Origin of the sequence: Loktanella sp. SALINAS62, assembly GCF_018263905.1 — a bacterium.
Taxonomy (GTDB): domain Bacteria; phylum Pseudomonadota; class Alphaproteobacteria; order Rhodobacterales; family Rhodobacteraceae; genus Loktanella.
On the sequence record NZ_JAAFZU010000040.1, the window covers coordinates 1 to 56,599 of the forward strand.

Annotated in this window: 56 protein-coding genes, 4 pseudogenes and 1 other annotated feature; of the genes and pseudogenes, 35 read left to right on the plus strand and 25 right to left on the minus strand. The window is 58.4% G+C overall.

Annotation, left to right across the window (positions count from 1 at the left end):
• Positions 1-852 precede the first annotated feature (852 nt).
• Positions 853-1,530 (plus strand): glutathione S-transferase N-terminal domain-containing protein, encoded by a 678-nt coding sequence (locus GZH79_RS13190; protein ID WP_211644250.1) that lies wholly within the window; start codon positions 853-855, stop codon positions 1,528-1,530.
• A gap of 171 nt (positions 1,531-1,701) precedes the next feature.
• Here the strand turns inward: GZH79_RS13190 and GZH79_RS13195 are convergent, their stop codons facing one another.
• Together GZH79_RS13195 and GZH79_RS13200 are read right to left on the minus strand one after the other, a co-directional pair.
• Complete coding sequence (locus GZH79_RS13195) at positions 1,702-2,139, minus strand: MgtC/SapB family protein (RefSeq protein WP_211644251.1); 438 nt, start codon at positions 2,137-2,139, stop codon at positions 1,702-1,704.
• Between the two features lie 428 nt (positions 2,140-2,567).
• The gene (locus GZH79_RS13200) at positions 2,568-2,843 is read right to left on the minus strand and encodes a hypothetical protein (protein WP_211644252.1); all 276 of its coding nucleotides are present in this window, start codon (positions 2,841-2,843) and stop codon (positions 2,568-2,570) included.
• Here GZH79_RS13200 and GZH79_RS19065 point away from each other — a divergent pair.
• Together GZH79_RS19065 and GZH79_RS13210 are read left to right on the plus strand one after the other, a co-directional pair.
• Positions 2,836-3,378 (plus strand): hypothetical protein, encoded by a 543-nt coding sequence (locus GZH79_RS19065; protein WP_249219183.1) that lies wholly within the window; start codon positions 2,836-2,838, stop codon positions 3,376-3,378. The two genes, GZH79_RS13200 and GZH79_RS19065, sit on opposite strands and share 8 nt — an antisense overlap.
• Positions 3,317-4,192 carry a hypothetical protein gene (locus tag GZH79_RS13210; protein WP_211644253.1) on the plus strand — a complete coding sequence of 292 codons (876 nt, stop codon included), beginning with the start codon at positions 3,317-3,319 and terminating at the stop codon, positions 4,190-4,192. The genes GZH79_RS19065 and GZH79_RS13210 overlap by 62 nt, the downstream gene beginning before the upstream one ends.
• 413 nt (positions 4,193-4,605) lie before the next feature.
• Here GZH79_RS13210 and GZH79_RS13215 read toward each other — a convergent pair whose 3' ends face one another.
• From GZH79_RS13215 to GZH79_RS13250, 8 genes and pseudogenes are all read right to left on the minus strand, one after another.
• Positions 4,606-5,025 (minus strand): hypothetical protein, encoded by a 420-nt coding sequence (locus GZH79_RS13215; protein WP_211644254.1) that lies wholly within the window; start codon positions 5,023-5,025, stop codon positions 4,606-4,608.
• Entirely contained in the window at positions 5,015-5,257 is a 243-nt protein-coding gene (locus GZH79_RS13220) for a type II toxin-antitoxin system prevent-host-death family antitoxin (protein ID WP_211644255.1), read from the minus strand. The genes GZH79_RS13215 and GZH79_RS13220 overlap by 11 nt, the downstream gene beginning before the upstream one ends.
• Before the next feature lie 435 nt (positions 5,258-5,692).
• Positions 5,693-5,845, minus strand: a pseudogene (locus GZH79_RS13225) (transposase); the annotation flags it as partial.
• Positions 5,846-6,441: 596 nt separating this feature from the next.
• Positions 6,442-6,726 (minus strand): hypothetical protein, encoded by a 285-nt coding sequence (locus GZH79_RS13230; protein WP_211644256.1) that lies wholly within the window; start codon positions 6,724-6,726, stop codon positions 6,442-6,444.
• Positions 6,723-7,580 (minus strand): hypothetical protein, encoded by an 858-nt coding sequence (locus tag GZH79_RS13235; RefSeq protein WP_211644257.1) that lies wholly within the window; start codon positions 7,578-7,580, stop codon positions 6,723-6,725. The genes GZH79_RS13230 and GZH79_RS13235 overlap by 4 nt, the downstream gene beginning before the upstream one ends.
• Before the next feature lie 344 nt (positions 7,581-7,924).
• A complete protein-coding gene (locus tag GZH79_RS13240) occupies positions 7,925-8,650 on the minus strand; it encodes a hypothetical protein (RefSeq protein WP_249219184.1) in 726 nt (241 codons plus the stop codon).
• 106 nt (positions 8,651-8,756) lie between these two features.
• Complete coding sequence (locus tag GZH79_RS13245) at positions 8,757-9,785, minus strand: dienelactone hydrolase-related enzyme (protein ID WP_249219185.1); 1,029 nt, start codon at positions 9,783-9,785, stop codon at positions 8,757-8,759.
• On the minus strand, positions 9,757-11,337 hold the full coding sequence (locus GZH79_RS13250) for a hypothetical protein (protein ID WP_349291204.1): 1,581 nt from the start codon (positions 11,335-11,337) through the stop codon (positions 9,757-9,759). Before GZH79_RS13250 ends, GZH79_RS13245 begins: the two co-directional genes overlap by 29 nt.
• Before the next feature lie 167 nt (positions 11,338-11,504).
• Here GZH79_RS13250 and GZH79_RS13255 point away from each other — a divergent pair, with 167 nt between their 5' ends.
• From GZH79_RS13255 to queF, 18 genes are all read left to right on the plus strand, one after another.
• Positions 11,505-11,705 carry a hypothetical protein gene (locus tag GZH79_RS13255; protein WP_211644258.1) on the plus strand — a complete coding sequence of 67 codons (201 nt, stop codon included), beginning with the start codon at positions 11,505-11,507 and terminating at the stop codon, positions 11,703-11,705.
• Between the two features lie 394 nt (positions 11,706-12,099).
• On the plus strand, positions 12,100-12,468 hold the full coding sequence (locus GZH79_RS13260; RefSeq protein ID WP_211644259.1) for a hypothetical protein: 369 nt from the start codon (positions 12,100-12,102) through the stop codon (positions 12,466-12,468).
• Positions 12,469-12,667: 199 nt separating this feature from the next.
• On the plus strand, positions 12,668-13,126 hold the full coding sequence (locus GZH79_RS13265) for a lytic transglycosylase domain-containing protein (RefSeq protein WP_249219187.1): 459 nt from the start codon (positions 12,668-12,670) through the stop codon (positions 13,124-13,126).
• Positions 13,127-13,137: 11 nt separating this feature from the next.
• Positions 13,138-13,437: a TrbC/VirB2 family protein gene (locus tag GZH79_RS13270; RefSeq protein WP_249219191.1), complete on the plus strand. Its 300-nt coding sequence runs from the start codon at positions 13,138-13,140 to the stop codon at positions 13,435-13,437.
• A complete protein-coding gene (locus GZH79_RS13275) occupies positions 13,437-13,730 on the plus strand; it encodes a VirB3 family type IV secretion system protein (RefSeq protein ID WP_283094812.1) in 294 nt (97 codons plus the stop codon). The genes GZH79_RS13270 and GZH79_RS13275 overlap by 1 nt, the downstream gene beginning before the upstream one ends.
• The gene (locus GZH79_RS13280; protein ID WP_211644262.1) at positions 13,723-16,056 is read left to right on the plus strand and encodes a hypothetical protein; all 2,334 of its coding nucleotides are present in this window, start codon (positions 13,723-13,725) and stop codon (positions 16,054-16,056) included. Before GZH79_RS13275 ends, GZH79_RS13280 begins: the two co-directional genes overlap by 8 nt.
• A gap of 152 nt (positions 16,057-16,208) precedes the next feature.
• Complete coding sequence (locus tag GZH79_RS13285) at positions 16,209-17,315, plus strand: lytic transglycosylase domain-containing protein (protein ID WP_211644263.1); 1,107 nt, start codon at positions 16,209-16,211, stop codon at positions 17,313-17,315.
• Entirely contained in the window at positions 17,312-18,097 is a 786-nt protein-coding gene (locus GZH79_RS13290; protein WP_211644264.1) for a type IV secretion system protein, read from the plus strand. The genes GZH79_RS13285 and GZH79_RS13290 overlap by 4 nt, the downstream gene beginning before the upstream one ends.
• A gap of 17 nt (positions 18,098-18,114) precedes the next feature.
• Positions 18,115-18,672, plus strand: a complete 558-nt coding sequence (locus GZH79_RS13295) for a hypothetical protein (protein ID WP_211644265.1) — start codon at positions 18,115-18,117, stop codon at positions 18,670-18,672.
• 25 nt (positions 18,673-18,697) lie between these two features.
• Entirely contained in the window at positions 18,698-19,753 is a 1,056-nt protein-coding gene (locus GZH79_RS13300; protein WP_211644266.1) for a type IV secretion system protein, read from the plus strand.
• 33 nt (positions 19,754-19,786) lie between these two features.
• Positions 19,787-20,542, plus strand: coding sequence for a type IV secretion system protein (locus GZH79_RS13305; protein WP_211644267.1), 756 nt, complete (start codon positions 19,787-19,789; stop codon positions 20,540-20,542).
• Positions 20,539-21,240 carry a TrbG/VirB9 family P-type conjugative transfer protein gene (locus GZH79_RS13310; RefSeq protein WP_211644268.1) on the plus strand — a complete coding sequence of 234 codons (702 nt, stop codon included), beginning with the start codon at positions 20,539-20,541 and terminating at the stop codon, positions 21,238-21,240. The genes GZH79_RS13305 and GZH79_RS13310 overlap by 4 nt, the downstream gene beginning before the upstream one ends.
• Positions 21,233-22,543, plus strand: coding sequence for a TrbI/VirB10 family protein (locus GZH79_RS13315; protein ID WP_211644269.1), 1,311 nt, complete (start codon positions 21,233-21,235; stop codon positions 22,541-22,543). Before GZH79_RS13310 ends, GZH79_RS13315 begins: the two co-directional genes overlap by 8 nt.
• Positions 22,543-23,529, plus strand: coding sequence for an ATPase, T2SS/T4P/T4SS family (locus GZH79_RS13320; protein ID WP_211644270.1), 987 nt, complete (start codon positions 22,543-22,545; stop codon positions 23,527-23,529). The genes GZH79_RS13315 and GZH79_RS13320 overlap by 1 nt, the downstream gene beginning before the upstream one ends.
• Before the next feature lie 378 nt (positions 23,530-23,907).
• Positions 23,908-24,609, plus strand: a complete 702-nt coding sequence (gene queC, locus GZH79_RS13325; RefSeq protein WP_211644271.1) for a 7-cyano-7-deazaguanine synthase QueC — start codon at positions 23,908-23,910, stop codon at positions 24,607-24,609.
• On the plus strand, positions 24,609-24,962 hold the full coding sequence (queD, locus tag GZH79_RS13330; protein ID WP_211644272.1) for a 6-carboxytetrahydropterin synthase QueD: 354 nt from the start codon (positions 24,609-24,611) through the stop codon (positions 24,960-24,962). Before queC ends, queD begins: the two co-directional genes overlap by 1 nt.
• Positions 24,959-25,669, plus strand: coding sequence for a 7-carboxy-7-deazaguanine synthase QueE (gene queE, locus GZH79_RS13335; protein WP_211644273.1), 711 nt, complete (start codon positions 24,959-24,961; stop codon positions 25,667-25,669). Before queD ends, queE begins: the two co-directional genes overlap by 4 nt.
• Positions 25,635-26,150 (plus strand): preQ(1) synthase, encoded by a 516-nt coding sequence (gene queF, locus GZH79_RS13340; protein ID WP_249219188.1) that lies wholly within the window; start codon positions 25,635-25,637, stop codon positions 26,148-26,150. Before queE ends, queF begins: the two co-directional genes overlap by 35 nt.
• A 392-nt stretch (positions 26,151-26,542) precedes the next feature.
• Here queF and GZH79_RS13345 read toward each other — a convergent pair.
• The 4 genes and pseudogenes from GZH79_RS13345 to GZH79_RS13360 form a co-directional block, all read right to left on the minus strand.
• A pseudogene (locus GZH79_RS13345) lies at positions 26,543-27,225 on the minus strand (IS66 family transposase); the annotation flags it as partial.
• 17 nt (positions 27,226-27,242) lie between these two features.
• Positions 27,243-27,488, minus strand: coding sequence for an IS66 family insertion sequence element accessory protein TnpB (gene tnpB / locus GZH79_RS13350; protein ID WP_211644275.1), 246 nt, complete (start codon positions 27,486-27,488; stop codon positions 27,243-27,245).
• Positions 27,485-27,859, minus strand: a complete 375-nt coding sequence (locus tag GZH79_RS13355) for a transposase (protein WP_211644276.1) — start codon at positions 27,857-27,859, stop codon at positions 27,485-27,487. Before GZH79_RS13355 ends, tnpB begins: the two co-directional genes overlap by 4 nt.
• Positions 27,860-27,993: 134 nt before the next feature.
• A complete protein-coding gene (locus tag GZH79_RS13360) occupies positions 27,994-28,362 on the minus strand; it encodes a DUF6481 family protein (RefSeq protein WP_211644277.1) in 369 nt (122 codons plus the stop codon).
• A gap of 342 nt (positions 28,363-28,704) precedes the next feature.
• On the opposite strand from GZH79_RS13360, the gene GZH79_RS13365 reads away from it, so the two are divergent.
• Complete coding sequence (locus GZH79_RS13365) at positions 28,705-30,141, plus strand: DUF6880 family protein (RefSeq protein WP_211644278.1); 1,437 nt, start codon at positions 28,705-28,707, stop codon at positions 30,139-30,141.
• Between the two features lie 314 nt (positions 30,142-30,455).
• Here the strand turns inward: GZH79_RS13365 and GZH79_RS13370 are convergent, their stop codons facing one another.
• Positions 30,456-32,006, minus strand: coding sequence for a winged helix-turn-helix domain-containing protein (locus tag GZH79_RS13370; RefSeq protein WP_211644279.1), 1,551 nt, complete (start codon positions 32,004-32,006; stop codon positions 30,456-30,458).
• Between the two features lie 136 nt (positions 32,007-32,142).
• On the opposite strand from GZH79_RS13370, the gene GZH79_RS13375 reads away from it, so the two are divergent.
• The 5 genes from GZH79_RS13375 (at position 32,143) to thpR (ending at position 36,610) form a co-directional block, all read left to right on the plus strand.
• Entirely contained in the window at positions 32,143-32,511 is a 369-nt protein-coding gene (locus GZH79_RS13375) for a cupin domain-containing protein (RefSeq protein ID WP_211644280.1), read from the plus strand.
• A gap of 230 nt (positions 32,512-32,741) precedes the next feature.
• Entirely contained in the window at positions 32,742-33,821 is a 1,080-nt protein-coding gene (locus tag GZH79_RS13380) for a pyridoxal-phosphate dependent enzyme (RefSeq protein ID WP_211644281.1), read from the plus strand.
• A gap of 3 nt (positions 33,822-33,824) precedes the next feature.
• Positions 33,825-35,309 (plus strand): aspartate aminotransferase family protein, encoded by a 1,485-nt coding sequence (locus tag GZH79_RS13385; protein ID WP_211644282.1) that lies wholly within the window; start codon positions 33,825-33,827, stop codon positions 35,307-35,309.
• Positions 35,310-35,681: 372 nt separating this feature from the next.
• The gene (locus GZH79_RS13390) at positions 35,682-35,951 is read left to right on the plus strand and encodes an acylphosphatase (RefSeq protein ID WP_211644283.1); all 270 of its coding nucleotides are present in this window, start codon (positions 35,682-35,684) and stop codon (positions 35,949-35,951) included.
• A 110-nt stretch (positions 35,952-36,061) separates the two neighbouring features.
• Positions 36,062-36,610 carry an RNA 2',3'-cyclic phosphodiesterase gene (gene thpR, locus GZH79_RS13395; RefSeq protein ID WP_211644284.1) on the plus strand — a complete coding sequence of 183 codons (549 nt, stop codon included), beginning with the start codon at positions 36,062-36,064 and terminating at the stop codon, positions 36,608-36,610.
• 595 nt (positions 36,611-37,205) lie between these two features.
• Here the strand turns inward: thpR and GZH79_RS13400 are convergent.
• A complete protein-coding gene (locus GZH79_RS13400; RefSeq protein WP_211644285.1) occupies positions 37,206-38,117 on the minus strand; it encodes a PRC-barrel domain-containing protein in 912 nt (303 codons plus the stop codon).
• 967 nt (positions 38,118-39,084) lie between these two features.
• On the opposite strand from GZH79_RS13400, the gene GZH79_RS13405 reads away from it, so the two are divergent.
• Together GZH79_RS13405 and GZH79_RS13410 are read left to right on the plus strand one after the other, a co-directional pair.
• Positions 39,085-39,531 (plus strand): hypothetical protein, encoded by a 447-nt coding sequence (locus tag GZH79_RS13405; protein WP_211644286.1) that lies wholly within the window; start codon positions 39,085-39,087, stop codon positions 39,529-39,531.
• 237 nt (positions 39,532-39,768) lie between these two features.
• Positions 39,769-40,974 (plus strand): permease, encoded by a 1,206-nt coding sequence (locus GZH79_RS13410; RefSeq protein ID WP_211644287.1) that lies wholly within the window; start codon positions 39,769-39,771, stop codon positions 40,972-40,974.
• Between the two features lie 406 nt (positions 40,975-41,380).
• Here GZH79_RS13410 and GZH79_RS13415 read toward each other — a convergent pair.
• Positions 41,381-42,110: pseudogene (locus GZH79_RS13415) on the minus strand (IS3 family transposase); the annotation flags it as partial.
• Positions 41,678-41,794 (minus strand) — a sequence feature (AL1L pseudoknot). (Overlaps the previous pseudogene by 117 nt.)
• A 109-nt stretch (positions 42,111-42,219) precedes the next feature.
• On the minus strand, positions 42,220-43,002 hold the full coding sequence (locus GZH79_RS13420) for a ZIP family metal transporter (RefSeq protein ID WP_211644308.1): 783 nt from the start codon (positions 43,000-43,002) through the stop codon (positions 42,220-42,222).
• Between the two features lie 415 nt (positions 43,003-43,417).
• On the opposite strand from GZH79_RS13420, the gene GZH79_RS13425 reads away from it, so the two are divergent.
• On the plus strand, positions 43,418-45,079 hold the full coding sequence (locus GZH79_RS13425; RefSeq protein WP_211644288.1) for a BCCT family transporter: 1,662 nt from the start codon (positions 43,418-43,420) through the stop codon (positions 45,077-45,079).
• A 318-nt stretch (positions 45,080-45,397) separates the two neighbouring features.
• On the opposite strand, the gene malQ is transcribed toward GZH79_RS13425, so the two are convergent.
• The 4 genes from malQ to GZH79_RS13445 all read right to left on the minus strand — a co-directional run bounded on the left by malQ (position 45,398) and on the right by GZH79_RS13445 (position 48,820).
• A complete protein-coding gene (malQ, locus tag GZH79_RS13430; RefSeq protein ID WP_211644289.1) occupies positions 45,398-47,131 on the minus strand; it encodes a 4-alpha-glucanotransferase in 1,734 nt (577 codons plus the stop codon).
• Positions 47,132-47,302: 171 nt separating this feature from the next.
• Entirely contained in the window at positions 47,303-47,590 is a 288-nt protein-coding gene (locus tag GZH79_RS13435) for a hypothetical protein (RefSeq protein ID WP_211644290.1), read from the minus strand.
• Positions 47,591-47,639: 49 nt separating this feature from the next.
• Positions 47,640-48,557, minus strand: a complete 918-nt coding sequence (locus tag GZH79_RS13440; protein ID WP_211644291.1) for a hypothetical protein — start codon at positions 48,555-48,557, stop codon at positions 47,640-47,642.
• A 35-nt stretch (positions 48,558-48,592) separates the two neighbouring features.
• On the minus strand, positions 48,593-48,820 hold the full coding sequence (locus GZH79_RS13445) for a hypothetical protein (RefSeq protein ID WP_211644292.1): 228 nt from the start codon (positions 48,818-48,820) through the stop codon (positions 48,593-48,595).
• 184 nt (positions 48,821-49,004) lie between these two features.
• On the opposite strand from GZH79_RS13445, the gene GZH79_RS13450 reads away from it, so the two are divergent.
• From GZH79_RS13450 to GZH79_RS13470, 5 genes and pseudogenes are all read left to right on the plus strand, one after another.
• Positions 49,005-49,427 (plus strand): CBS domain-containing protein, encoded by a 423-nt coding sequence (locus GZH79_RS13450; RefSeq protein ID WP_249219189.1) that lies wholly within the window; start codon positions 49,005-49,007, stop codon positions 49,425-49,427.
• A 72-nt stretch (positions 49,428-49,499) separates the two neighbouring features.
• Complete coding sequence (locus GZH79_RS13455) at positions 49,500-49,928, plus strand: DUF2267 domain-containing protein (RefSeq protein ID WP_211644293.1); 429 nt, start codon at positions 49,500-49,502, stop codon at positions 49,926-49,928.
• 14 nt (positions 49,929-49,942) lie between these two features.
• Positions 49,943-51,937: a protein-L-isoaspartate(D-aspartate) O-methyltransferase gene (locus GZH79_RS13460; protein ID WP_249219190.1), complete on the plus strand. Its 1,995-nt coding sequence runs from the start codon at positions 49,943-49,945 to the stop codon at positions 51,935-51,937.
• A gap of 34 nt (positions 51,938-51,971) precedes the next feature.
• Entirely contained in the window at positions 51,972-52,730 is a 759-nt protein-coding gene (locus tag GZH79_RS13465) for a PRC-barrel domain-containing protein (protein ID WP_211644294.1), read from the plus strand.
• A 76-nt stretch (positions 52,731-52,806) separates the two neighbouring features.
• Positions 52,807-53,034: pseudogene (locus GZH79_RS13470) on the plus strand (transposase); the annotation flags it as partial.
• A 189-nt stretch (positions 53,035-53,223) separates the two neighbouring features.
• Here GZH79_RS13470 and GZH79_RS13475 read toward each other — a convergent pair.
• Genes GZH79_RS13475 through GZH79_RS13485 form a run of 3 tightly spaced genes read right to left on the minus strand, consistent with a single transcriptional unit; the run spans position 53,224 to position 55,825 of the window.
• Positions 53,224-55,020, minus strand: coding sequence for a glycoside hydrolase family 15 protein (locus GZH79_RS13475; RefSeq protein ID WP_211644295.1), 1,797 nt, complete (start codon positions 55,018-55,020; stop codon positions 53,224-53,226).
• Complete coding sequence (locus GZH79_RS13480; protein ID WP_211644296.1) at positions 55,017-55,385, minus strand: sensory rhodopsin transducer; 369 nt, start codon at positions 55,383-55,385, stop codon at positions 55,017-55,019. The genes GZH79_RS13475 and GZH79_RS13480 overlap by 4 nt, the downstream gene beginning before the upstream one ends.
• Positions 55,382-55,825: a PPC domain-containing DNA-binding protein gene (locus GZH79_RS13485; RefSeq protein ID WP_211644297.1), complete on the minus strand. Its 444-nt coding sequence runs from the start codon at positions 55,823-55,825 to the stop codon at positions 55,382-55,384. The genes GZH79_RS13480 and GZH79_RS13485 overlap by 4 nt, the downstream gene beginning before the upstream one ends.
• Positions 55,826-56,599 lie beyond the last annotated feature (774 nt).

A 56,599-nucleotide genomic window follows, 5' to 3' on the forward strand; every position in this document is an offset into this window, starting at 1 on the left:
CTATCATGTTCGAAGATCGCTTCAATGCGTAACTGTATCTGAAACCCGCATGCGCCAGACCAGATACACAGAGTTCATGACACTCCCTTTTCCATTCTCTATCGCCAGAACAGTCTGGCGATCTCGGAAGTTCCAAGTGCCTCCTTCAGTCCCATGTCCGAAAACGCGCACCTCGGATTTGTCGGACGGGAACATCCTGTTGCTCTCATCGACACTCTTGAGAAACGTTCGCAGGAAGGCAGCGTTTCCTCTACGCCCTTCGGCAAGGGAACGGCAAAGCGGGCGCTGCCGCCTTCTGGGCGAGGGATGGGATACGGAGGGTTCCCACGTAGCCAGTCTGATGGAGACGCCAGAGCCTTACGCACTGACCGCGCAAACGGCCTTCATGATCGCGCAGCGGCTCGGGGCTGAAGAAGTGGCAGCAGGCTACTATACGCCATCAACTGCCTTCGGGCACGATCTGGCTCTCGGATTCGACGGTGTTCACCGGACGGACGATTGACGCAAGGTCCGGGCCGCAGCGCAAGGCCGTCGTGGGTGGCGGCCCCCGGCTGCCTCACGGCTAAAAACGGCAGGACTTTAATTTGCGGCGGTCCGGCTTCGCGTGCGCAGAATTGCTTCCGCGGACGATTATCGGAACACAAGTTGAGTTTTATGGGTCAATTCTCAATGGAAATGATACCGTTGCCCGGGACACTTCCGAGTGGAAATCGACATTGATGGGCATGAATTGCAATCTTAGCCTTGGAGCCAAGGAAGCCTCTGACGCGTTCCTGAATAAATGTTGTTTTTCTCGCTTACCGTCGGTTGGATGCAAAGCCGGTCGGTCACCCATGGAAAGGATCGTCGAACATGTCGGATTTCACCCTGTATTATTGGCCGGTTCCGTTTCGCGGCGAATTCGTGCGCGCGCTTCTGGCTCAGGCCCGCGCAACAGTCGACGAGCCCGACATCGACGCGGTCAGTGCAGCGATGCAGCTGGACCCACGCGACCAACCCGTCCCCCACATGGCGCCACCTATGCTGGTGGACAATACTTCAGGCGAGGCAGTCGCTGAAATGCCCGCGATTTGCCTCTGGCTGGGCGAGCGCTTCGATCTTCTGCCGCGCGCGCCGCATCCAAAGGCGCTCGCACTGAAGATCGTGAACGACGCCAACGACGTTTTGGATGAAATGACCCTCGACGGCGGCAGATCGATGTGGACGCCCGAGTCTTGGGCGGACTACCGTCCGCGTCTGCGCCACTGGATGGCGATCTGGGAGGCAACGATGGAGAAAAACGGCTTCTCTGAAAACGAAGCTGAATTTGCACGTATCGTGACTGCGACCCTCTGGGGCACGATGACAGAGCGGTTGCCCGAATTGCGTTCCATTCTTGACCAGGAGGCGCCGCGCGTTGCCAAGCTCACCGATGCGACCCGGTCGAATGGGCCACTCGCTGTGCAAGCCGAGGAGAGCCGCAGACGCTTTGGGGACACCTGGTGCGGCGGTGATATCGAAAAGTCGCTGCGCAGGGCCGTCCGAACGTGATCAGGCCTTCATCAGATGGGCCGCTGTAGCTTGTTTGACTGGCATCCGGGCAATGAGGGTCTGAAACCAAGCTACCATCGGCTTGCCATTTGGAGGTTTTACGCCAATACAACTTCCAGCCGGTCCAGAAATTGCCGCGTCTCCGTCTAAAAAAGGCTGAAGCGTTCTTGTTTATGGATCTTCTGTCTCTGTTGCAGCTGCCTTTGGAAGCATGAGAGGGACAGCCGCAAGAATGATCAACACGATCGCTGCTGACAGGACAGCAGTGGATTCCAGTCCAAGTCCGGCGATGACACCAATACCGGCCGTCGCCCAGATACTTGCAGCCGTAGTAAGGCCCTCGACTTGGTGTTGCGCGGTGCGCACCATGATAGCCCCAGCGCCAAGGAAGCCGATGCCTTGCACTATGCCTTGCAACACGCGGGACATATCCTCGATCGGCATGCCGCTCTGTATTGGACCGATAACGAAAAGGGCTGCACCCACAGCAACCAGCATGTGGGTCCGCACCCCAGCACTTCTGCCTTTGCGTTCACGTTCGTATCCGAGGATACCTCCAAGTATTGCCGCCAGCACGAGGCGCAGCGTAATACGAGTGGTGGTCGACAAATCTGGAACGTCTGAAAATTCGCTGACTATTGTCGCCCAGATTTCTTATAACATGGTAGCTTTTCTCGTTCCGATCGCTTGGATTTGATCAGAGCCTGAAATCGCAACCACGTGAATGACAGGTTAACCTGCTCCTAACAAAGGGGAGATAACGCATTGTTCAAGGCCTAATCGGCATCTCCTTCGTGATAGGTCCAGAATCCGCCAAGCGCCGGTTTACACGTTGGGCGAGCTGAATATGCTCGGACCGCTTGCTGCCCAAGCTGAGAAAGATCGAAAAGTCGTTGCGCCGAGCTGCCAAAAGCTCGACTATGCTCTTACCTATCATCGTTAAAATCTTGCCACTTGGTTCCCCACATTCGATACATGTCACCGCCCGCCGCGCCTTGTTCTGATCCAGCGCGGGTTTGGCTGGTCTGCCATGGCTCTCAGGGTCGTATGTCCTTCGCCTGAATGATTTCGACGACCTCGCGCAGGTCGTCGGCGAACTGATCGGCATTGCGCGTGACAGTCTCAGGCAGAGCCAAACCGCCCTTCCCTGCCCGCCTGAGAGCCGCAGCACCACTGCGATTGCCGAGCTTCGTGCCGTGCGCCTTTGCCGCTGCCAGCACCTCCTTCGTGCGCCGGGAGATCGCCTCGCGTTTCTGCTGGGCGACCAGCGCCATTATGCCTTCAGTGAGGTCATTCGCTTCTGGCATGTCCACAGCCCAAATCCATCTCGAGGACGGCGGTGTCATCGCCATCAACGGCAAGGCATCACGCGGTGCTCGTGACAAAAATGAGAGTGCCCGGACGCGCATGATGGTCTTAGCCTATGCCTCGCAGCTGTGCTTCGCGCTGGCAACAGTGACCGCCGACAGGGGAACAGAGCCCGACGCGGCCATCGAGGCTCTGGGACTGACTGCGCTCAAGGGCAAGGTGGAGACCGGTGACGCTGCACTGCAAGCGCTGTGGCAAACCATGAACGGCTGCGGCTTTTCCCAAGTGCTGATGCAAGACCTTAAGCGGTTCAATGGTGGGCTGTTCAAAGATTCCGAAGCCTTGCCGCTGGATAACCTGCAACTTGGCCTGTCGATTGAGGCGACGGAGCGGATAACAGCCGTTGGTCCTTACGCACCGGAACACCTCATTATAGCCCGGAGTTCTTCCTACAACGTAACATCGCGAGGAAACCGCCATGAGATCACTGATCACCTACACTGCCATCGCAGCTCTGACTGCACTCCCGCTCATCGCTGAGGCACAGGGTAAAGGGAACGGCAACGGACATGGCAACGGGAATAAACCGCAGTCCGCTCAGCAAAATGGCGGTGGCCACGGAAATGGTAGGGGCAATGGTAATGGGCGAGGCAACGGCCCCAAGCACGGCGACGCAAACCAACGTGGCGGCAATAACGGCAATGGCAATAACCGTGCGCAAGATAACGAAGGGCAGGCTAACCTTGCCCGCATCGCTGCTGGCCTAGCTGCGATCAACGGCGTGATCTATCTCACCCCTGATGTGGACTTCGCCACTATCAGCGATGCCGATCTGGCAGGTATCGCAAACTGCCCTCCCGGTCTGGCGAAGAAGAACCCGCCTTGCGTCCCTCCTGGCCTTGCCAAGCAGGATGTAACGTTTGATGAGTGGACCGGCTATGATGCCGATGCTTTGCGCGGTCTGTTCGATGACAGATGGACAGAATTCGGCCCAGACGAGGTTGACCGACAGCCCACCAATCTGACACAAAATGAGATTTCTGAAATCTTTGGTATTCCGGCAGCACCAGATGGCCAGCGCTATGCGGTAGTCGACGGTCGCCCTGTTGTGTTAAGTGCGGAAGATTACGACAGGCTAATCACCATAAACAGCCTTGCCACACGTCCGACCTATGACGGTAGCGTTCCTATAGCTACGGACGCGGTACTGACTCAGGAACAGCTCATCGCCCGCTATGGTTTGCCTGAACTGTCAACGGGTCAGAACTATTCAGTTCTGGACAACCAACTGATTGCGCTGCCGGACCAGTCTTATGACTTGCTGCAGTTGATCCGCATCTTGGGTGCCGTGTAGTGGAAAGGCATCTGTGATCTAGTGTCAGGGGACGGAGGCCTCGTCTGTTTAGCATTCCGGAGATAATTGTTGACTGCGAAAGTTTGCGCCCCCTAGACAATTGTCCAACAGACTTACTGCGCCCGCCGGCAACTATCGCGCGGGCGCTTCTCGTTCCTGCCCACAAATCAGTACGCCATGGCCCCGGCCCCTTGGGTCCTTGCACGGTTTAGGGCGTATACGGGAGGGCGGAGCGCACAGGAGTGACGCGGCTCAGCAAGAGGGAAAGCCTAAAGGAGTTCTAGCATGGCCCGACTGTCCTCCCTGCCGCAAAGGCTGTCGGGTTCGACCCTTTTCAATTCCTGTGCCATCATTGATGCCATCGGGAGGGGGCATCCAAGCCATCAACGAAGCGAGGACAATCTGTCCTGCGACTAGGAGCGGTTCGACAAGCCTACTCGGCCGTCCGCTCGGAGGCGAAGTACGCCGCGCAGAATCGCGTCAGTGAAGGCTGGGCTGAACGATCCGCGGGCCGAGCGATCTTCTAGGGTGTAGGACGTCTCAAGGACATCAACGTTCATCTCGTCGAGGATCACCCAAAGCGGCAAATGGGTATCCAGTTTTGCTCGACGCGCCTCGGTTTCTGGTATCTGCAGGGCGACCCGACCTGACTCAGGCGCTTTACTGGTGATCGGCGCAATAAACATGACATGGTGCCCGGCCGCGTTCGTGACAACGATCACGACACAACTCGGCCGCTTCTTTCGGCCTTCCGTCTCACCGCGATCCGCCTGCCATTTCCAGAGGTAGTGAAAGTCGAAGACCTGACCCGCAGCCGGAAAGTCAGCGGCCACGGAAATAGTCCTCCAAGCCCTTGTCCAGGAGCTTGCCCAGGTCTTCCGGCATATCGGCAACATCCACCGCGACCTGCGATCCACGTCCCGATGTAAGAGCCTCGAACCGTTCCATCGACATGACCACGAAGCGCGGCTTGCGATGTTTCGTGATTGCGACAGGGGCAACCGTCGCGGCCTCGAAAAGATCACCTGTGTTGCGGGTCAGGTCGCCCGCCTTGAACTGTTTCATCTTTGCGCTCCACTAAGTTTCTGAATTAGTAAGAATATACGTAATTCATTAATATTCTGCAAGGGTGACTTCGCTGATTGGTATATAGCCCGCCTACTGCTCGCGCCCCGTCAGAAACTCCACCAGCGCCGGGCTGGCCGCACCCCTCGCGGACTTGAGCAGCTCCGAGCCCGCAAGCGAGGCTTTCGACAGGCGCACGAGCCCGCCGGTTTCCTCAATGCGGTAGCAGCGGCGTTTTTGCCGCATATGCCTGTAGAGAGGTGGTTCGGTTTGTCTGAACAGATTCCGGGCATTTCTTAAGTAACGTCTGATCAACGGTGCCGGCTATGTCGAGATTATCGCTTGAGCGCAGTGTTGCCTGATTTCGATGGCGAAAGCGGCCTACCGCATACTTTCCGTGCGCGGCGTCACATCCGTTTTCGGTCGGACTCGTCTTCATGCCATCAGCTTTCGTCGCAACAGAAACAGATTCCCGAGCGCGAACAACGTAAAGAGTTGCTCACGGTTTTTGACGAGGCCGCGGTAGCGTGTCTTCACATGGGCGAACTGGCGTTTGATGACGCGGAAGGGACGTTCGAATCTGGCGCGGTGGATTCAAAAATGAAGTTCAAATTTTTTGTCGAAACAGAGCATTGCATGAAATTTATCAATGGGACGCACATACTCCAACCACAGTCTGGTAGAACGCCACACCATTGCAAAGTGGCGTGAAGTGAAAATTCAGTCGTTGACATTGCGACATCGCTTGTGCCGCCCGGCCTTGGAACGATGCGGGACGTAGGACCTGGGCGCGTTCCGGTCAATACACTGCCTGCGGCGGCAAAGCTTGAGATGTCTTCTCCGTGCAGCGTGGGTCAGGGTCGTTCGGCTGGCAGGCTCACGCCCTACGAATATACTTGCAAAATCTGGACATCAGAGCAGGATAGATTCATTAACACGCCGATCCACCAGATGCTGGGACTGAACACCTAAAAGAGAACTGCTTTGGCCATGTCTTCGACACGCAGAAGACCGCCGCATTTTCGGCGACGAGCGAGAACGCGCAGCGCGAGGATTTGCATCCCGCAGACGAAATCCGCGACTCCGGCGCGATGTACACGCGCGGCGTGAAGGTCGCAGACATTCGGGGTCCGTTCGCCGCAACCGCAAATCGGTCGGGAACATTTCGATCTGCTGCGGGTGGGTCACTTTGGCGGGCCCCATTTGGCGCTGTCAGTGAGGAACCGTTCGTATCGCTGCGTGGTGATCTGCATTTCCTGAAACACCCTGACGCGCTCGGCATCGAGGCAGGCAATGTATAGGGACGCATGGCGAAAATACTGGTCGAACTCTCCTTTGAACTCTTCGCGGAAGTCGTGCGCCAGCTCGGCCGTTGTCGGCGCTGGCGCGATCGGTGGATCACACCATTCAGCGAAAGCGGTTCCGGGGCTGACCACGACCAGCAAGGCGAGGATGGAAAGCGGTTTCATCGGTCGATGGTCCCTTCCCTCACCGCCTGACCGTGAACGGCAAGCTGGGCCGCAAAGCGCGGGGCGTTGTAGGTGGATTGGATCGCGGCCACGCGCTGTTCGTAGGCATCGGGGCCTATGGCACGGCGCAAGTCGCTTTCGTGGAAAGCCCGATTAGCGAAAGGCGCAGGTCGCGCCATAAGCTGAACCGGATCGGTGCAAGCGGTGGGCGGTGCTGCTGGCACTGGTGCTTTTGGCTTGTGTTGGAACGTGGGCTTGGCCTTGCGGACAAAGGCCACAAGCCACGACAGGGGCGCTATGGCCCGGTCGTGTCGGACGTTGAGCATATGAAACCCTTTCCACAGAAACTGCGTGTCCATGCCTGCGGCTTCGGTGCCTTTCTTGGCATCTTCGATGATCGCGGCAAACGGCGTTTGATAGACTGACCCTGCCCAGTCCAATATCTGAATGGATGAAGGCGTATCATTATTACTTTTTGTTCTTGTATATAGTGAAGGCGGCGGTGGACTGCCGGTCACTCGTTTTTCATAGGAAATATCAGCGTTTTCAGCCGGTGATAGACCCTCGCCACGGACAGCATTTACGTCCGCGCCATGGACCTTAGAAAATGTGAAAAGGTGCCGGTCATGGTGGCGGCGCTCTATGGTCAAGCCAAACAAGTGCGCCAGCTCGTCCAGGGCGGAACGGATGCTACGGTCGCTGATCCCGGTGATGGTCTGCAACTCCTTCATCGTGAAGGCGGCGAACCCGCACGGTGCGCCTCTGAATTTGCCGTCATAGCTGATGTAGCCTGCCAACGTGTTTGCGATGCGTAGTGCTGCCCCTGTCATGGGGGTGCGCGCAAACAGGCGCATGAAATCCCCGCTGTGGGGGATGGTTGATGTGGTCACTGGTCTTATCCTCGCTCGGTGAAGCGAAGCGGTGGTTGAGCAAGTTTCTCCTGTTCGCACAGGTGCGTTTTTTGTTGCTCACCGTGTCGGGAGGGGATAGAACGGGAGCTGATACAGTTTGGTCGATCTAGGGACGCCAATCCCTCGGCTCTAAAATCCCCCCCGCAGGTTTCCGCCTCGCGGGGGTTTCTGTTTCTGAGTTGTGGTTTTGCGTTTTGGTCGCGATCCTCTTAACTGATGAGCGACGTCATGCTCTGTGTCGATGCTTGCCGCGATTATTGAGTTTGGCGGGATGCCGCGCACTCGCCCTAGTAACTGACAAATTCGTAGCCGTGCTTGCCAGCGTGATCAGTCCACTCGACGCCAACGCCGCGGACGGAACCTCTGGTCGGGCAGCCCTTGCTCGGGATCACCCAAACGGGCGCTTCATCTGATGATGCGCCTTGCCACGAAAAATCTCCCTGCGTTCCATAGCTGCCGAGCGAGATTGACCCCCATTCGCGGCATCCATCTTCGCGGGAATCGACATGCCGCCAACTGCGAACATCCCAAACTTTGATCGAGCGCACGAAGTCATAGATTGGGTCGGATATGTCTAAGTCGGACCCCTGCCCTGCGACCAGTTGCAGGATCGACGCTGCATCTGGCCGATACTCTGGATCGCGGAACACGGCGGGGTTGGGCGTAAGCGTTGCCTCCTGACTTCCGGTCGGGATGGACTGCATAGGAAGCTGGGCGTCAGGAAAGGTGACTTCATAGAGCCGCTGCATGGGGCTGGTGGGTTCTCCTTCGTAAGAGGCCCCCATCGGACAGCGCCATATCTGGAGCGGCGGTTCAATCGGCCAAGGCGTCACCCGCCGGATGAAGGTGGCATATGCCAATGTGCATTCGGCAGACTTAGGCCAGCCGCCAGCCAGACATAACAGGATGGCGCAGTCCACGTTGAGCGCCGCGTTCGCTTCACGCGGTGCGTTAAAGATCGCTGCGGCTGCAGCAGCCGCCGTAAGTGATGTTGATCTCAGAAATTTCAGCATGTCAGTCGCTCTCGCGTAACGTTATAGGATTGCGTGTTACCCTATAAAGTTACTTAAAGCCAAGCCCGATCTCTTGGCAACGCCATAAGAGCCGACTTTGGTGCGTTTACCGCCCGTTTCCCGTCAGTAGGCGGGTAACGCTGAAGCCGGCCCACATGATCTGAGGCGGAAGTGACAGTGAATAATGACCGCAGTTCAGCTCCAAAACGCGGTGCCGTGCGCCTGAACCCTTCAACTGCGCCACAAGCTGATGCGATAGTTCTGGCAAAACTACCGTGTCCCGCTTCGCTAGGACGATTTGAAGATCGAGGTCAGGTCGCGCCAGCTTTCCCGCATAGTTCTCCAGATTGAGGGGACTCCAAGCGCGGCGGAGTTGCGGCAGGTCAATTTCGTGTTCTAGGCTGGCCCTGATATGTTGGGTGGCCCGCCCTGTCCAAACCATATCAGCCAGGCTTCCTGCTGTGAGGAACAACGCCGCCTTCTTCACGGTCTGATCGTGGGCCGCCACCAATCCGGCCACCCAAGATCCAAGACTCATGCCGAGGACCGAGACTTGTCCGTAGCCTTCGTTTTTCAGAATCTGGACCAACTTTCGCCCGTCCAAAACGGCCTGCCGCATGGATCGAATAGTGCGGCCCAGGTTAGGGCTTAGCATGTCGTCAGCGTGTGATGCGGCCGGTCGGCTGCGTTCAAGGTGATAAGGCATCGCGATCTGCACGACCGTAAAGCCTTGGCTTGAGAAAAACCTTGCGATCTGACGCGACCGCGAACTTGCGTTCCAATGGTGGAAGATCACCAGTGCATGATCGTTCGAACGGCTTTCTGTCACCTGCGCACGGACGATGTCGTTGGGGTCTGTTTTATTCAAAATTGGCGATTGAAATTCGATCCATCCGTCTTGTCGGTCATAGACACGATTGGACTCAGAAGGTGCATGAAAGAAGATTGGATCAGCCACGGCCCTGTCTGCCAGTGCACAGAAGTCGGCTATGTTTGCAGCGCGGTCTGCGGCTGGAAAAGCGAGCTGCGCATCGAGGGTGAGTATCGTCGGTTGTTTCGCCGCGTCGCCGCGTTGCGCCCGTTGTTCGTCCCAGCGATCAAGCCATTTATGATACAACGCCGTTGTCTCCTTCATCCGCCGGCTTTCGCGATCCATAGCCCGGATCAACCAGCCCAAAGACCGAAATCAAGATCGCGGTCCATATCAAAATTGAGAAACCATTGAACGCTCCGATAGAAACATAGGCCACGACCAGTATCAAAATCGCCGCTATCATCTTAGATAAACCAGCGTTGGGTCCACTGTCGGGGCCAACGCGAAATAGCGTGTAGAAAAAAGGAACGATGGTTGCCAAGCCAATGATCAGGCTTGTGTATTGTGTTGGCGAAATATAATTTTTCGCAGAGAATGACTCGCCGTGCTGAAGCAAAACCAAAAATGTATCATCAGCTAACCAGCCTGGAACGCTTGTGCTGTCTGTCACCAGATAGCCCGCTTCCAGCTTCATACAGATTGCCACAAAAAGCCCCATAAGGGTGCATCGGAAGACGCCCCGCACGATCCTGTCGCTGATGGATGCGGTACGGTTGGATGCGTCTGGGCTATGGTCGTCTTTATTTTCTTGCGCAATCTCCCAAAAGTCATGGGACACGGTGTAGAGCAAAATAAGTCCGACGAAGAAAAGGTAGAAGCAAAGGCTCATGTAAAGATAGGCGACGCCTGTAAACACGGCTTCCTGCCCGACCGATATGACGTCCGGCCGCTCTATCCCGACCGATCCCCAGTCGATCGGATGATCGCTGCTGCCGTCCATCAAGGGTATCAATCGGACGCTGACCCACTGAAAGATGCCTGCGAAACCCACGCATATGATGAAAACAGCCCAATATGTGTAGCGTGACGCCTCGACCTTCCTCATCCAGCCTACATCGGTCTCTGCGCCACGACAGTTGTCCAGATGCAGTGGTCGTCCCTCGTTTTTCCAGTAGGCCAATAATTCTACGGCAAATCCGAAAAACAGCGGCAGAAAAACCATAAAGAGGAGCGTCCAGTTCGGGGCCCACAGGAACCCAACCTGCTTGATGATGCCGTCGTCCCGCGCGTACGTGATGCTGTGGATGCCCACGAAAACAGACACAAAGCCCAACGCGACGGCGCCGGCAAAAACCGATGATGGGAGGTCAAGATAAGACCCATTGCCGAAAATAGTCTCGGACTGGCGAGCAAGACTGAACCGTCGCGGTCGATTATTTTCAAGTTCCAGACGCGCCGCGTCCGGTTCGAGGATCGCGCTCTCATCAGCGACAAAGGGCGGTTCCTCTATACTTCGGCGCTGTCTGCGTTTCGCGGTCAACCGAGATTGCGAGGCGCTCAGTTCGGCTTGCCATGCGCTTGTCGCCCCGGGGTCGCCGCAGCCCAATATCCTAGCAAGCCAGCGGATATTTTCAGAACTGATCCCCTTATCGTTATCCTGAAACCAGAGCTGCACGGTCCGAAGATCGATGCCTGCACGGTTGGCGTCGATTTGTGAGATTGCCTCGGCAAGAAGATCAGGCGTCCACGGACCTTGAGGAAAACCGTTTGCGTCAGCAGGTCGCCCTGCGCCAGCAGCGGCAAGGTGCCTAAACAAAGTTTTGAAATCTTCATTTTCACCGCTTGGAGCGACAAAATACTTTCCTTTCACCACCAACGGCTTAAGACCTTTCGTTTCGCTCGTTTTCGTTCATGCTTCGTTAACCTTCGTATCATGACGTGCTGTCCCTCACCATCGCAGTACAACCACAGGGCGAAATACCGCCTCTGGCCGGAACGTGCAGCGTTCTTGTCTATCAATGTCTATGGGGGACAAAAAATATGGGAAAACATCTTGGCAGCAAAGCTTTCGGTGGTGACGATACGATGGGTCTTCTTGTCGAAAGCGAACACGCCCGCGCGATCAAGCGCGTCCTTGATGCAAGGTCGCGCGATGTCGTTGGGTGGCTTTACGAGTGGGGCACAGGGGACCTGTCGATCATGTGGAAGGGCGAACGATGCGATGATGTGATCTACGAATGACAATCGCCCCTTGCCCGACCGTGTAAACAGCCTCCCGATAGCCATTCCGGCTGTCAGGGGGGTGCCGGTCTCAAGAAACCGATCGGGCTTCTGGACTGCCTTTCCGGTAGGGTGGCTCCCAACGACCAAGGTGGTCGAGTGCTCCGTGCTGTATGAGCAGAGATCGCGGCAATCATCAGAGACGATGTGCGGCCAATGAGCATCGTCGGACCTGGCGACACGCCCGGAAATCAACCAAATATCTTTAATTTTGCCGCTCTGCGGCATATTGATGCCCGAGTTCGGGCGTAGCTGCAAAATGTAATCTTATAGGCTTGCGTCCAATAATATAAATATGTAGGAGTAAGGCACCCGTGAAGGGTGCCGGTACCTGTCTATTGAAAGGACCGCCGGCTTGGACAGCGAACTAGATAAAGAAGCGCCGAATGTGGTTACAGAACCCGGGTTCCGCCATCTCCTGGCAAATGGCTATCAAGCCGAGGTCGTATGCAAAGCCGAAGCGTATCGTAAGGCGTCGGTCTGGTATGGCGAGTGGATTGTGCGCGTCATCAATGACCAACAGACCATCGAGAAAGTCCTTGTCACATCGCCGCGACGCGTTGGGACCATTGACGAGGTCAAAGTTCGGACATTCAAAACGATCAACGGACTGGTGTCTTTCATGCACGAAATGGGACTTTCGCATCTGGACGTCCCGTTCCAACGCGGGGGCCGATCACGTCAATCGCTTCCTGTTGACTCTAAGGATACCCGCGACAGCTAACCTGCAGCGTCATTGCCTGATTGCCTGTTTCCTACTGACATTCACCAGCCCGGCGCTGGCGGATAGTGCTTGGGGCGGTATTGGGGGCGGTTGGAAAACCATCGGCGGCGAACCAGACGCGCAACACACAATCTCAACATCAAATGCCCCGGTCTCCGTCATCGGTGCATCGCCAGAGGGGCAAGTTCTGCCTGCGGCGTTGGCCGCTGTCCCGGCCGGGGCAGGCACGAACCGCGCCTTGGCGCGGTCAGTCGCATCGCGCTATGCCTCGCATCCCATCGTCAAAGCGGCCGGGATCGACCCGCGCGAGTTCATCATTTTCTTTGACGTGATGATCCAGACCGAAAGCGGTTTTAACGACCGCGCCCGCAGCCCTGTCGGTGCAATCGGTCTGGCGCAGCTCATGCCGGGAACCGCCCGAATGCTGGGTGTCGATCCATATGAAAAGTCCCAGAACCTTGACGGCGGTGCACGGTACCTGATCGCCCAGATCGCAGAATTTGGAACGCTCTCGCTGGCCGTGGCGGCTTACAACGCAGGCCCCGGCGCGGTGCGGACCTACAAAGGCGTCCCCCCTTACCGGGAGACCGAACGGCATGTCTCGAAAGTCATGTCCAACTACGAGCGCCAGTGGCGGCGTATTTCCTCACAGGAGTAATCACCTTGAACATGAATGCCTACCGGGCGGGCGCGCTTTGCGCCAGCGCCCTGATCCTTTGCGCCTATGGCACAGATCTTTCGGCGCAGGATATCGACTTCACGAAGGCCGAAGATGCGGGCAACCAAGTCGTTGCCTTCATGCGCGGCCCGCTTGCGACCATCGCGTTCGTGATCGCGCTGGCGGCTGCGGGCTTCATGGCCGCGATGAACCGCATTAGCTGGGCGTGGCCCGGTGCCGTGATCCTCGGTGCTGTGCTGGTGTTCGGCGGTCCCGCGTTTGTCGATAGCCTCCGGTCGATCCTGTCGTAATGGAAGAAACTGTCGTCATAAAAGGGCTGACCCGGCAGGCCAAAATGGCTGGCCTGCCCCTGCCCTACTTCATGGCGGTGGTCGGCCTGACCGTGCTGCCGTTCATGGTCACGAAGGTGCTGCTGTGGCTGCCAACCTTCGCGATCTGGTATTTCGGCGCACGATCCATCACCGCGATCAATCCCAACGGCCACCGCGTGATTGCCATGCGGTTGCGTCATTTGCCGCAGAGTTTTGGCCGCACCCCTATCCGTTTCCAACGCTCCACAAAGGGCCGTGCATCCAATGTATGAACTTTATCGCAATATGCCCTACGGGGTCGAATTTGACGACACGACCATGATCCTGCGCGACGGCTCGGTCTGCGCTGCGTTCGACGTGAGTGGCATTGATGCGGACACGTCGGATTCTTCCGACGTGCTGGACCTGCGCGTCCGCGTGTCCCAGATCCTCAATGGTCTGGACGAAAGTTTCAGCTTCTTCATCCACCGCTTTCGGCGCGATGTGCAGATCAGCGGCTACACCAAGCCGGTGCATCCCTTCGCCCGTGCGGTCGATGATGCGTGGTTCGACGGGTTGAACGCCAGCCAGCCGAAAGAGGCCGTGATCGTCCTGACGATTGTGCGGGCGAATAATAACGCGCTGCGGGTACCGCTTCTGGGCAAAGCTCTCAAGCGGGTCGGCCGGAAAAATCTGGCGGAACTGGCCAGGTCGCTTTCTGAACTGACGTCCGTGTTTGCCGACGCTTTGAACGTCACCCTGTCACCGCTGTCTATCTCTGACGGCGCGTTCGGGTCGGCCATGGCGGTGCTGAACTTCCAGCCCTACACGCCCATGCGCCGTGGTCTTATGACGCTTGTAGCGCAAGACGTGAGCGACGTGTCGCTGGAATTTGGTCTGGACGGCATTGTCGATGTGAACGACGGCGAAGCGGTCGCGGCGGTTGTCAGCGTCAAGGAAAACCCGACGGCCACGACGCCCGGCGCTCTCGATGCCTTGGGTGCGTTGGACGACGTTGTTGTGGTGCATAGCTATGCACCGATCCACCGCGATAACATTGTAGAACAAGCCCGCACCCGCATCCTTCAGATGCAGGCCAGCAACGACCTGGCACAACGTGTGGAAAATCAGCTTTTTGAGGCCGTAGACCGGATCGAGTCGGGCGAACTCGGTGTAGGCGAGTATCGCCTGACGATCCTCGTCCGCGCACCCGACCGCAAAGAGCTCGACGCCCGGATGTCTGATGTCATGAGCATTTGCCAGCGGGCCGGGTTTCGGATGCTGCGCGACCGGGCGGCGACGGCCACTGAACTTCTGTCCTGCCACCCCGGCAACGGTCACATGACGGCAAGGTCGTCTTATGTGACCTCGGAAACCTTTGCCGATCTGGCGAGCCTGCACGGCGCTGACATTGGCGCGGGCGTTGGTGAAGTGCCTTGGAACGAACCGATCACGGTTCTGGAAACCGAACGCGGCACACCCTACCGCTTCAACCTGCACCCGCGCGGTCTGCCTGATGCCGAACCGACGAACGGCCACACCCTCGTTCTGGGGCCGTCGAACGGCGGCAAGACGACCACCACCCTGTTCCTCGCGGCGCAAGCTCTGCGGCACGGCGGGCGGCTGATCGCACTGGACAAGGACCGGGCGATGGAAATGCCGATCCGCGCGATGGGCGGCACCTATGCCGCGGTGAAGGTGGGCGAGCCGACCGGCCTCAATCCCCTGCTGACCGAAACCGGCCCGCGTGGTGAAGCATGGCTTCTCGGCTGGTTCTCGGCCCTGCTGGAAAATACCGGCAAGCCCCTGACGCCGACACAAAGCCAAGCCCTCAAAAGCGCCATTCGCCAGAACGCCTCCGCGCCTGACAGCCTCAAGAATTTCTCGCAATTCGTGTCGCTGATCGGTGACGCCGACGACGGCAACGACCTCGCCCTGCGGGTCCGCGAGTGGGGGCCTGACGGGCGCTATTCGTGGGTCTTTGGTGAAAGTGACGATGTGCTGGTCAACTTTGGGGCCAACGATGTGACAGCCCTCGATCTGACGGAAGTGCTGGCGGCAGGGACCGAACGCACGGCCATTCTGGCCTACCTGTTCCGCGCCCTCGAAATGGTCATGGAAGAAAAGCGGCCGATGGTGCTGGTGGTCGATGAAGCGTGGCAGGTTCTCGATGATCCCTACTTCGCGATCGAGATGAAAAAATGGCTCGTCACGGCACGGAAAATGAACGTGGTCGTGGTGATGCTCACGCAGTTCCCATCACAGATTCAGCAATCGGCAGCGAAGTCGATCCTCGAAGGTCTGCCGAACCAACTGATCTTTCCGAACCATCGCGCCGAACCCAACCACTATGACGGCATGTCCATGTCGGACGGTGAGCTGTCCTTCATCCTCTCCAAGTCGTTGCAGGGCCGCAAGGCGCTGCATCGCACGGATACCGGATCGACCATCCTCGATGTGGACCTGGGGCGGCTCGGCCCGCTGCTGACCGTGCTGGGTGGCGGACGGTCGGGGTCTGCCCGGTTTGGCGACGACTACCGCGACTGTCCTGACTTCTGGCGTGACCAGAACACCTCCGATGATCTTGAAACCTCCCTTGAAAGGCTCGCTCATGTCTAAGGCAATCTTGGCTTTACTCCTTCTGTCCAGTCTCTCGGCTTGTGCAGAAAATCAGGGCCGTCAGACAAACTGCTGGTCCTCGAACGCGCTAGCATTTGCCGCGTCTGACGCTCCGACCGCAGCTTGTGATTGGACCCCCATCGGTGAGTAAAATGGTGCGCCTTCCCGCCATGGCGCTTGCGCTGACCGCCTCCGGGGCGGTGGCGCAAGGCGTGCCGGACATTGATGTGTCTGCAATCGTGCAGATGCAGTCGATCAACGCGGGCGAGCAAGCCCAGATGGAGCAACAGGCCCAGATCAGCGCCACGCTGACGCAAAACCTCGGATCGCGGGCGGATCAGATCGCCGCCCTGGAGGACACCATCAATATGCTGCGCGGATCGTCGGCCATGACGGCGGACCTCGAAGGCTTGGACGGTATGGTCGCAAGTGCGGTCTATGCAATTGAGGACAACAACCCCTACGCGGGGCGCTTGTTCGGTGACGCGCGTGAAACCATCGAGTCGATGATTGCCCAGACGGCAGTAAAATTCGGCAATGACCCGGCGCTGGAGGCAATCGGGATCAACGCGGTGGAGTTTCGGTGCTGGTTTCAGGCGCTGGTCAAACAGGAAAGCCGGTTCCAGATTGGGGCGCGGTCGCCAAAGGCGGCGTTCGGACTGACGCAGATCATTCCCGGCACGGCGCAAGACCTCGGCATCTATCCGGCCTACTACACCGACCCCCAGCTGCAACTGGACGGCGGGGCGCGCTACCTGATGCAGCAAATTCGCCGCTTTAAAAGTATGCCCTTGGCGCTTGCAGCCTACAACGCTGGCCCCGGTGCCGTGATGAAATATGACGGCATCCCGCCCTACAAAGAAACGCAGGATTACGTCGTCAAGATCAGCGGTTTCTACAACGTCTATGCCGCCCAGATCAGCGGCGCAGACCAGACCGGGACACTGGCGCTGGCGGAAATGTCGATCTCTGAGATGTCGAACATATCGGACGCGGCCATATCCTACGCCGGATACAGCCAGGAAATTCTGATCCAGTCGCTCTCGCGGCTACAGGAGATTTTGCGGCGTATTTCGCTTGCGGCCTCGGCCAAGGAAGCGATGGACCTCAACAGTTACGCCAAGGCGGAAGTCACGCGCATGGCCGGTGTCCTGACCCGGCTACTGGCGGTGAAGCGCAAGGCGGAATGGGCGCAATATGGAACGCTCTTTGCGGCCTACGCCCGCGACCGTGAATTTTTTGAAGGGATCACAGAATGAACAAGTTGCTCTCGACCGTTGCCGTGGCTCTCGCGCTGACGGGTGGCTCTGCCACGGCGCAAGGTGTTCCGACGATTGACGTGTCCTCCATCGCCCAACTGCAACAGATGTTGGCGGAAGCCCGGTTGCAACTGAATGAGGCTGTCTCCCAGAACCTCAAGCTAGACGACCAGACCTTGAAGCTGATCGCGCAAATTCAGCTGATGGAAGATCAATACAAGGCGCTGACGGACAGCTTTGAGGAAGCAAAGCTGCTGCTCACGACTGATTGGTGGACAGACCTTTTGCCAGAAATTGACGACATTCCGGGCGCGTTGAAAGACGCAACGGAAGGCAACTGGGGTGCGATCGGCACAGGCGGGAAAATTGGTAGCCGGACGACCAGAGAGATTGTGGACGGCATTTTCTCAAGCGCCGGAACATCGACCGAAGACATGACTGATCTTGCCAATAGCGAAGATCCTGGCGCAGCCCGGATCGGCGTTCAGGGTAACACCGGGGCGCTGATGGGGGTGGCTGCGGAAGCCTCGCAAGAGGCGGCTGGAAAAAGTCTCGAACGGATCGAAGAACTGACCGGCAACATTCCCGACACGCAGGGCATGAAGGCGGCAATCGACCTGAACACCCGCATGACCGCCGAAATGGGCATGGCGCTGGCGAACATCTGGCAACTCGAAGCCGCCCAGACCATCGGCCTCGGCCAAGCCGGTGTCATGACGGCGGCTACGCTTGCGGACGAACAGAAATACCTCGACCTTAAACCCTCGGATACGTTGGATTAATGGATAGGAACTTCACCATGAAAACTCTACTGCTGACCTGTGCTGCTGTCGCCGCAATGGCCTCCCCTGTTGCGGCCCAGCGGTTCCAGACCGAAGCCCGCGACGGCGTGCGCTACTTGGTGCCTGCTGAGGAAAGCACACAGAAGCCGCTTGCCAATTTGATCCAATCGCGGGCGATGGAAATGGGCTTTTTTAGCTGGCCGATCCCCACGGAAAAAGTCGCGGCTGACCAAGCAAGTCGCCCGCGCCAAGTATCAAACTGTTCTGGTCACGACGCAGACTATAAACCGGCACATGAATTTGGCGGGGCTGACGATTGGCGGCTGGCTAATATCGGAAGTGCCAAAGCATTCATTTATGAATGGATGGCCTACGACAATGCGATCAAGGCTAAGGACTGCACCTGCGATACGCTCAAAGCGGATTGGCCCGCCGCTGTCGCGGCCTTTGATACCTTGACCGAAGGTGTCGAAAACTTCCGTTTCTATACCGATGTTCCCGGTCGGATGCGGGACCAGATCAAACACGACTATGACCGCATGTGCGACATTACCATGCTGCTCGAACTGGAATAATTGAATGGCAATCGTCGCAGACATCATGGGTTTTATCGACACCGCTGTAAGCGGTGCCGCACAGGATACCTTCGTGGCTGTGGCGAACGGCTACGGCGGTATCATCACGATCTTGGCCGTCATGGCGTTCATGGTGTTTGGTATCGCTGTGGCGCTGGGTGTCGTGACCGCTCGCGCCGGAGATATGACGCAACTGGTTCTTAGGATCGTCCTGATCTTCACGTTTGGGCTGTCGTGGGCCAATTTTGAAGTGATCTACGATGCCCTGACCAATACCGGCGACGGACTTGTGACTGCTCTTTTCTCGGCGGCAAGTGATGGACCTGCAACGTCTTCGATTGACCAAGCGGAGAAGTTTGCAGCACAGGCGCAAGAAACGGCTGGGTCAGTTATCAAAGCGGAAAGTGCCATAGCGCGGGGTTTCCTCGGAGCGATCATGTATCTGCTGTTGGCCCTGCTGCAAGCTGCCTACATTCTGGTCGCAGGGTTCGCCAAGATCATGATCGGTATTCTGGTCGGGCTGGCACCCTTCGCAATTGCGGCAACATGCCTGAACCGGACGCAATTTCTCTTTGAGGCATGGGTGTCGTCGCTGATCGGCTACTTCATGTATCCGGTCGCCGCTGCTGGTGTGATGGGGTTCGTGGCGACGGTGGCGGAACGGGCATTCACATCGAGAAGCGAAGAAACCCTGATCGGAATTACCGGCGTGGTCGTTGTTATCATCGTCGGCATCTACGGCCTGCTAACGATCCCGCAAGTCGCCTCGAACATCACCGGGCAACTGAACCTCGGCGGCATCGCCCCGCAGGCTTTGAGCATCGTCAGCCGTCCGGCAATCAAAGCTGGTGAAATCGGAAAAGGTGCTGCGACGCAGATCGCGAGTGGTTTCACGACGGGCGGCGAAACTGCCCAGCGTGCCGCCCAGACCCGCCGCTTCGGATCGGCCACGGACATGAAGCTGGCGAACGTTGGCGCAAAACTTTCAGGCAATGCGGCTGGTCGTTTTGTCCAGCGACGGCGCGACGTGCAATTTGCCCGCGCGTCCAACGAACGCCTCCGGGCCAAAGCTAAAACTTAACCGCAAACGCGACCTCATAGATTGGAGAACGGCATGACCTCGCTCACTGCTGAACAGAGAAAGATTCTCAAAAGCCCACTTTCAAAGGTCGCGCCGCATGATCGCGCCGACGTGGAAAAAGCGGTCGCTGCGGCCAGTGAAGCGGGCGGTTCCTACTTCATTGCTGAAACCATCCTCGGGATGCGCCAGCGGGAAAAACGAGCCTGGGCCGTGGCCGTCGTCGGGATGGTTCTGGGGCTCGCCGGGGTCGGCATGGGGGCCTACGGGCTGGCCCATAATGAGACCCAAGCCTACCTCGCAATCGTGGACAAGGACACGGGCGTCGTAGAGCGCGGCGTCAGCGTAGACCGCGCCAGCGTGGACCAGCAACAGGCGGTCGTGGAAAGCCTGATCTACGCCTACGTCATGGACCGTGAAACCTATGACGCGGACGACAACGAATATCGCATCCTGTCGGTGTTCAAACGCTCTGCAATCCCAGTCCGCCAGTCTCTCGAACAGCTGTGGACGCCGGGTAATTCCAACTATCCGCCCGAAAGCTACGGCGTGGACGGCAAGGTCGATGTGTCGATCAACAACGTCCTGATGATCGACAACGACACGGCACAGGTCCGGTTCACCAAGACGCTGCGGCGTCCCAACGCCCCTGTCCAGCGCGGCGATTTCGTCGCAACCGTCACCTACAACTTCAATCCCAGCACGGTCGATAACAACCTGCTCCTTTGGCAAAACCCGTTCGGGTTTCAGGTCACTGGCTACCGTGTCGCATCGGAAGGAACGAGCGAATGAACAAGCTGCTGTGCGCCGCCTTGTTGGCGGCCCTTGCCACCCCTGCCCTCGCAGAGACAACGCCGCGGTCGATGCGTGTCGATGCGCGGAGCGCTGTCGCAATCTATCAGGAAGGTCAGGTATACAAGATCAACACCCAACTGCGCCGGGTCACGCTGATAACGCTGGCCCAGGGCGAACGCTTTGTAGATTTCAAAGCCGGTGACACGGAAAGTTTTCAATTTGCCGACACGGACGGCGGCAACGCAATTCTAGTCAAGCCAGTGATCGCGGGGGCCGTGACCAATGGCGTGATCGTCACGAACCAACGGTTCTATCTGGTCGAACTGCACGAAAGCGCCTCGGCGCGTCCGCATTACTCGGTCAGCTTTCAATCGCCAGCCGGAAGCACGGCGGCGGCGGCGCAATCCTCGGTGCCTGCGGGGAAACCGCAAACCTATGTGATTTCCGCCGCCACGAAGGACGCTCAGATAAAGCCGGTGAATGTCTATGACGACGGCAGGCGCACGTTCTTCACCTTCAGCCCTGACGCGCCGATCCCCAGCATCTACCGGGCCGACGCTCAAGGCCGGGAATACATCGTCAACGGTCGCACGGATGGAACGCGCGTGACGGTCGGATCGCGGTCTGACCGTTGGGTCATTCGCTATGGCGACGAATATATCTGTGTTCAAAGCGGGAGAATTACCAATGGCTGATGAGATGGAAAACCGCGCCGCCCGCTTGAAGGGTGGCAAGAAGAAGTCAAACGTTCCTGCCCTGATTGGTGTGGCGCTGATAACTGGCCTCGCAGCCGGTGGGGCTGGCGTGTCCTATCTGGTGGGACGCGATGGTTCGGTGACGATCCCGCAACGCGACACGTCCGATGCGTCCGAATTTCAGCGTGAGGCGACGGACGGCTTCACGCCGGTTATCACCCCTGCCCCTGCCTTTCCGGTGACAGAGACTGGCCCCTCTGATGCGGAAATTGAACTGCAAAGGCGGCTGGACGAAGTGACCCGGCAACTGGACGCGGCCCGCAATCAAGAACCCGCCGCCCCTGTGGTGGATACAACCCAACTTGAAACGCTACAGACACAACTCGACAGTCTGGCCGCTGATATGGCGGCACGCTCGGCGGAGGTGCAGGATCTTGCCAACGAGCGTGACCAGCTCAACCGCGACCTGGCGCGCACTCAAGCGGAAAATTCCAGCCTGCTGCTGCAAGTCAATCAGGCCAGCGACGACTCTCTAGCCGAACAAATGATGGCTGAAGAACAGGTGGCGCGGCGACAGGAACTTGAACGGCGGCGGGCAAAAGCGGAATCCATTCACCAAGCCCAGATCAACAGCCCTATCGACGGTATGTCAGGCGGCGGGACGGAAAGTGAAGGCCGCGACTATGCCGGCGATGAGGCGTTCATCCATGCCGGGTCCGACAAGATTGCACCGACACAATCGAGGGTGATCGGTGCGCCGTCCAATACCGTCATGCAAGGCACGGTGATTGAGGCCACCCTGACGACGGGCATTAACTCGCAGCTCTCTGGCACGATCACCAGCACTGTCTCCTACGACATTTGGTCATTCGACATGAGCCGGGTGCTGATCCCGCGCGGGTCACAGATGTTCGGGCGCTACGCGAACGAAGTGGCCGTTGGTCAAAAGCGGGTGCTGGTCGCATGGGACCGGGTTGTCACGCCCAACGGGCAGGTTGTGGACCTTGAAGCCTACGGGTCGGATCGGCTGGGACGGTCTGGTCTGACCGGCAAGGTCAACAGCCGGTTCCTGCAACGGTTCGGGTCGGCGGCACTGATTTCAATATTCAGTGCGGCCCCGGCTGCTGCTGCGGCCAGCGTCCAGAACGATGAAAGCGCGATCCTGGCAGAGGCCGTCAGCACGGACGCCAGCGACAACGCCAGTGCGGTGATCGAAGAATACCTGTCACTGGCGCCGATCATCACTGTCGAGCATGGCTCGGTGATTATGGTCATGGTCACGAACGACATGGAGCTGTTCTAGTGTCCTCCTACCTCGCGGAATATCTCAAGCCGTTCGATCCTCTCTTTCAGGATCGAACGGTGATCGAAGTCGTCATAAATGGTGACGGTCAGTGCTACGTCGAACGGCAGGGCTTGGCCCAGATGGTGCGGTCCGCTGACCACGACATTACGCCGCAAGCCGCCAAGGACATTGCACAGCAAAGCGCGAACGCATCTGCGACCGCGTTGACGGAAAAAGCGCCGCTGCTGTCCACGTCCGTTGAACACGCGGGGATAATGCTGCGCGTCCAAGCGGTGATTCCGCCCGCGTCGGCCAGCGGCACGGTCCTGTCGTTTCGCATATTCAGACCGGGCCATACCGGCGAGCCGCGCACCTTCACTTTTCTACGGGACGATGTGACGGCCTCTCAGGACGAAGAACGGATTGAAAAGCTGCGCCACATCGAGGGCATCGCCCGGGTCGGTAGCGTCGATGATTTTCTGAACGAAGTGCTGCGGCTGGAACTGAACATCGTAATCGCGGGCGGCACGTCCACCGGCAAAACGGAGTTGGGGCGGCGTATGCTTTATCTGATCCCCGACCACGAACGCCTGGTGACGATCGAGGATTCCTCCGAACTGCGGCCGCGCCAGCCCAACGTGGTCAGTCTGATCGCAGACCGATCCCCGGCCAGCCCGCGCACAGCGGAAAAACTACTGCAGGCGACCCTGCGTCTGCGTCCTGACCGAATCATTGTGGGCGAGCTGCGCGGGTCAGAGGCAGCAACGTTTCTGGAAGCGATCAACACCGGCCACGGTGGGTCGTTTACGACCCTGCACGCCCAGACCGCCCGCAAGGCAATGGCCCGGTTGGCACTGATGGTGATGGGAACGGGAACGCAACTGCAATATGCGGAAGTCATGCGGTATCTGCGGTCGACAATTGACCTTGTCATTCAGGCCGGTCGGGTGAGAAATGAGAGGGGCATCGTGGAGATTTACGTGCCGACCCTCGATATTTTATAGCTGTCAAACGTCGTGTATCGTTGCCTCGAGGGGTCGGATTTTCTGAGTCCAATCGGCTCGAATCGTCAGGCAGGCCTGTCCCAAACGCCAAACGTTTCTGACCGAAACCGGAACTTCGCTGCAGGCCGAAAGGAGGTCTACTAAGTGGGAAAAGCCGCCGTTGGAAAGATCGACTTCGGGTCCAGCATTTCGATCATCCCTGCATGCCCGTACGCGTATTTCGGTTTTTACTTCAATTTGGATCAGCTTGCCGAACTGAATCTAAAGCGGCGGAAATCATCACTGTTGCGCGGTCTGCATCTTGGCCTTGTACCGGAAAGGATGTACGGACGACGCTCCGGTCGCAGCCTACCCGGATAACAAAACAAGGGTTATAAAATGAAGACGATCGTCATCTGCTCCGGCGGGCTCGATTCTGTTTCACTCGCGCACATGGTCGCGCAAGAACGACAGCTGACCCGCCTTGTGTCTTTTGATTACGGACAACGTCACCGCAAGGAACTGGACTACGCAGCCCGTTGTGCAAAGCGGTTGGATGTCGCCCATGACATTATCGATCTGCGCGGTATCGGTGTGGCACTGACAGGATCGGCCTTGACCGATGATATAGACGTCCCCGACGGTCATTATGCCGAAGAAAGCATGCGCATCACCGTCGTGCCGAACCGCAACGCCATCATGCTGGCCGTGGCCTTTGGCGTGGCGGCGGCACAGGGCGACCAGGCCGTGGCAGCCGCAGTCCATGGCGGCGACCATTTCATCTATCCCGACTGCCGTCCCGCCTTTACGCAGGCGTTCGAAGTTATGCAAAAGGCTGCGCTGGAGGGCTACGCAGATGTGTCGCTTTACACGCCTTTCGTGCATCGGACCAAAGCTGACATCGTCACGGAGGGCGCGCGCCACAACACGCCCTTCGCAGAAACGTGGTCCTGTTACAAAGGCGACAAGAATCATTGTGGGCGGTGTGGAACCTGCGTTGAGCGGCGTGAAGCGTTTCAAATAGCGAACGTCGCCGACCCTACCACATACGCGGATCCTGAGTATTGGGTCGAAGCAATTGCACAAAAGGACCGTGACTGATGTACCGGATCACTAAGGAATTCCACTTTTCAGCATCGCACCAACTGTCGCATCTGCCCGATGGCCATCAATGTGCACGCTTGCATGGCCACAACTATATCGTCGTTGTTGAACTGGCATCGGCCTCATTAGACGCCGACGGATTTGTACGCGACTACGGCGAGCTAAAACTGCTTAAGACTTATATCGACGACACGTTCGACCATCGCCACCTTAATGACGTCATGCGCGAGGCCTCGACCGGCGAAAATATGGCGCGGCATTTCTATGAATGGTGTGTGGCACGCTGGCCTGAAACCAGCAGCGTCAAGATCAGCGAGACGCCCAAAACATGGGCAGAATACCGGCCATGAGCCAATTGCGGATTGCTGAAATATTCGGGCCGACGATCCAAGGCGAAGGCGCGCTGATTGGAGAGCCCACCGTCTTTGTGCGCACCGGCGGCTGTGATTATCGCTGCGTTTGGTGCGATAGCCTGCATGCCGTCGATAAGGCCCATCGCCACACGTGGGCGGCGATGTCCACCGACGCGGTTTGGGAAGAAGTGCAGCGCCTGTCCAAGGGCAATCCGTTGACGGTGTCCCTGTCCGGCGGCAACCCGGCCATCCAGGATTTCACGCAACTGATTGCCCTTGGCCACGCGCAGGGCTACCGTTTTGCTTGTGAAACCCAAGGGTCGATTGCAAAGCCTTGGTTCGGCGAGCTCGACACTCTGGTACTAAGCCCCAAGCCGCCCTCCAGCACAGAGATCGTCGATTGGGCGGCCTTTGATGCCTGCCTGCTGGTCGCAAAAGGCACTGGCAAGATCGTAATGAAAATCGTGATCTTCGACGATGCGGACTATGCTTGGGCACGCGCTGCAGCTGAAAAATACCCTGACTTGCCGCTCTACCTCCAGCCCGGAAACCGTGAGGTCGATCCTGCCGTCGGAGTCGACCCGCAAATACTGGCCGATAAACTGGTGTGGCTGGCCGAAAAGACAATTCAAGATAGCTGGTTTGCACCGCGGGTCTTGCCGCAATTGCATGTCCTGCTGTGGGGAAACAAGCGTGGTGTCTGACCCGTTCAAGGAGACTAAAGTGGAAACGATTTACAGTGACTTGAAACAGCTGGGCGGCCAGACCGATTTGCCGTCCTCTCCCGAAGAGGCTGTTCTGGAACGGGTGTCGAACCCGCAAGCCGACGTGGCCTATTGCGTGCGCTTTACCGCTCCCGAGTTTACATCGCTATGCCCCATGACGGGTCAGCCCGATTTCGCACATTTGGTCATTGATTATGTACCGGGCGAGTTTCTCGTCGAGTCCAAATCGCTCAAACTTTTTCTGGGGTCATTTCGCAACCACGGCGCATTCCACGAAGATTGTACCATCTCGATTGCGCGGCGTTTGGTCGACCTTCTGAATCCGCAATGGTTGCGGATCGGAGGTTACTGGTATCCGCGCGGCGGAATCCCGATCGATGTCTTTTGGCAAACTGGGCCCATGCCAGAAGGTGTGTGGATCCCAGACCAAGGCGTGCCGCCCTATCGCGGCAGAGGGTAGATCGGGCTGACTGCCGGCATTAGATCGGTTGCAGCGTTTTTCCTTGATCGAACACTTCAGCAGCTCGAGAGCGGCCCTTACCGGCCACTCAGCACCGTATTGCCTGCCGCACCGCAGCATTCTCTTAGCGGTCATGCGATGGATCGTCGAATGTTGCATTCCGGAAAGTACGATGTGCGATTTGTCGCATCCAGATAAGCGGCGCCAGCCAAACCATATGGCTCATCGCCATCCTCTTCGCGATTTCAGAACACGATCTATGAAGTGGCACGTTGTCGTTCACCCCACGGCCAGCCAGCGACTTGTCTCATCTGTGATCGTAGAACGCGTCCGCATCTGGCTGCGAATCTCATCCACAATGTTTGCCGTAACCACGCCATTGCGACCGCAGCTTACGCGGCTTGACTGTTCACGGCTGCCAGCGGCGTCCAATTCCACGGCAGTAGTTCATCCAGCCGGTTGATCTTGTGATCATGGATGCGGTCGAGGATGTCAGCGAGATACGCCTGTAGATCAAGGCCGTTTAGCTTTGCGGTTTCAATGATCGTCATGGCGCGTGCAAGTGTTTCCGCACCTGTATCAGCCCCGGCGAAGAGCCAGTTTTTTCTGCCGATTCCGATCGGGCGGAGGGCGCGTTAAGCTGGATTGTTGTCGATGGCCACACGACCGTCTGTCAGTAACAAGCTGAAGGCTTCCCCGCGATTGAGGCCATAGCGGAAAGCCTTGGCGAGATTGCTCTTGCCCGGAATGCGCAGGAGCTGCTGCTCGGACCACGCAAAGAAGGCCTCAACTTTTGTGAGGCTGAACTTTTGACGTGCCGCGTGACGGACGTCAGCAGTCTGGCCACTGATGTCGCGCTCAATGTTATAGAGTTTGCCGATCCGGTCGAGCGCCTCGCGGGCGATCTCGGACTTGGTGGAAATCCAGAAGTCATGGAAGTCACGCCGCAGGTGGGCCCAACCGGCGGCCTCCCGCAAACGGGGTGTGCCATTGGGTTCAGGCGCTTAGTATAGCCTTTGTAGCCGTCTGCTTGAAGGATGCCGCGCGCATTAGCCGGATGGCTGAGGACGTGTTCAGGCGCATTACCCCGTCCTAAATATTTGGCCAATGAAAGCGACCGCGCTCCAAGACTTTATAGTAAAGGCAAAAGCCCTGCCCATCCCAATACAAAAGCTTCAACCGGTCCCCACGACTGCCCCGAAACGCAAAGACCGCACCATTGGCAGGCTTTTGTCGTAGCACGTCCTGGGCCAGCGCCGCCAACCCCGCGATCCCCTTGCGCATATCCGTCACACCACAGGCCAGATACACGCGACCGCCTGTGCCAGGACCGATCATGCCGCCTCCACCGCGCGGATCAGCGCCGTCAGGGCGACCGGATCGGTCGTGCTGTCAAAGTGCAGACTGCGTCCGCCTCGCAAGCGCAATTCAACCACACTCGATGGCGGTGCCTCGGCGACCGGGACATGCGTCACCGGCACTCCGCCCGCAAATGGCAAGTCCAACGGAAAGAAAAGCGCCCCGGCATCGGGTGACCACAGGCCCTTCAGTTCATGCCGCCACGCATAAATCTGCTGCCGCGTGATTTCGTGACGCTGCGCCACCTGTGTCACCGTGGCCCCGTCGATCCCGACCGACATGACAATCTCAAGCTTGTCATCGTCATGCCAGAAGCGCCGCCGCTCCGCCCCAAGAATTTCCCCACGCATCGCAGACCCCGCAGAAGACACGTCGTTAGCGACGTAGTTAAACACGTGTCTTAGATCATCGTCCCGGCCTCAGGCAGGCGGTGCCAATGGCGCGGTTACTCCTGTCGCGACCATCAATGCATAGATTCCGGTTCCTACTTTTGCGCTTTGCGCTTTGCGTAGCGCCGGTCCCGTTCAGCTTTCCGGGCCGCTTCGTAGTCAGCAACGACGTCAACGCTCAGGTCTTTCTCAACGACCTTGAGTGATTCAGCCTCTGCTTTGGCAGCATTTTCGGCCGCCAGAGCGTCAGTGCGCACGGCGTCCTCCTCGTCGCGTTTGTTCTGCGCCCGCTCCGCTTGACGGGCGTCCCGGGCTGTCGCCACCGCTTGGCGCTCCTCCTGCCGCGCCACTCGGGTGGGTTCGGCAGCTTCCTGTGCGGCCCGGTGCGACTGCAGCAGGGCAGCTTTTGCATCGGCCGCAGCGCTACGACGGTCGGCGAAGTCATTCTTTTTGGGGTTTCTCATGTTTTTGTTCCGTTGGACGTATTGTTGCTCAAATTGTCAGGCATGGTCGACGTAATACAAGACGAGCACGGCGACCAGCCTGTCCTCCCGCCACCAAACTTCATAGCCGGTTGAATGAGCACCGGCAGTCCAGGACCTGCTATAGCAGGCACCAAATGATCCCTGTCGCCAAAGCGCCTGCTGTCAGCAGTGTCGCCAGCACTGTCATTTGCAGGTGTGGCTGCGTCAGGACGTCATGTTCTTTCATACGTTGCCTGGCTTTGCCGAACCGGATTGTCGTCGGAAGAATGATGCGCCAGTATTCCTTCAGTATCTCTGAACCTGAACGCGACCGCTGGGACTATGAACAAAAAGGCCCTCAATACGACCAATCTTGAAAAGCTGGGCGCGGAAACGCTTGCCGCCTTAGTGATGGATCTTGTTCAGGGCAGCGCTACTTTGCAACGCAGAGCCCGGCTTGAGATCAGTGCGGCGCAGGGTCCGAAGGATATTTCCGCGGATATCCGGAAGCGGTTCGCCACGTTGCGTCGCTCAACGGCTTTTGTGGACTGGCGAAAGCAGAAGACGTTGGTCAAAGACCTTGCCGGTCTTGTGCACATGATCGAGACGAATATTGCCCCGCTAAATGCAGACGACGCATTCGATCTGCTCTGGTCGTTCCTGCAGTTGGCACCTTCGGTCCATGAGCGCACCGATGACAGCAATGGGGCGGTGGGTGCCGTCTTTGGTGAAGCCATCGACGCTATCGCCACCATTTCCCCACGTATCTCCGTAGATTCCAAAGCGCTTGCGGAGCGTATTCTGGATGCCGTGGCTGACGCGGGCTACGGCGAGTTCGACGGTATCATTGCCGCAACGGCGAATGCCTTGGGTGACGCAGGTCTTGAGCATTTGAAGGTCGTGACGAAGGCTTGGGCCGACATTCCGCCAAGTGCGGATGACATCGAGAGATACAGCGGCTTCGGCCTATCGACCTCTGCCACCGACAGATTCCGGCGGAACAAGGATCTGACACGATCAATCATCCTTGCGGACGTCGCAGACGCGCAGGGTGACGTCGACGCCTACATGGCGCGATACTCATCGAAACAGCTGACCTATGGCACGATCGCGCCAGGCGTTGCATGGCGGCTGCTGGATGCTGACCGTGTGGACGAGGCTGTTGCGATCGTGCGCAAGGCTATGACTGCGGATGCAGAGAGTTCCTACAGGCCGTCCCGCCATGACCTTGATCTGGTGTATGTGGAATGCCTTGAGCGGCAGGGCCGGACAGCAGATCTGATTGAACACCTCTGGCTGAGTTTCACCGAGACGCTGGACGTGGACAGCCTGAGGAAGATTTTGAAATTATTGCCTGACTTTGAAGACGTCGCGGCAGAAGAAAAGGCTCTGGACCTCGCAGAAGTCTTCCCCGATCTGGAGGCTGCGATCGATTTTCTGGTGTCCTGGCCCGCACTGGCCCGCGCCTCACGTATGGTGATGGCCCGCTCGGACGAACTGAACGGCAATCGATATGAAACATTGACCCCGGCCGCCGACGCTCTGTCCGACAAGCACCCGCTCGCTGCTGTTCTATTGCGACGCGCGATGATCGACGATGCGCTCGATGGCGGGAAATCAACGCGATACCGTCATGCTGCTCGGCACCTTGCCGAATGCTGGTCGAGTGACACCGTCATCAAGGACTATGATGCCGTTGCAGACCATGGAGCGTTCTTGGCGCATCTGAAGCAAAAACATCAGCGAAAGTTAGGCTTTTGGGAACTCGTCGACGGGTAGTTTTCGGTTCATAGCAGCCATCCATCGACTGGTTGCTGCGCTGCGACGCGGCCCAGCATTCCGGCCATTCGCTGCGACTGCGAGATAGATTGATCGACGAATGCACACAACGCGGACAAAGCTAATCTTTCCATCAGAATGATGCAGGTCAGCTTCGTGATCCGGAGGAAGGCATGGCTCCCCGTTCGGGCGGCATCCCAATCTGCAAGTGTTGTGCGTGTGAAGCGCACTCCTGGACAATCGTGCGGCGACCGGTGGTCTCGGCTGCGGCCTCTCTTGCAATAGAGAAATATGAGCTTTGAACAGCCCTTCCGTCAGAACCCTTGCCGAGCCAGTTCGGCGGCAATACGCGCCCGAGATTTAACGTCACGTGTCGGGAAAGCCGTGAAGTAGTCCGCCGCGGTCGCATCCGGCTTGCGCCGGCGGATGTCTTGCCCGAGGGAGCCGGTCCGTTCGTGCCGGTCGGCCAGCCCGTTGGCGACAAGCGCGATCATCCCGATGAGGTAGTGCGCGCCAGGCTGGGCTGCGGCACGGTCGGCCCAGCCCGCGGCGGCTTCGTAATCTTCCAGCTGCATGAGCATCTGCGCGCGCACGCCATGCACGCCATAGAGTAGCGGGTCGAGCGGGCTAAGATGCAGGGAGGTGTCGAGCGCAGCGGTGGTCGCGGCAGCGTCACCGATCAGCATCGCGGTGAAGGCCGAGGCATAGAAGCCCTGCGCGTAATTCGGATTCAAAGCGGTAGCCCGCGAAAGCCACTCGGCCGCGACCTCCGGCTCATCAGTCAACCAGAACGACCGCCCCATCGTGAAGTTTGCGAAGGGGTCGAGCGCGTCGAATTCCATCGCTCGCTCGGCGTGGTGCCGGGTTGCGCGCACCGCCGCCGGCCTGTCGGGATCGAGCCGCAGGAACGCCGAAAGGAAGCTGGTGAACGACAGGCCCGCATGGGCGCGGGCGAACGTGGGATCGGACGCGACGGCACGTTCGAAACAAGTCAGCGCCTGCTCGGTATCCGCCGTGGTGAAACGGTAGAGATGCCGCAGCCCGACATGGTAGTTGGCCCAGGCATCCAGGTCCTCAAGCTTGTTAAGCTCAGCAACGCGCGCCTCATTAAACGGGATATGCGTCTCGAGCGCGGCAACAAGATGGGCGACGATGCGCGACCTCAACTCGTCCATCTCGTCGAGTTGAGACTCGAGCCGGTCGGCCCAAAGCACCTGCCGCGACTTGGCGTCGACCAGTTCCAGCGTCACCGCCAGCCCTGTGCCGCGACACTCGATTATCCCTGCAAGGACGTAGCGCGCTGACAGGGCCTTAGTGACCATGTCCATGTCTGCCTCACCCTCTCTGAAACGGAATGACGAGCCGCGCGCGATCACCGCCAGCCAGCGCAGCCGCGAAAGCGCCTCGATGATTTCGTGCGGGATCGCTTCGGCGAACACGGCAAGTGTTGGCTCAAGCCCAAGCGGTCTGAAGGGCAGGATCGCGATCGACGGTTTTCCGAAGATCTGTTCGGGGGGCTCAATGGTGGGCGCGCCATGGAGCACGCAGGCGGGCATCGTTGTCGTGACCTTCGCGACGAAGCGGAAGCCTCGCCCGTGGACTGTCTGGATCATCTCTTGACGCGCGCCGTCGTCGTCCAAGGCCTGCCGCACCGAGCGGATTCGACTGGAGATGCTGGCATCCGAAACGGCCCGCCCGTGCCAGACCGCCTCGACCACTTCGTCCTTTGAGACCATGCGATCATGATGCCGGACGAGGTGAATCAACAAGGCAAGCACTTGGGGCTCGAGCGGGACGGCAACGCCGTGGCGCGCAAGCTGGAACCCATCCGGGTCGAGATGAAAATCTCCGAACGTCCAAGCCATGAAGAAACATACACGAAAATGGCTGCGTCCTACAGGAAATCTTCAGATCGCCTTCAAGCATTGGGCGCTGCCTTGGGTAAAATGGACGGTGTAAGTGGGATGGACCCACTAGCCTCTCAGGAATGGAGACAGGATCATGACGGCACAACCGATTGAAATCCGGAGGTTCGAGACCCCGGACCAGCGGCTCGACATGAAGGAAATGGGTGGCATCTCGATCCTCCAGATGGCCGACGGCAGCACCGGAATGCACGCCATCTTTGAAGAGGGCTGGACCTGGGAGAAAGATGAAAAGCCGCTGCTGGGGTCTCCGGATGCCTGCCCGATGCGGCACACCGGCTACTGCCTATCAGGAAAGCTGGTGGTGCGCATGTTGGACACCGGCGCGGAAACACACATCGGCAAGGGCGACTTCTTTGAAATCCCACCGGGGCACGATGCCTACGTCGACGGAGCGGAACGGGTCGAGATGATCCTCTTCGCACCGCCGGAGCATCAGCACTGACCTGGTAGGGCGCCGTCGCAAAGCGATTTGAAGCCTCAGTCATCCCCCTCGAAGGAAGGGCAGCAACATGCGGAAATACATCATCGAACGTTTCCGGCCGACGCCATCACCGAGGTCAGAACCATCATCGACCCGACGACAGGCACGCCCGTCTGAGAATGCGAGATGCCTTCGCGCGAAATCCCGCACCGCAGCCCGTCAACCACCCTTAACAGGACCGGAGAATTGCCATGGACGCCGTGACGGCACACACGACCAGTGGACGCGGACACCTTTATGGCAGCGTTCTCGACACGATCGGCGACACGCCCGCGATCAGGATTAACCGTCTCGCCCCCAAAGGCGTCGAGCTTTACGTCAAGGCCGAGTTCTTCAATCCCGCCGGCTCGGTCAAGGACCGGCTGGCGCTGAGCATCATCGATGAAGCCGAGAGGAACGGCAGCCTGCGTCCCGGTCAGACGGTGGTCGAGGCGACCTCGGGAAACACCGGGATCGGGCTGGCCATGGTCTGCGCCGCGAAGGGCTATCCGCTGGTGGTGACGATGGCCGACAGCTTCTCGGTCGAGCGGCGCAAGCTGATGCGGATGATGGGTGCGAGGGTCGTGTTGACGCCGCGGGCGGAAAAGGGTCTTGGCATGTATCGCAAGGCGGTGGAGTTGGCGGAGGCGAATGGTTGGTTCCTTGCCCGCCAGTTCGAGACCGACGCCAACGCACGCATTCACGAAAATACAACGGCGCGGGAAATCATCGGGGATTTCGCCGACCAGCGTCTCGACTACTGGGTCACGGGGTATGGCACTGGCGGGACATTGGCGGGCGTGGCCCGGGTTCTGCGCCACGAGCGACCGGAGACGAAGATCGTCCTGTCGGAACCCGCCAATGCGCAACTTCTCGGCAGCGGTCATGTTCAGGCACGACATGCCGATCGCTCTCCCGCCGAAAGCCATCCGGCCTTCGAGCCGCACCCGATCCAGGGCTGGACGCCGGACTTCATCCCGCATGTGCTGCAAGAAGCCGTCGACGACCGCCTCTATGACGAGTTGATACCTGTCGCCGGCCCGGATGGCGTCGACTGGGCACGAAAACTCGCCAAGACGGAAGGTATCCTGACCGGCGTCTCCGGAGGGGCCACATTCGCTGTCGCGATGCAGATCGCCGAACGGGCCGAACAGGGCGCCGTCATCCTCTGCATGCTCCCCGATACCGGCGAACGCTATATGTCAACGCCGCTCTTCGAGGCAATCCCCGAGGAGATGACCGAAGAAGAGGCCGCGCTGTCCCGCTCCACCCCCGGCTATTGGCTGGGCTGACCCATGCCTGACACGCCGGAAACGCTCGATCCCGCGGATTGGGACATTCATCGCGCCACCGCCCATCGGATGGTGGAAGATGCCGTGGATTACATCCGGGATGTCCGGTCCCGCCCAGTCTGGCAGGACATGCCGCAGGACGTGCGGGCGCGATTTCGCGACCCCGTGCCCATTGACGGCCAACCGCTGGATGAGATCTATCGCCAGATCGCTACGGACGTTCTGCCCTACCCTATGGGCAACATTCATCCGCGGTTTTGGATGTGGTATATGGGGGCGAGCAACTTTGCGGGGGCCATGGGTGATTTCCTCGCGGCCATCCTCGGCTCAAACCTTGGTGGCGGCGACCATGCCGCAGCAGAGATCGACAAGCAGGTCGTTGGCTGGATGAAGGAGATGGTCGGCTACCCCACGTCAGCCAGCGGCACGTTGGTCTCGGGCGGTTCGATGGCGAACCTGATCGGACTGACCGTTGCCCGCAACACGATGTCCGGCATCGACCTACGGGAGATGGGTGTCAGCGCACTGGCCGCGCCAATGCGGTTTTACGGCTCGGACCAGATTCATTCCTGTCACCGGATCGCGGTCGAAGCGATGGGCTTGGGGAACCGGGCGCTACGGCGCGTGCAGTCAGACGCGGCCTGCCGAATGAACCTCTCGTTGCTCCGGACTGCCATCGCCGAGGACCGGGCGGCGGGCTTGCACCCCGCTTGCGTGATCGCGACCGCCGGCACCGTCAACACCGGCGCCATCGACGATCTCGAGGCGATAGCCGACCTCTGTGCTGCCGAAGGGCTGTGGATGCACGTGGACGGCTGCATCGGAGCGCTTCTCGCCATCGCGCCGAGGGGCAGCGCGCTGGTGCACGGAATCGCGCGAGCGGATTCCATTGCCCTCGATCCGCACAAATGGCTGCACGCGCCGTTTGAGGTTGGCTGCGCCCTGGTGCGAGACGCGGAGGCGCATCAAGGCACGTTTTCGAGCACGCCGGAGTATCTTGAGGCGGCGCCACGTGGAATCGCGTCAGGGGCTTGGCTGCATGACTTTGGACTCCAGACTTCCCGCGGGTTTCGTGCCCTCAAGGTCTGGATGTCGCTGAAGGAACACGGCCTGGCCAAATTCGGCCGGCTGATCGATCAGGACTTGGCCCACGCCTGCTATCTTTCCGAACGGATCGAAGCCACACCGGATCTGACACTGTGCTATCCGACCGTGATCAACATCGTCTGCTTCCGCTACGACCCCGGCGGCCTGCCCGACGTGGCACTCAAGCGACTGAACACGGAGATCATGGTGCAGATGCAGGAGGCCGGCGTCGCCGCCGTATCCGACACCACCGTGCAGGGCCGGCACTGCCTGCGCGCGGCGATCAACAACCACCGAACTGTTCCGTCCGACCTCGAAGTGCTGGTCCAGGAAGTCGTCCGGCGGGGCCGTGCGCTCGTTCCGGAACTGGTCGCGGGCCTTCGAGGCGATACTTATTCCTGATTGAAGATCACCATCGCTGCAAACGCCGGCGCTGCATGGCCAGCACTGCAATCTGCCTACGGGTCTCACCGGCCTTCACAATCGACCTGAAGACAACTCAGGTTCCCGAGTGTCGCAGCGTGTCGACAATGGCCCTGAATGCCGGCAGGTTTTGACGACGACTGGGATAGTAGATGTAGTAACCTGAGGAGAAGGGCGATCAGTCTCCGAGAACCTGCACCAAGTCTCCTGCCGAGATGTGCTGTTGGACGGTGTTCGGGGGCGGGTTGGAGCGGCACGATAATATCGACGTGAACGAACGCGACCCCTCATGATATAGTCAAACTTGTGCGGACCGGAAAAAGACGAGTAACGGATCGAAAGGGTATAGTGATGGTTGCGAAGCAGGTGCACATAACCGGCCGCGTGCAGGGTGTATCGTTCAGAGCATGGACGCGTGAGCGGGCGGAAGAGCTTGGCGTCTCGGGATGGGTCCGCAACCGGTCGGACGGATCGGTCGAGGCGTTGGTGTCGGGGCCACGCGAGGCGGTCGAGGCGCTGATCGCGGGACTGCACGAAGGCCCGCCTGCGGCAGAGGTCCAGAGTGTCCACACCACCGACGTCGAAACGCAAGCTGAACCGGGATTTCAAATTCATGGCTGAACGGCAGCGATATCCGCGCAAATCGCGAGCCGTCGGCTTGGTCAGCCCAAAACGGACTTCGGGCGTATTGGGCGATGCCACAATGCAGCTTTCCCAAGGCGGGTTTTCTTATGCGAGTTTTTGTAGCCATCGATCTTCCCGAGTTTGTCCGATCTGAGCTTGTGCATCTGCAAAACACTCTACCGATCGGTCGACCTGTTCCTGAAGAAAATCTTCACCTGACACTGAGCTTTCTTGGCGAGCAGCGCGACAAGGCGATTGAAGAAATTCACGCGGCTTTGTCAGACATTCGGGCACCTGTTTTCGATTTGCAACTCGTCGGTGTCGGCAGCTTTGACCAACGTAAACAACAGGTGATTTACGCCGATGTGGCGCGTTGCCAGCAACTCCTCGAACTTGAGCAGCGTATAACCAGATCTCTGAGAACCGCAGGTGTGGAGTTCCAGAAGCGGCGATTTCGCCCCCACGTCACCCTTTCGCGTCTGGCAAGCCTGATGTCGGCATCTGAAACGCACAATTTGCACGAAAGACTGGCAAATATCCTCGCTTTCCGAGCGTCGCCTTTTGAAGTGAAAAGCTTTCAGCTGTTCCAATCTACCCTGACACCGGACGGTGCACTGCACGAAGTCCTTGCAAACTATGAACTTGAGAGTGGGTAGGTAGCACCACGTCGCCAATTGAGTGGGGAGCTTCCCGCCCTTGGTTTTCATGTGCAGAGAACGGTCCATTGCGGCCATTGACCATGCCTTCTCAATGCTGCGGTACGGCCCGTCGAAGCGGCCACTCGTGCATCGCGCAGCATTTCGTCGACTTAATCGTCAGTCAGCGGACAAAGCCGCCGTTGGAAAGATCGACTTCAGGTCCAGCAGTTCGAACATTCCTGCATGCCCGCACGCCGCCCCCAATGATGGGACGTCGCACAGGCTTCCATAGCAACAATACAGTCCTCTTGCTGTGCAAGCAGATGATGGAGCCGTGGCCGTGACACCGCGCGGTTGAAGACGATGGAACCGTCACCGCGGACCGCACAAACTTGAAAACTGTTCTTGGTCAAATCAATCGCCAACATGCTAATCTCTGACATGGATGCCTCCCTCTCTTTGGTTCATATGAAACCACTTTGGCACAATCGATGCCGTCGGGTGGAGGCATCCACCGCATCAATTCACAATCTCCAACGTCGGTCAGTCCGACTTGGCAAGCCTCTGCAAGATGACGGCGAAATCAATCGATCAGACTTCGCCGCCAAAACGGTCAGGCCTCGGGGTTGTAGGGGTCGAGGCCGAAGAAGTCGTACAGATTGTCAAGCTGGCTTTGCCGTATCGAGATTGGAAGTTCCGGTTCGCCAAACAGGCCAAGCTCGCGAAGTTCGGCTTCAGTCTGGTCGATGGTGTAGCTCTCGGTCGCGGCATCCCACGTCAAGGCCTGCGGCGGAATCGGCCACCAATCGCCTTGGCTGCCCGGATAGTCCCCGGTCGAAACAAGAAGATAAGGTACCTGACCCACGTCGACATCAACCATGATGTCGTCAATGGCGCCAATGACAGTGCCGTCGGCATCGGTTACATTCGTTCCCTCCAGCTGATTGGCGACCTGCGTCGCTGGTGGCGCGATCGTTCCCACCAATTCATGTCCCAAGACAAAGACGGGAGAATCCAGACCGATGGGATCGATTGCAGTTGTAAAATAATCACCGACCTCGACGGCCACATTCGGCGTCGTAAGTCTGACGATATCGTCCATGTCAAAGCGTCGCGCATTTTCAAGAAGCTCAGCCGGAGCATCCACACTCAGCCCCGGACCTTCCAGTCCCGTCCAATCGGTTGCCTCGATCACATTCCACGGAACCACGATAAATTGCCCCGTTGTCCGCTCGGTCGAGGCAAGAGCATAGATCAGATTTCCATCCGAAATATCGATCATCAGGAATTTGATTTTGCCCCAGTCTTCTCCCTCATCGAGTAAATTTTGTTCAATCAGATGTCGGGATGGAGTAAGGAGGATATGGCTGCTTTGCCATTCTTCCGGGATGCTTTCGTTTCTGTCCGCCCCGTCCTGCTCTTCGGTCTGTTCCTGTGCTGTTGCAGCGGGAACTGTCATGGTCAGAATAATCGAAACTACGAGCCCTGAGCTCCTCATACCAAGGCGTTCTGTCAGCGCGTTCATGTCTTGTCTCCTATTCCTGGCGTAAAAGGTTTATTCTGTCGGTCGGTAGTTCAGAAAAACGAACATTGGGTTGGATTGTTCCACCCCAACTTAGCGGACTCGACTGCCGTCGCCCTGACCATCAAATCCGAAAGAAAAACTTCGGAGTGGTCCGAAGGATGAAACGCCAGGAGCGCTCACTCAGCTCGGGAAGCGCAAGTATGTTTCAAAGACCGAGCCGTATTGCCCAAAGCCGCTGGGCGAGCGGCAGTTGAGCGCATTAGCCAAGCTGCGCGTCGTTGGCGCCGATCGCAACATTATCCACCCTGGGTGACCAGCGATGGCCGCTTCTATGGTAGAGAGCTCGTCCCACTGAAGTACGGCTCCGGTCTCAGTTTACGGCGACTGATGCAGTTCGCCACGGCAGTGCGATTGCAATGATGCCCATCCAGACCAGAAGAGAAATAGCCCAGCAACGAATCCGAAACCTGCGCTGGGATAATAGCGAAAAGAGCCACCCTGATTGTACGGCCTTTGATCCCGTGTGTAGCCCCAGCCGGGGGCCGCCGCGACGACGCCGACAACAAGGAAGAAGATTAGCCAGAGCCATCTATGATGATGCTAGAAATCGCGTCATGTGCGAAAGCGGGCGACGCCATGGCGAATACCAAATCGACTGTTGCACCTGCATTGACTGTAATACGTTCCGTTTGTTTTCCTGTTTGGCCACAGAGTAAAGGTACTTGTTCGCGCCGTCTGACGGCATCGGACATTAAAAAGGGATGGCCGAACGTTGTGTCCCGACACTTTTTGGATTTCCCACTCATCGCCGAGGGCCGCCGCCATAGGGTCCGTTTTAGCAACCGTGATGCGATCGCATTCGCGAAGCATCTCTGCTGGCGCGGCACGGTGGTCCAAGTGAGAGGCGTCACGGAACAAATCGTAGGCAAGGGCGGTTTGTGAATCGCATTAATCAAGGAGACATACGATGAAGATCCTGATCGGCACGGCAGCTGCGCTCGCGATTGCTGCCCCGGTGCTTGCACAAGACGCCCTCACGATTCGAGTCGTGCAAAGCGACGAATACGGCCAGTACCTTAGTGATGCGCAAGGCCGGCCTGTTTACCTCTTTACGATCGACACCCCGGGACGGGCCAATGAAAAAGAAGCGCAAATATCCTGCACAAGCGAGGAATGTCTGGAGGCATGGCCGCTGGTGAGGACATCAGGCGATCCGCAAGCGGGCGAGGGTGCCGATTCTGCCCTGCTCGGAACGACCAGATATGAGGAACAGCAGGTTGTCACCTACAACGGATGGCCGCTCTACTATTTCGCTCGCGATGAGAGCGCAGACCAGCCTCAAGGAAACCATGTCGAATCCTTTGGCGGCGAATGGTATTTGCTGACGCCGGACGGCGAAAAATTGCACGAGTAACTTCAACCGCCGGTCTGACGGCGGAAGCCTTCGATCGACAGAGTTGAAGGGTGCCTCGCAACGCTTCGGCCTCTACCAGTGCACCGAATGGGAGGGACAGTTCACAATCACCTCGAAGGCACTGATGCACGACCAAAGTATTCCGCCCATTTATTTTCATTTCCCGTCTTGGTTTACGCGTTTCATGGGAAAGAATGACACAGGTCGATAACAACTGTTTCGAAATCGAGGGAAAGTATGAACCAGAGCTTCATTGACGGGTGGCACGAGGCTGCGACGACAACACTGGGACTTTTCTGGATGGCGTTTTGGGCCTTCGGTCTTGGCTACCTGATTTCTTCCATGATCCAGGTTTTCGTGACCCGCCAGACCATGCGGGAAAAGATGGGGGAAGCGGGTCCGCGATCTGTTGCGATGGGCACGTTCTTTGGCTTTGTGAGCTCGTCTTGCAGTTTTGCCGCTCTGTCCGGAACGCGCGCCCTTTTTACAAAGGGCGCAGGGCTTGTGCCATCGCTCGCGTTTTTGCTCGCCTCCACCAATCTCGTGATCGAACTTGGCATCATCATCGGGATTTTTCTCGGCTGGCAGTTCGTCGTCGGCGAATATGTGGGTGGTGTTGTGTTGATCCTGCTGATGTGGCTCGTCGTTCGCATGACCCGAGGCATGGCCCCTGTCGATGCTGCACGAAAAAGTGCAAAGGCAAGCCAAGGCGACGACGATGGCGATGACGACGATAGCGAGACCGCATCCTGGCGCGAAAAAGTGAGGTCTAGAGAAAGCTGGGCCATGGTCGCGAAGCGCTACGTCATGGAATGGATGATGGTCTGGAAGGACGTGACGGTCGGCTTCACGGTCGCCGGCATAATCGCGGCTTTTGTGCCCGAACGGCTCTTTCAATGGCTTTTCATAGGGGGAGAAGATCCGAATTTCTTCGAATTGCTGGCGCAGGCGCTGGTTGGCCCGGTAGCCGCGTTCTTCACCTTCATCGGGTCGATGGGCAATATTCCCCTCGCTGCAGTGCTCTACGGCAACGGCGTTGCCTTCGCCGGGATCATGGCTTTCATCTTTTCCGACCTCGTCGTGATCCCGGTTCTCAGGGTTAATGCACAGTACTACGGATGGAAAATGGCGTTTTACATCCTTGGAGTCTTTCTCGTGGTGCTGGTCGCCACTGCGATGATCCTGCACTACGGCTTCGCGATGTTTGACCTTCTGCCATCTGCCGAGCAGGTCCGGACGGTAACCGACCGCGAGTTTTTCAAGATCGACTACACGTTCTGGCTGAATATCGCCTTCGCGTCCCTGAGCGTTGGCTTTCTCGTCTGGAAAATTGCGCGGTCGGGATGGAGCTTCGCCATCGGCAGCGGTGTCATCGAAAAGGGTTTGTTCGGCCTCGCTATCGCAGCCTACATTTGGCTGGCAATCGGTATGTTCGTCGGCTGACCTTACTGGCGATATCAGCTATGGAGCGTCGGCCTCCTTGCGGCGGCTGCGATCTGACCCGCGCGGGCTCTTCCGGTTCGTCCCAAGTGATGTGAGTGTAGGTGTTCGGTGGCTTTGGCCGGACCCGCCGAGATTACTTCTCAACCAAGGCGGCGACTCCAAGAAAATGTCGAGCGACCGCTTTCTTAATTTCGTTGGTATCGCGCTCACCGTTACCCATCATTGTGATATCGCCGAGACCGGCAACGAGAGCTGGCGCTTCAAAACCGGGAACAACCAAGATCCCGCTGGCCCGATACGGCCGCGCTATATGGAGGCTAAACCGCATCGGGCCAGTTGACATGGCGCAAAATGGGGGTCATTTTTGGACGCCGATATGGGGTCAAAATTGCATGCCAATTGACAAGATCCGGTTCACCTTGTCGCGCGGACAGGGCGCGGATGTGTCTGAGATCGTTGTTTTGACGACCTTGCCACGCACCGCACCCCGGATACCGATCTGTTTCATCAGTCGCTCCACCGTGCAGCGCGCCAGCTCAAAGCCCCCGCGCTTCAGCTGATGCCACGCCTTGCGGATTCCGTAGATCTGATAATTCTCATCCCAGACCCTTTTGATTTCCGGGCAGAGTTCTGTGTTACGTTGATGCCGTGCGGAGGCCTTGGACGGATCAGCGAGGCACGGCAGGCGGTGATATTACGTCGACGGCTTGATCGGCAAGACTTTGCAGATCGACTCGACGCCGCAAACAACGCGCTGATCTTCAATGAAGACGATCATCGCTTCAGTGGGCGGTTGAGTTCCGCCTGCGCAAAATAAGCGCTCGTCCATTGTCCTCGGACCAATGGCGAACAATGGCCTCGCCCTGGCGGAGAATTTCATTCGCCTGGCGCAGCTCACGGTTTTCCCGTTCCAGAGTCTTGATCCGGTCACGTTCCTCGGTTGTCACGCCATCCCGCATGCTGCTGTCCTTCTTCACCTGCTAGACCCATTCGCGCAAGGTCTGGGGAATACAGCCAATCTTGGGTGCAATGGCCGCAATCGCGCCCGCCTACGTTTCGTATGAGCCTTGATGCTCAGGAACCGCACGTGCGCGGACCTCAGGCGAGTAGCGATTTGCCATTTTGCGTTTCGTCATAACCATCATCCTTACTTAAGTTGATGGTCTCCGGCAAACTTGGGGCAATTCACTAAGCACATTGCGATGCCGTCGGGAGAGGGCCATCCACGTCATCAACAGTACCTTTTCACCCCAGCCAGACGTCCAAAAACAACATGATGACCAGCCCCAAAGACAGCCCCAGCGTCGCTCTTTTCTGATGCCCACTTCGGTGGGTCTCAGGGATGATCTCGTGGCTTATGACATAGAGCATCGCTCCTGCTGCAAAGGCGAGACCCCAAGGCAGTAACGGCTCGGACAGCGCGATGATGCCCGCGCCCAAGAGCCCCCCGATAGGCTCCGCCAGCCCGGTTAGCGCCGCAATGCCCCAAGCGCGCCATTTTCCATAGCCCTCACCCAGAAGCGAAACTGCCACGGCGAGGCCTTCGGGCACGTTCTGAATTCCAATTCCGATCGCCAATGGCAATCCGCCCTTCACATCGCCCGATGCAAAACCGACCCCCACGGCAAGACCTTCGGGGAAGTTGTGAATCGTAATGGCAATGATAAATAGCCAGACACGTCTGAGCGACGCAGACTCCAGCCCTTCGCGGCCCCTGCCAAAATGCTCGTGCGGCAGCATCTCGTTCATCAGGGCCAGGACGCCCATGCCAAGCAAAATTGCGGCGCAGACGATGGCCGCCGGAACAACGGCGCTGTCGGTACGCGTTTCGACCGTATCGAGTGCCGGAATGATCAGAGAAAAAAACGAGCCCGACAACATGACTCCCGCTGCGAAACCAAGCGAAAGATCCCGTGTACCCTGCGATGGCAGTCGCCCGAACAGGATCGGAGTGGCACCGACTGCCGTCATCAATCCGGCGACAAGGCTACCCAGAAAACCAAGCATGATGGGCGAAAGCTCAGTCAGGGTTTTCTCCACTATTTTGATGATTCAAAAAAGCTTAAGCTTCCGCACTCTCTTTGAGCGCCTCCAGGAAAACCAGTGCTTTGTCTGAATGTTCCTGCGCAATCCGTAGAAATTGCCGGACCGGGCTATTCAGTGACAATAGCTGCCTGCGCTAACCAAGCGAAAAACAAAGCGGTTTTCCGACTGTCAATCGGCACCGGTCTTTGGGCACGACGCATACCTCAGGGGTGATCCTCGGCTATAAGATCATCCGCGTAGATGAAACGTTGATATCGCTGGGCATTTTACGACAGCGCCTCAGGCTGCGACGTCTGGAACCTTTCTCTACACGCGCGGTTTCTGTCCGAGGAGACATGACCTCGCAGGTGCATCCTGACGAGCGAATGCTGGGTAAAATAAAGCACAAGGTAACAGTATGTCTGATCAGCACATTGATCCGCTGGAGGCTGAGGAGCTGGGGATTGAGCCAATCCCAGTGCCCGAGGGCGAAACCGAGATCATCGAGACGGAATACGAGGTCGGACAGGACAACTGGAGCAAGAGCTACGTTCTCCAGTTCGACATCCACAATCCGGTGTTCGGCATCGCAGGAGGGCTAATTGTCGCGATCACCCTGCTGACGCTGTTTTTCCAGACACAGGCCGAGCCATTCTTCACCGGCCTGCGCGACCGGCTGACGGAACATCTCGACTGGTTCTTCCTGCTGTCGGGCAACATCTTCGTCCTTGTCTGCCTTGCGCTGATCGTAACGCCGGTCGGCAGGGTCCGGCTGGGCGGCACGGAAGCCAGGCCAGACTATGGCTATATCGGCTGGTTCTCGATGCTCTTTGCCGCGGGCATGGGTATCGGTCTGATGTTTTACGGCGTTGGCGAACCGCTCGGGCACTTCGGGGCGGCGTTCGGGGGAATCGAAGTCGGGGCGGACGGCGTCCGGACCGACTGGGCGCCGCTGGGTGGCGCAGAGGGCGACGAAGAGGCCGCGCGCAGGCTCGGCATGGCGGCCACGATCTTCCACTGGGGGCTGCACCCCTGGGCTATCTACGCTGTGGTCGCCCTCGCGCTGGCGCTCTTCTCCTACAACAAGGGCCTGCCCCTCACGTTGCGCTCGGCCTTCTATCCGATCTTCGGCGAGCGGATCTGGGGCTGGCCGGGCCACGTGATCGACATTCTGGCAATCCTCGCGACGGTCTTCGGCCTTGCAACGTCCCTCGGGATCGGTGCGGAACAGGCGGCGGCCGGGCTTGATTTCCTGTTCAGTGTCGGCTCCGGAAACGCCGTCCTGATCCTGCTGATCATCGCGATCACGGCCGTCGCTATCTGGTCGATCGCTCGCGGCCTGGAGAGCGGTGTGAAGCTGCTTTCTCAGGTGAACATGGGGCTCGCGCTCGCGCTACTTGCGTTCATCATCATCGTCGGCCCGAGCGTTGCGATTGCCACCGGCTTTTTTAAGAACATGCTCGCCTACGGGGCGAACTTTCCGGCGCTCTCCATGCCGTTCGGCCGCGAAGACGCCAATTTCTCGCAGGGCTGGACGGCCTTCTACTGGGCCTGGTGGATTTCCTGGTCGCCCTTCGTGGGCATGTTCATCGCCCGGGTCTCCCGTGGCCGAACGGTGCGTGAGTTTCTGATCGCGGTCCTGATCGTGCCCACTGTTCTGTCCGTCCTTTGGATGACAGCCCTAGGCGGCACGGCCATCTCGCAAGTGGCGCAGGACGGCGCATCCGATTTACTGGGCGCGCCCCTCGAGCTTCAACTCTTCGAGATGCTGCAAGGGCTGCCGCTGACAGCTATCACATCGCTGATCGCTATCACCCTCGTCATCGTGTTCTTCATCACCTCGTCGGATTCCGGCAGCTTGGTAATCGACACGATTGCAGCGGGCGGAAAGGTAAATGCGCCGGTGATCCAGCGCATATTCTGGGCGATGCTCGAAGGGATCGTCGCGATTTCCCTGCTGCTGGGCGGCGGACTGGTGGGTTTGCAAGCGATGGCCGTTTCGACGGGATTGCCCTTCACTCTGGTCCTGCTGGGCGCGTGCTATGCATTGGTGCTGGGGCTTCTGAACGAACCACGGTGAAGAGGATCCCTTAATTCTCGCCCGCAAACCTCTAACTTCAGTCAGGCTGCCTTTCTTTTCCTGGTCGTAGGCTTGGAGGCAGTTCGCTGGTTGCGAAGCGGATTCTCTTGGCTATCGACATAGTCCTTGACGACGTCGAGCGCAGCGCGTCCTCAGGAGACGACGAAGTAGCTTGGCGTTCAGAGTTAACGACCCCAGAGCTTTTTAAAGACTTTAACTGCCCCATCAAATCTGACCAGCTATTCCGGTGGGTCATGCGTCGTTTGGATAGGCGCAACGATTGCGCTCAGGTTAAGAGTCAACAGGCGATTGGCCGCTTTATTTCGATCTTGAACGAGAGGCACGCATCAGGTCAGTGATGCGGACAAATTCTGGATGGGCTGCGATATCATCTACCAAGACCGGAGAACGGGGGCGCCAGTTGGGGTGAGCATCGGTTACGCCCGGTAAGTTCGTGGGCATTTCCGGGCCAGTAAGGTCGGCCAGCCGGACGCCTGCGAGAACGCTGCGGCTTGCAGCGATGAAGGCATGCGCCCCCTCGAACACGGTTTCAGGCAATTCGGGGGCCGCTGCATCAGCGCGCACGTTGAGCGCCCTGATCAGCTCGCGGCGCTCCTTTTTGCGATGCGCAAAGTGCAGGATGCTCGTCTCCTCGGAGACCAAGCCATTCTTTTGTCGCAGGTGAATATCGTCGCCGCGCCACCAGGCCGCAAGTACCGGAAGGTCATGTGTGGACAGGCAGGCCAACGCAAGCTGCGGATAGCTGCCAGGCGCGTGGAATCCTTCATCGTCCTGTTCAAAATAGACAATGCGGTAGCTTAAAAGCTTCGCCGCCTCCATTACCTCGCGAAAGCCTTCGGGCACGAACCCAAGGTCCTCGCCGATCAGGATCGCATTGGCGGCATGAGCCTCTTCGATCAGCACCCGCAAGAGGTCTGCCATCGGGTAACGCAGGTGCGCACCTTCTGAAGCAGGGCGACCCGAGGGTATCAGGAACAGCTGCCACAGCGCCATCGCATGATCGATCCTCAGCGCGCCGGCGTCCGCAAGTTGCGCGCTGATCATGGCGCGGTAATTGGCATAGTCGTCCTTAGCCATTGCTGTCGGCGAAGGAGCGGCAAGGTGCCAATTCTGTCCCTCTTCAGAAAACACGTCGGGCGGCGCCCCGACCTCAAGGTCCGGCAGCGTCGTGTTCTTGCCCGACCAGATGGCAGAGCCGTCCGGCACCTCTCCCACCGCCAGATCAAGATAGAGTCCAATGCGCATGCCCGCCTCGTTCGCCGCTCTCTGGGCCGCTTTTAACTGCGTCCGGGCGATCCACTGCAGCCATTCCTGAAAACGCACGTCCAGTGCATGATCTATTGCAAAGGCCCGCACCGCGTCAGCCTTGGGATCTTGTAACGCCTCTGGCCAATCGGTCCATCCCTTGCCACCGTGGCGAGCCGAGATGACCTCGAACACCGCATGCAAATGCAGGGCCTCACCCTGATCTGCGCGAAAACGGTCGAATCCCGGATCGTCGACACCGGCATTGAAGACACCACGCAACGCGGTGAGCTTGGCGTCTGTGACGGCGGCATAATCCACAAGATCGGAAACAGCATAGCCATCAATTGAGGCGGGACGCGCCAGCCCCAGCAGATCGGGCGCGATGTAGAGGGGATTCAAAAAGCGCCGGTTGGACGGCGAGAACGGAGAGCACCGCTCGGGCGCGGCCAGAAAAAGCGCATGCAGTGGATTGACGCCGAGAAAATCAGCCCCTGCCGCGCCACATGTCTTGGCCAACAACGAAAGATCGGCAAAGTCGCCGATGCCCCAGTTGCGGTCCGAGCGAAGTTCGTAGAGCTGGCAGAAGATCCCCCAGCCGCGGGCCGGCTGCGGAGCATGTTCTTTGGGGCGCGGAAACTTTTTGGGCGACGCTGGCCCTTCCGGTTTCGCCTCAGGATCCACATCGAGGCCAGTCAGTATCAGTCGCAGCGTCGCGTCGGGAACCTGACGGTCGTCATAGTCGGTGACGATACCATGGTGCCGGGCCAAAGTGCGAAGATTCATGACGTCACCATGGGGAGGTCCGATCCTTTATTCCGCAGCGCGCAGAGACACGAGCGAATGCGCGACCACAAACGATCGCCAAGGCGCGTCAGGTCGCCAATCCGCGCCAGCTTTTGCCGCAGGTCAATATCGACGAAGGGCCAATAGCCAGCACATTGAGCAGGCTGTTTCTTAATTGAACCGTGACCTTGCATTTTCAAAGGCGCTCGAAAGATCGTCCCATGCTTGATTAAAGCCGCTCTTCATGTCGTTCCAAGCATCGTCACTCGCCTCTTGGATCTTTCTCAATCGAAGCTCGGCCTCGTCGCGTTGTTTGCGCATGTCCTTGAGCTGCTTCTCGCGCTCGATCTTGGCGTCTGCCTCGGCTTCTTCGCGCTTCGCTTCCATCTTGTCGATTTCGGCGTTCCACTGGTCGAGCCTTGCTTTAGCTTTTTCAATAAATGCGTCTCTATCTGCCATCGGGCAAGTCCCTTGATCTTTTTCATTTGCCTTATGAACAAACTCAATTTTACAGTAATTGTTCCAAGTGCGTCATAGGTTTCTGCCGGAGCGCGAGGTGATAACCGGGAGCGGGAAGCTTCCTGCACAAGTCTCGCGCGCCTGAGAATGCAAATGGCAGCTTGATCAGGTCTCGCGCGTCGCTAGTTCCACTTACAGTTATCGCGGGTCTATCCCACTCCCCTTCGAACAGAGGTTTCACTGGGTGGCGGGACTTGACCATGCGCAGTTTGCGCACTGTATCAGACGATCCGTAATCCTCGTCTTTAGGAGAAATAGGTGCACCATATGCCTTTTTTGGATCTTGGCGCGCGCCAACAAGGATGAACTCAGCACCTTCATAATTCAGCAGGCGCACATCTTCGCGTGCGAAGCGCCGATCGCGAAATACATCCTGCAGCCGGTTAGGATAATCTGCTTCTTGATCTTCCGAAAGCCCGGCACCCTTGGGCTGACCCTTCTCGGGATTTTTTACCGACAATGCGAAACTGGCCTCCTGGGCGATGTTGAAGGTGCGCTGCACTTGACCAGGGTCTTCCGGAAGTTCCAGGGCGTATGACAAATGCATCTGCCCATCCTCGAGCGTTATCGCATAAACACCCTCGCCGACCGGACGCGCCGCAGGTTCGCGCTGTTCGTCGCGGGTCTTGGTTTGGTAGCGTTCCTCGCGCAATCCACGCTCGATTTCGCGGTCCTCTTTGGTGACCATGTCTACGAAACCCCAGACACGCTCGTGGCTTTTCACATCGGGAAGATGCTTGCGCCCGGCGATACAAAGCCGGATGTCCTTACCGCCTTTCGGACGCATGGCGAAGTAAAAGCGCTGTATGTCATCAAGTGCATCGGGATCGTCCAAATTGATTTTTGGACGGTAGAAAAAGAATATGTCGCCTTCCTCCAGAACATCTGTTTCCTTCTCTTCCGCCATATCAAGCTCCGATCAGGGATTTCATCCGCTTGTTTTTATGTGATGGAAAGGTGCCATGGCCACCAGATCGCCAGAAGGCCAATCCAGAACAGAAAAATGATAGGAAGCGCCGCCAACGCGGCAGCTGCGCTGGGTGCATATCGAAAAGCGCTTTGATCCCGATAGAACCTGCGGCCACGGGTATAATGCCAAGCGGGCAATGAAAATATTGCTGTCAGATACAGAAAAACGACGAGCCAGAACAAAAACATGTCGGCGATCATGTTCGATCTCCTTTTTGTGTCTCTTTGCCAACAAAACTGAACAACGTGCCCAAGGTTCCAAGCTCGGTCAGGCCGAACCTCGTCAGAAGCGCGCGCCAGGTTATCGATCCATTGGAGACGCGGGAACTCTTCGGTGAATTGTCGTGTTGGCTTTCTGAAAATGGATATGAACGAAGGAAAGAAAATGACCATTAAGGATCTGATGACGCCGGGCGCCAGACTTGTTGATCCGAACACGACAGTGCGCGACGCCGCAATCCAGATGCGAGACGCCGATATCGGCGCATTGCCGGTGGGCGAAAACGACCGGCTTGCCGGCATGGTGACTGACCGCGACATCGTTGTACGAGGGGTTGCGTCCGATCTTGAGCCGACTCTGGCTACGGTGCGCGATGTCATGTCCGAAGGCGTTTATTATTGCTTCGAGAATGACGACGTCGACCGCGCCGCCAACCTGATGGCCGAACACAAGGTGCGCCGCCTGCCGGTTCTGGACAGCAACAAGCGATTGGTGGGGGTTCTGGCTCTTGCCGATCTTGCCCGCGCGCACACAGGCCAGTCAGCGCTGCGAGGCGTGTCGGAACAAATACCGCAAGAACGGCTTTGATCACGCAGAGCTAACGAGGGACCGGCACACAGGCGTCCGTCCCTCACAACATCAAGACTTCAGGAGACGACAATGTCAGAAACAGGATTAAAAAATTTCGATCACACGCTGCAGAAGACGAATGCCTGGCTCAATGCGGTGGGCGAACTGACGGGTGTCGACAGGCAGCATCAATTCCACGCGTTGCGCGCCGTGCTGTGGGCGTTGCGCGATCGGTTGACGACAGAAGAAGCGTTTCACTTGAGCGCGCACATGCCGTTATTGGTGCGCGGAATCTACTGGGAAGACTATCGCCCCGCAGGGAAGCCGGACACCTACAAAACGCGGGATGACTTCTTGCAAAAGGTGACGGATGCCTTGGCAATTGCGGCCCCGATGAACCCCGAAGATGCCACCCGCGCCGTCCTGACCGTCATCGCGGCACAACTCCCCGAGGGCGAACTGGAACACGTCACGCACATGTTGCCGTCAGACGTCCAGACCCTGTTTCCGGACCGCTAAAGAGGAGCCACGCCATGATCGACAGAGCCAGCGAACGCGACGCGATGGTCGAGCGGCAGTTGATGCGCCGCAAGATCACCGATCGTCGTGTCCTAGACGCCATGCGGGCCGTCCCGCGAGAGGTTTTCGTCGCCCCTGGAATGGAGGAATTCGCCTACGAGGACGGCCCCCTGCCTATTGGACACGGCCAGACGATCTCGCAGCCCTATATCGTCGCCCTGATGATCGAAGCCGCTGCGGTGCGCCACCGCGACGCGGTTCTCGAAATTGGCGCGGGTTCAGGGTATGCGGCGGCTGTGATGGCACAGATCGGGGCCACCGTCATCGCTATCGAACGACACGAACCCTTGGCAAAGGAGGCCCGCGACAAGATCGCGAGGGCCGGCATCTCGAACGTGGACATCCAGATCGGTGACGGCACCTTGGGCTGGCCCGACGCTGCCCCCTTCGATGCAATCGTCGTGGCTGCGGGCGGCCCGTCGGTGCCCGAGGCGCTCAAAGCGCAACTCAAGGTCGGCGGGCGGATGGTAATCCCCGTCGGCGGATCGGGCACGGGTCAGTCGCTTCTTAAAATTACCCGCACCGGTGACGACACCTGGGATGAGCAAGAACTGGGCGCCGTGCGCTTCGTGCCCCTTGTCGGCGCGCAGGGCTGGGCCCAAGACGGGCGCCAATCCGCGTCTAACCATGTGCCGGGTCAGTCCAGTGGCAAGAGCCTGCCGCAGATGGTGGCAGAGGTGGCCGAACCCCTGCCCGACATTGATGATCCCAGCTTTGGACAGTTCTTTGACCGCTATGCCGACAAGCAAGTGGTTCTGTTGGGGGAAGCCAGCCACGGCACATCGGAATTCTATCGTGCTCGCGCCGCGATCACTCGGCATCTGGTCGAACACCACGGCTTCAACATTGTGGCGGTCGAGGCGGATTGGCCCGACGCCGCCGCCGTCAACCGCTACGTTACGCATCAGCCGGTCCGCGACGGGGGCGACCCGCCGTTCAGCCGGTTTCCGACATGGATGTGGCGCAACGCCGTCGTCGAAGGCTTTGTGGAATGGCTACGAAGCCATAATGCGCAGGTGTCCGACCCCGACGCCCGCGCAGGCTTTTACGGTCTGGATATCTACAACATGAGTGGATCAATCGCAGCCGTGCTGGCCTATCTCGACGAGGTTGACCCCGAAGCGGCCCGTATCGCACGCGAACGTTACAGTTGCCTGACGCCGTGGCAAAGCGATCCCGCGACCTATGGCCGGGCTGTGCTCAGCCAAAGCTACCACGATTGCGAACCTCAGGTCGTGGAACAGTTGCGGACGCTTCTCGAACGCCAACTGGCTTATGAAGCCAAGGATGGGTCGCGCTTTCTCGACGCGGCGCAGAACGCCCGTCTGGTCAGGTCCGCGGAGCAATATTACAGGGTCATGTATTACGGCGGTGCCGAAAGCTGGAACCTGCGCGACACCCACATGTTCGAGACGCTTGAACATCTACTGGAGGCGCGCGGCCCTGACGCCAAGGCCCTTGTATGGGCCCACAACAGCCATATCGGTGATGCCCGCGCGACCGAAATGGGCGCAGTACGCGACCAGTTGAACATCGGCCAGCTTGCCCGCGAGCGGTTCGGTGACGCGGCGGCGCTGATCGGATTTGGCACTCATTCCGGCACGGTCGCTGCCGCCACCGACTGGAACGGCGAGATGGAGATCAAGCGCGTCCGCCCATCGCGAGAGGACAGCTACGAAAGGCTGTGCCACGACGCGGGCCACCCGCAGTTCCTGCTCGATCTCCATGCTGATCCGGCGCTGCGAAAGCGTCTTGAGGTGCAGCGTCTCGAACGCTTCATCGGCGTGATCTACCGGCCAGAGACCGAGCTTCAGAGCCACTATGCCGAAGCCTCTTTGCCACGCCAGTTCGATGCTTTCGTCTGGTTCGACGAGACGCAGGCCGTCACACCGCTCGGCCCCGAGCACCGGCGGGCCAGTATGCCCGAGACCTACCCGTTCGGCGTCTGAGGACGCCATTCAACACACCAAAGGAGATGCAGCCATGCACCGCAGTTCCGACATCAGGGGATATCAGCTTCAGGCCAAAGACGGCGACGTCGGTACGATCGACGACCTTCTGTTCGACGACAGACACTTCGTCCTGCGGTGGGTGGTGGTGGACACCGGCACGTGGCTGCCCGGTCGCAAGGTGCTTTTGCCGCCATCGGCGTTGAAAACTCCGGACATGACCAAGCGCGAATACATCACCGACCTGACCTGCGAGCAGATCAAAGCCGCACCCGGCCTCGAGACCGACAAACCGGTTTCGCGTCAACTCGAAGTCGACATATTCCATCACTACTCTTGGAACCCATACTGGTATGGCACCTTCGGCGCCCCCTTGACGGTCGACATGGGGTTCCCGGTTCCGCCTGCGGACCTCGACCAGTCGGACGCTCCACAGCACAAGACAGAGGGCGACCCCCATCTTCGCAGCGTGGACGAGGTGACCGGATACTACGTCGAAGCGACCGACGGCGGCATCGGTCATATCGAAGACTTCATGGTCGATGAAGACAACTGGACGATCCGTTACCTGATGATCGATACCAAGAACTGGTGGCCCGGCAAGATGGTGCTTGTCTCGCCCGACTGGCTGACCGACATCGCATGGACCGATCGCAAGGTCTTCGTCGATGTCACACGCGACAAGGTCAAGGGCTCCCCCGAGTTCAGAGAGTCGACGACCGTCAATCGTGACTACGAAGAACGGATGTATGCCCACTATGGCGTTCACCCCTACTGGAGCGGCTGGGCGTAGGGGACCGCGATGATCCTGATCTGATCCCCGCGAACTGGACCGTTTGAAGCTGGAGTTTTCCGCTACGATTTCCTGGCTGGGAGAGAAGCGGAATCACACGAAGGCATCGAAGTTTACGGACGCTCAGAAAGCGTTCATCATCAAGCAAGGCGAGGAAGGCACGCCCGTCGCTGAGATTTGCCGGAAGGCAGGTATCAGCCAGGCGACCTACTTCAACTGGAAGAAAAAGTATGCGGGTCTGCTGCATGAGATGAAGCGGCTGAAGAAGATCGTGGCCGACCTGACGCGGGACCGTGAGATTTTGTGAGGCACGTCCCGAAAGATCTGAGGCTTGGTCGCATTGGCGAACTGGTTCGTGGGAACCCCGCAATGACCATCATGGCGAACGCGATCCTTATCGCCCGTCGCATGATCCGCGCGATCGCTTGGAGCGAAGTGTAATGCGATTTCTACCCGGCGGTTGATAGGCGATGCCTACCCCTGTCTCGCTGCTCTACTTTTCCTCTGTATCTGAGCCGTGACGAGCAAAGCTGAAGGCGGCGTTAATCATCGCGAAGTGGGAGAACGCTTGCGGAAAATTCCCGGCCATGACCTGATTTTTTACGTCGTACTGCTCTGACATGAGCCCGACGTCGTTGCGTAGCGCCAGCAGGCGTTCGAAAAGTGCTTCACCTTCCTCGCGGCGACCCTGAAGGAACTTGTTGTCGGCGAGCCAGAAGCTACAGGCGAGGAACGCACCCTCGCCGGCGGGAAGGCCGTCCTCCGCCTGAACCGTGTCGTATCGCAACAGGAGACCATTCTTTGACAGTTCCCTCTCGATCGCGTCCGCCGTCGAGGCCACGCGCGGGTCGTCAGCGGGGAGAAACCCAACCAGCGGGATTAGAAGAAGTGCGGAGTCAAGCGCTTTCGATCCATAGGCCTGAACGAACGCGCCGCGCTTTGCATCGTAGCCGCGCTCGAGGATTTCGGCCCGGACTTCGGCGCGCAGGCGATACCATCTGTCCACCGGACCTTGCAGGCCGAACTCTTCCGCGAACCTGATGGCTCGATCGAATGCGACCCACGACATCAGCTTGGAATGAACAAAATGCTGGCGGCCGCCGCGTACCTCCCAGATCCCCTCATCGGGCCTTCGCCAGACTTCCTCAAGTTGTTTCATGAGCTTGAGGAGCAAGCCCGAGTAGGCTTCGTTAAGCGAGAGACCGGAACTGCGCGCTTGGTAAAGTGTGTCCATGACGCTGCCGAAAACGTCGACCTGAAGCTGCGTGTAGGCCAAGTTGCCAATGCGTACAGGGCTCGAATCGGCGAAACCCGGCAACCAGTCGAGTTTTACCTCGTCATTGCGGTGCTCGCCCGCCACGCCGTAAAGTGGCTGGATCTGCGAGGCGGCGCCGGCGACAGCGCGCAGAAGCCAGTCGCCCCAAGCTTCAGCCTCAGCGCGATAGCCGGCCTTGATCAGCGACAGGAGCGAGAATGTCGCATCGCGCAACCAGCAATAGCGGTAATCCCAGTTGCGCACGCCGCCGAAAATTTCCGGCAAAGACGTGGTAGCAGCGGCGACTACACCGCCCGTCGGACGAAATGTCAGAGCCTTCACTGTGATCAGCGATCGCACTACTGACTCTTTCCAAGGACCGTCATAGCGGCACTTGCCAACCCATCCCGTCCAGAAGTTTTCCGTTTCCTCAAGCGCCGGTTCGGGCTCACAGAGTTGGGCGGATGGAAGATGCGACGCCTCGTAGGCGAGGGTGAATGGTATGCGCTGCCCCGCAGCCACGGTGAATTCGGCAACTGTCGTCAGATCCTCGCCACGCAATTCTACTGGTGTCGTCAGCAGTACGGCGTGAGGGCCGGCGACAGCGCGTAGTCTACCGCCCTCAGCCTTCGTCACCCACGGAACGATCCGGCCGTAGTCGAACCTGAAGGCGAGATCCATGCGCATTCGCACCCGACCCTTCCTCCCGACTACGAGGCGAACGACATCTGAAATCTGCCGGTCTTTCCGGATCGGCATGAAGTCGATCAGGGACACATCCCCCTCGGCGGTTTCGAACGTCGTCTCCAGGATCAGTGTGTCCTTATGGTAGCTCCGCTCGATCCGTTGGATATCTCCGGGTGGCGCGATCTTCCAGCGGCCATGCTCTTTTGTGCCCAGCAACGCTGCGAAGCAAGCACCGGAATCGAAGCGCGGCCAGCAAAGCCAGTCAATGGATCCGTCACGACCGACGAGCGCGGCAGTCTCGCAATCGCCTATCATCGCGTAATCGCTGATGGCCTTCTGTGCACTCATTCCGAGAATGCGATTGTTGATAACAGCGAGATGTTCTGATGCCGCGAGTCAAGCCTCGTGTGCTGGACGACAACCGGTGCATCGGCTTCGAGAACGACTGCGAAATCCGTATCTCGTGGCACGGGTTCAGGGTCGCTGAGGTCGTTGAACCGCAGATGCAGCGTCCGCCGGGCCAATACCGGCATACAGTACGGCCCGACGGGCTCTCGGTCGGCGAAGTACAGGGTGATGCGAAGGTTCACGTCAACTTCCTGCGCGTTGAGGATGCACGCCGTCTCGTGCGAAACTAAAGCTGAATCGCCTTCCAGTCCACCACTCGGGATGTAACCTTCAGCGATAGCCCATATGCGTCGCCCGACCGTCACCGCTCTGGCCGGATCAAAGCGAGGCCGGTCTCTCTGTCCGGCAACCGGCGTAGATGTGTTGGCGACTCAGTGACAACGACCTCCAGCGTCGGTCGCACCTTCGCATAGGCGAGATGGCCGGCGAGCGCCGTCCCGTCGCGCTTGCCGAGCACGGCATGGAGATGCAAAGACGAATTGCCGTGTTCGTCGAGCGCGATGTCGCCGACGAGCGTCGCCACTTCGGTTTGTTCAGAGACAGAGATGGGAAGATATTCTTTGCTGCTCCAGTCAAAGTATCTGAGGCCAGCTGTTTCGAAGGCACCGAGCGCAGTTATCTGCGCGGCCGATAGCTTTTTGGCAGCTGCGAACTCCTGCAGGCAGGCCATCACCTCGTCGCCCGTCCGCAACACGACGACAAAGGTTCGCAACCCGTCCTGGTCATTCAGAAGTCTGGTTTCCATGGTGCCTCCTTCATGCAATTTGTGGTCTTTTCGTTCGCGGTCTCCACTCCCGCCGCTCCAATGTCGGCGCGGCGTCGCGCCGGCGTTCTTCGCGACCAGGCCCAGGCTAGGTGGCTTGTCCGGCGCGTAGGTCCCACCTGCAGGCCGCAGCTCATTCGGTAGCGCTTTCTTTTCGATGGAGCCCAACGTATTAAGTCCGTCTGCCTGCCTGAACAGGTTGTCGGGGCGATCCGCAGCCGCATCGTGCGGTCAGAACCGCCTCCCCCACCACCTCGCGCGCGGCATAGCGGTCCATGAGCCCGTGAAAAAGTATGCTAGCCAAGGTCGTCAGCGACCCCCGCCCTACTCGGGCCAATAAAGTAAGGATTTTATGATGATCCGCGTTTGGCATCGGTATTCCTCTTTATTCTATTTCCGCAACGTGGCGGATCGCCTGAGGTTCCTTTTTAATTTGGCAAAGCTTATCTTTCAGAGCATCAATCATGCTTGGCGTGGTGCGATCACCGGGAATATTCTGCGTCACCGAACTGCCGCGTCGCACTTCCCACAGCGCATTATTTCCAGCACGCCAAATCTGCTGTACAAGGAAATATGGCCAGTCGATCGGCGTGCTTCTCCTTCGTATTTCTTGGGCGATAGATCGGAGTGCGAGGGTTGATTTATGTTGGCGAGTTCATCTCTCATAGTGAAAATTGCAAGCGCGATGGAAATGGCTACTCGGGACTGTGCTGTGAAAATTTCACCACCATCGCCATCCCCTAACTTCTATCGTTG

Bases quoted from the DNA above. Each gene is read 5' to 3' on its own strand.
- queC (WP_211644271.1), top strand. From the start codon at position 23,908: ATGAAGACGATCGTCATCTGCTCCGGCGGGCTCGATTCTGTTTCACTC.
- GZH79_RS13210 (WP_211644253.1), top strand. From the start codon at position 3,317: ATGAGATCACTGATCACCTACACTGCCATCGCAGCTCTGACTGCACTC.
- GZH79_RS13405 (WP_211644286.1), top strand. From the start codon at position 39,085: ATGAAGATCCTGATCGGCACGGCAGCTGCGCTCGCGATTGCTGCCCCG.
- GZH79_RS13220 (WP_211644255.1), bottom strand. From the start codon at position 5,257: ATGAAACAGTTCAAGGCGGGCGACCTGACCCGCAACACAGGTGATCTT.
- GZH79_RS13300 (WP_211644266.1), top strand. From the start codon at position 18,698: ATGGGTTTTATCGACACCGCTGTAAGCGGTGCCGCACAGGATACCTTC.
- GZH79_RS13190 (WP_211644250.1), top strand. From the start codon at position 853: ATGTCGGATTTCACCCTGTATTATTGGCCGGTTCCGTTTCGCGGCGAA.
- GZH79_RS13435 (WP_211644290.1), bottom strand. From the start codon at position 47,590: ATGGCAGATAGAGACGCATTTATTGAAAAAGCTAAAGCAAGGCTCGAC.
- GZH79_RS13240 (WP_249219184.1), bottom strand. From the start codon at position 8,650: ATGCTGAAATTTCTGAGATCAACATCACTTACGGCGGCTGCTGCAGCC.
- GZH79_RS13385 (WP_211644282.1), top strand. From the start codon at position 33,825: ATGCCTGACACGCCGGAAACGCTCGATCCCGCGGATTGGGACATTCAT.
- GZH79_RS13410 (WP_211644287.1), top strand. From the start codon at position 39,769: ATGAACCAGAGCTTCATTGACGGGTGGCACGAGGCTGCGACGACAACA.
- GZH79_RS13255 (WP_211644258.1), top strand. From the start codon at position 11,505: ATGGGAAAACATCTTGGCAGCAAAGCTTTCGGTGGTGACGATACGATG.
- GZH79_RS13390 (WP_211644283.1), top strand. From the start codon at position 35,682: ATGGTTGCGAAGCAGGTGCACATAACCGGCCGCGTGCAGGGTGTATCG.
- GZH79_RS13280 (WP_211644262.1), top strand. From the start codon at position 13,723: ATGTATGAACTTTATCGCAATATGCCCTACGGGGTCGAATTTGACGAC.
- GZH79_RS13295 (WP_211644265.1), top strand. From the start codon at position 18,115: ATGAAAACTCTACTGCTGACCTGTGCTGCTGTCGCCGCAATGGCCTCC.
- GZH79_RS13425 (WP_211644288.1), top strand. From the start codon at position 43,418: ATGTCTGATCAGCACATTGATCCGCTGGAGGCTGAGGAGCTGGGGATT.
- malQ (WP_211644289.1), bottom strand. From the start codon at position 47,131: ATGAATCTTCGCACTTTGGCCCGGCACCATGGTATCGTCACCGACTAT.
- GZH79_RS13235 (WP_211644257.1), bottom strand. From the start codon at position 7,580: ATGCGCCTGTTTGCGCGCACCCCCATGACAGGGGCAGCACTACGCATC.
- GZH79_RS13485 (WP_211644297.1), bottom strand. From the start codon at position 55,825: ATGGAAACCAGACTTCTGAATGACCAGGACGGGTTGCGAACCTTTGTC.
- GZH79_RS13380 (WP_211644281.1), top strand. From the start codon at position 32,742: ATGGACGCCGTGACGGCACACACGACCAGTGGACGCGGACACCTTTAT.
- GZH79_RS13285 (WP_211644263.1), top strand. From the start codon at position 16,209: ATGGTGCGCCTTCCCGCCATGGCGCTTGCGCTGACCGCCTCCGGGGCG.
- GZH79_RS13465 (WP_211644294.1), top strand. From the start codon at position 51,972: ATGCACCGCAGTTCCGACATCAGGGGATATCAGCTTCAGGCCAAAGAC.
- GZH79_RS13270 (WP_249219191.1), top strand. From the start codon at position 13,138: ATGAATGCCTACCGGGCGGGCGCGCTTTGCGCCAGCGCCCTGATCCTT.
- GZH79_RS13315 (WP_211644269.1), top strand. From the start codon at position 21,233: ATGGCTGATGAGATGGAAAACCGCGCCGCCCGCTTGAAGGGTGGCAAG.
- GZH79_RS13460 (WP_249219190.1), top strand. From the start codon at position 49,943: ATGATCGACAGAGCCAGCGAACGCGACGCGATGGTCGAGCGGCAGTTG.
- GZH79_RS13290 (WP_211644264.1), top strand. From the start codon at position 17,312: ATGAACAAGTTGCTCTCGACCGTTGCCGTGGCTCTCGCGCTGACGGGT.
- queD (WP_211644272.1), top strand. From the start codon at position 24,609: ATGTACCGGATCACTAAGGAATTCCACTTTTCAGCATCGCACCAACTG.
- GZH79_RS13400 (WP_211644285.1), bottom strand. From the start codon at position 38,117: ATGAACGCGCTGACAGAACGCCTTGGTATGAGGAGCTCAGGGCTCGTA.
- GZH79_RS13455 (WP_211644293.1), top strand. From the start codon at position 49,500: ATGTCAGAAACAGGATTAAAAAATTTCGATCACACGCTGCAGAAGACG.
- GZH79_RS19065 (WP_249219183.1), top strand. From the start codon at position 2,836: ATGTCCACAGCCCAAATCCATCTCGAGGACGGCGGTGTCATCGCCATC.
- GZH79_RS13370 (WP_211644279.1), bottom strand. From the start codon at position 32,006: ATGGCTTGGACGTTCGGAGATTTTCATCTCGACCCGGATGGGTTCCAG.
- GZH79_RS13355 (WP_211644276.1), bottom strand. From the start codon at position 27,859: ATGCGTGGGGAAATTCTTGGGGCGGAGCGGCGGCGCTTCTGGCATGAC.
- GZH79_RS13440 (WP_211644291.1), bottom strand. From the start codon at position 48,557: ATGGCGGAAGAGAAGGAAACAGATGTTCTGGAGGAAGGCGACATATTC.
- GZH79_RS13305 (WP_211644267.1), top strand. From the start codon at position 19,787: ATGACCTCGCTCACTGCTGAACAGAGAAAGATTCTCAAAAGCCCACTT.
- queE (WP_211644273.1), top strand. From the start codon at position 24,959: ATGAGCCAATTGCGGATTGCTGAAATATTCGGGCCGACGATCCAAGGC.
- GZH79_RS13230 (WP_211644256.1), bottom strand. From the start codon at position 6,726: ATGAAACCGCTTTCCATCCTCGCCTTGCTGGTCGTGGTCAGCCCCGGA.
- queF (WP_249219188.1), top strand. From the start codon at position 25,635: ATGTCCTGCTGTGGGGAAACAAGCGTGGTGTCTGACCCGTTCAAGGAG.
- GZH79_RS13275 (WP_283094812.1), top strand. From the start codon at position 13,437: ATGGAAGAAACTGTCGTCATAAAAGGGCTGACCCGGCAGGCCAAAATG.
- GZH79_RS13365 (WP_211644278.1), top strand. From the start codon at position 28,705: ATGAACAAAAAGGCCCTCAATACGACCAATCTTGAAAAGCTGGGCGCG.
- thpR (WP_211644284.1), top strand. From the start codon at position 36,062: ATGCGAGTTTTTGTAGCCATCGATCTTCCCGAGTTTGTCCGATCTGAG.
- GZH79_RS13310 (WP_211644268.1), top strand. From the start codon at position 20,539: ATGAACAAGCTGCTGTGCGCCGCCTTGTTGGCGGCCCTTGCCACCCCT.
- GZH79_RS13245 (WP_249219185.1), bottom strand. From the start codon at position 9,785: ATGAAGGAGACAACGGCGTTGTATCATAAATGGCTTGATCGCTGGGAC.
- tnpB (WP_211644275.1), bottom strand. From the start codon at position 27,488: ATGATCGGTCCTGGCACAGGCGGTCGCGTGTATCTGGCCTGTGGTGTG.
- GZH79_RS13445 (WP_211644292.1), bottom strand. From the start codon at position 48,820: ATGATCGCCGACATGTTTTTGTTCTGGCTCGTCGTTTTTCTGTATCTG.
- GZH79_RS13450 (WP_249219189.1), top strand. From the start codon at position 49,005: ATGACCATTAAGGATCTGATGACGCCGGGCGCCAGACTTGTTGATCCG.
- GZH79_RS13360 (WP_211644277.1), bottom strand. From the start codon at position 28,362: ATGAGAAACCCCAAAAAGAATGACTTCGCCGACCGTCGTAGCGCTGCG.
- GZH79_RS13375 (WP_211644280.1), top strand. From the start codon at position 32,143: ATGACGGCACAACCGATTGAAATCCGGAGGTTCGAGACCCCGGACCAG.
- GZH79_RS13475 (WP_211644295.1), bottom strand. From the start codon at position 55,020: ATGAGTGCACAGAAGGCCATCAGCGATTACGCGATGATAGGCGATTGC.